Origin of the sequence: Candidatus Kurthia intestinigallinarum, assembly GCF_003991225.1 — a bacterium.
In the GTDB taxonomy this organism is placed as follows: Bacteria; Bacillota; Bacilli; order Bacillales_A; family Planococcaceae; genus Kurthia; species Kurthia populi.
This window is the reverse complement of the sequence record NZ_JTFC01000026.1, coordinates 230,686-288,356: the sequence shown is the minus strand read 5'-3', so window position 1 is coordinate 288,356 and position 57,671 is coordinate 230,686. Positions and strand designations below refer to the sequence as shown.

Here is a 57,671-nt window from a genome sequence, read left to right as displayed (position 1 = left end):
ATTTGAACAACCGGGAAGTTTTTGATAATCTAAGAGTGTAAAAACTAATATTTACTTATCTCAAGGAGGAATTTGAATTATGGCTTTTGAATTACCACAATTACCTTACGCGTTTGACGCACTAGAACCACACATTGATGCTCGTACTATGGAAATCCACCATGACAAGCACCACAACACATATGTACAAGGCTTAAACGGCGCTTTAGAAGGCAAATCAGAATTCGACGGTAAATCTGTTGAAGAAATCATTGCTAACTTAGATGCTGTACCAGAAGAAGTACGTACAGCTGTACGCAACAATGGTGGCGGTCACGCAAACCACTCATTATTCTGGACTTTACTTACTCCAAACGGTAAAGGCGCTCCAGAAGGTGAATTAGCAGCTGCAATCGATGCTAAATTTGGTTCATTCGACGCATTCAAAGAACAATTTGCTAACGCTGCAAAAACTCGCTTCGGTTCAGGCTGGGCTTGGTTATCAGTAGCAAACGGCGAATTAGAAATTTCTTCTACTCCAAACCAAGATTCTCCAATCATGGAAGGTAAAACACCAGTATTAGGTCTTGATGTTTGGGAACACGCTTACTACTTAAACTATCAAAACGTACGTCCAGACTACATCGCTGCATTCTGGAACGTTGTAAACTGGGATAAAGTAGCAGAACTTTACGCTGCTGCAAAATAATCCATTTTAAATGGAACAAAGCACGTACCCTTCACGTCATGAAGGTGCGTGCTTTTTTTATGGACGAAAAATTGCGTGAACCCGCTAAGACTTTATGTTTTTTAAGGTGAAAAATGATATACTACTAATTGTGAATTGAGCAGAAGGGGGGAATTTGATGCGACGAAAACAAAAAGCACAAAAGCAGCGCGCAGCGAATCCAAAAGCGAACCAACGCGCTAGTCTTTCATTTCGAATGAATGTTCTTTTCTTCTCGATTTTCGTACTATTTTCGGTCTTAATTTTACGCCTAGGTTACATGCAAATTGTCAAAGGTGAAGATTATGTAAAGGAATTACAAAAAACTGAGGAAGTAACGGTCAATACAAGTGTTCCGCGTGGCCGTATTTATGATCGTAATGGGAAAGTGCTCGTTGATAATGAAGCGAAAAATGCCATTACGTACACCAAATATCCTACAACGAAACAAACAGAGATGTTAGAAACAGCGACGGCATTATCAAAGTTAATAAAAATGGATACGTCGAAGTTGACTGAGCGGGACAAAAAAGATTATTGGATTCGTTTAAATGCAGATGCTGCTGCGGAGAAAGTTAGCAAAGAAGAGCAGGCAGCCATTAGTAAAAAAGGTGGCGAAACATCTGAAATTCAAGCGAAAATCGATGAACTTACACGAGATCGCATTACGAAAAAAGAATTAAAAACATTAACCAAATCAGATTTAAAAACATTAGCAATTTATAGCAAAATGGTTGCAGGGTATAACTTATCGCCACAGATTATTAAAAGTGATGGTGTAAGTGATAAAGAATTTGCGGTTGTATCTGAAAGATTAAATAACTTACCAGGCGTTAACACAACAACAGATTGGGCACGTAAGAAAAAATCGGATTTAACCATCTTAGGGAAAACAACAACGCCTGAAGAAGGGATTCCGGCAGATAAGTTGCAATATTATTTAGCACGAGATTACTCACGTAATGACCGTGTTGGTAAAAGTTATTTAGAGCAACAATATGAAGAATTACTACAAGGTCAAAAAGCCGTTGTGAAAAGTGAAACAAATTCAAGCGGCCAAGTCGTTGATACGAAAACGATTAAAGAAGGGCAGGCTGGCAAAGACTTAGTCATTTCAATTGATAGTAAATTACAAGAAAAAACGGATAGTATTGTTGAAAAATACTTATTAAAAACAAAAGCAAATGGCACAGCCGGTTTATTAGACCGTGCATTCCTTGTAATGATGGACCCACATACGGGTGAAGTCTTATCAATGAGTGGCAAAAAGCTTGAAACCGATGAATCTGGCAAAATGAAAGTAACGGATTATTCGATTGGTGCCTTTACATCATCGTATGAAGTAGGGTCAGTCGTGAAAGCGGGTACGCTATTAACAGGGTATTCATATGGTGCAATTACCCCAGGTACAGGTATTTTGGATGCACCGATGAAGCTTGGTGGCATGACGAAATCTTCTCTTTATAACCGATCAGGTGCACAATCAAGTGTTATCAGTGATAAGGTTGCGCTTCAAAAATCATCGAATGTGTATATGTTTAAAACAGCGTTAAAAGTAGCAGGTATTGATTATGGCCAACAAAGTATTAATGGCATCACAGCAGCTGACTTCCAAAAAATGCGTAATGGGTATGCTCGTTTTGGTTTAGGTGTGGAAACGGGTATTGATTTACCAGGCGAATTTACTGGGGTTAAAGGGAATGAAACATTACCAGGGAAATACCTCGATTTAGCAATTGGGCAGTATGATACGTATACACCGCTCCAACTAGCACAATATGTGTCAACTGTAGCAAATGGCGGGGATCGTATTGCACCGCATATTTTAAAAGAAATTCATGAGCCGTCTGAAAATGGTAAAACACTTGGTAGACTAGATAAAGAAATCGAACCAACTATTTTAAATCATACGAATAATACACAGGCAGAATACAATCAGGTTCATGAAGGTATGAGCATGGTTTATAATACGCCTAGCGGTACAGCTTCTAAATTCTTCTCGGATGCAAAATATAAAGCAGCCGGTAAAACCGGAACAGCCGAAGTAATTTACTACGGTCCAAAAAAGGAGAAATATGGTACGTATTCAATTACGGTATCTCACATTGGTTTCGCGCCAAAAGATAATCCAGAAGTAGCTTATGCGGTTATTATGCCATGGATGTCTACGACTGCAGAGCACTCAACGCCTAATAACCTCATGGCACGTGAAGCAGTAGATGCATTCTTTAAATTGAGAAAACAAGAAACAAAAGATCAAAAGCAAACGGTCGGAGATAAAATTACTCGTTAAGCTTATAATAGGAAGAGAATCGCTTTATAGCGGTTCTTTTTTTTTATTTACACGGAATTTACAATGCTTTCATATTTCCTTACATAACTCAAATACGAGCCTTACAATCATTCTTTATAGTTAAACGTGTAAAGAATAACAAACGACATGTGTAGGGGGAAGTAACAATGAAAAAATGGAAGTACCTAATGGTGACATCAATGGCAACATCAGCTTTATTACTAGGAGCGTGTGGCGCTGATCAAAAGGCGAGTAATTCGTCATCAGAAACATCAACAAGCGCACAATCTGAAGAACAATTGCAAGGTAAAGTTGCAGGCGATGGCTCCTCTACTGTATCACCAATTATGGAAGCGATTGTTGAGGAATACGCAGCTACTCAACCAAAAGTTCAAGTTTCTGTTGGTGTATCTGGTACAGGTGGCGGCTTCGAAAAATTCATTAATGGCGAAACAGACTTCTCAAATGCTTCTCGACCAGTAAAAGAAGAGGAAGCGGCCAAACTAAAAGAAAAAGGCATTGATTATACAGAGTTTGAGATTGCCTATGACGGAATTTCAATCGTTGTTAACAAAGATAATAATTGGATTGAGGATGTGACCGTTAAAGAGCTAGAAGAGATCTGGGTAGATAACGGCAAAAAGAAAAAATGGTCGGATATCAACAAAGACTGGCCAGATGAAGAAATTAAATTCTACTCGCCAGGAACTGACTCCGGCACATACGATTACTTTGTAAACGATGTACTTGAAGAACAGCAACTTGATAAATCAGCAACGCTATCTGAGGATGATAATGTTCTTGTAACAGGTGTTGAGTCAGATAAAAATGCGATTGGTTACTTCGGATTTGCTTATTACGAAGCGAATAAAGATAAACTAAAAGTTGTGAAAATTGATGGCGTAGAACCTACACATGATACGATTCAATCAGGCGATTACACACCGCTTTCTCGTCCATTATTCGTCTATGCAAACAATAAAGCATTAGAGGAGCCAGCAATGTATAATTTCATGGAATATGCGCTTGAAAATGCAGGTGCGATGGCTGAGAGCGTAGGTTATGTGAAATCACCAGATAACGTATATGAAGAAGATAAGAAAAAATTAGAAGAATTTAAAAAGTAAGCGATATAGCAGGTAAAAAGACGGTCTGCAAAGCATGCCGTCTTTTTAAATAGAAGGGAGTCTTTGAAGTTGGTCTCACAAAAACGAGAAAAGTCGCTCGATGTGCAGCAAATGATTGCGGACAAGAAAAAAAAGGGGCTTGGCCGCAAAGCAGAAAAAATAGTACCAGTATTGCTGTTTATTACAGCAGCCGTTTCTGTCCTCACAACGATTGGTATTGTGTTTACATTGATTTTTGAAACAGTGGAATTTTTCAGGCGTGTTAGCTTCTTGGAGTACATTACGGGTACGGAATGGCTACCTTTTGCAGGGGATCCTTCCTACGGGGTGCTACCACTCGTTATCGGAACACTGAAAGTAACGGGTATTGCAATTATCGTTGCGGTTCCACTTGGCCTTGCTGTAGCGATTTATTTAAGTGAATTTGCATCTGATAAAGTTCGTCGCCTGATTAAGCCAATTTTAGAAGTATTAGCTGGTGTACCAACAATTGTTTATGGCTTCTTTGCTTTAACGTTTGTGACACCGATGCTTCAAAAGGTATTTCCGAGTCTAGAGATTTTTAACGCACTAAGTCCGGGGATTATTATCGGTATTATGATTTTACCAACAATTGCTTCACTTTCAGAGGATGCTCTATCAAGCGTTCCAAATGCGATGCGTGAAGGGGCATTTGGCCTAGGCTCAACAAAATTTGAAGTGGCCTTAAAAGTTGTGCTACCGGCCGCATTATCAGGTGTCCTTGCATCGATTGTTCTCGCGATGTCACGTGCCATTGGTGAAACGATGATCGTGTCACTTGCAGGTGGCTCAACACCATTATTTAACTTTGATGTAGAAGGTTCTATTCAAACAATGACAGCGTATATCGTCCAAGTTTCAACGGGTGATGCAGGATATGGTACGACAATTTATTACTCAATTTATGCAGTAGGCTTCACATTATTTATCTTTACGTTGATGATGAATTTAATTGCGGGATGGATTTCGAAGAAGTTTAGGGAGGAATACTAAATGGCTTATATTAATCATGAGGTTGTCGAGCGCCAGATGACGAAGCGCCGTGTGAAAAATACGGTTTTTAAAAATATATTTCTTGGCGCAACCTTACTTGCCTTACTTGCCTTAGTCATTTTACTTTATCGAATGATTACACAAGGTGCTGGTTATGTATCCTTTGATTTTCTTCAAAATTTCTCATCACGCTTTCCTGAGAAAGCAGGGGTATTTGCCGGGTTAGTAGGCTCTCTTGCAATGCTAGCAGTTGTTGCACCGGTATCGCTTCTACTTGGTGTAGGTGCCGCGATTTATTTAGAAGAGTATGCGAAAAAAAGTAAGCTGACGACATTTATTCAAATGAATATTTCAAATCTGGCAGGTGTGCCATCGATTGTATTCGGTTTATTAGGCTTAACGATTTTTGTACGAATGCTTGGCATGGGAAAAAGTATTTTAGCAGCAGGTTTAACGATGAGTTTATTAATTTTACCGGTCATTATTGTGGCAGCACAGGAAGCGATTCGCTCGGTACCAGGAAGTCTTCGTGAGGCATCTTATGGTATGGGCGCAACAAAGTGGCAAACGATTCGCAAAGTCGTGCTACCAGCGGCAATTCCAGGGGTACTAACAGGTAGTATTTTAGCATTATCACGAGCAATCGGTGAAACAGCACCACTTGTTGTTATTGGTATTCCCGTTATCGTGCAGTTTTTACCAGCGGGCGTATTAAGTGAATTTACGGCGTTACCGATGTTGATCTTTGACTGGGCAAAGCGTCCACAAGAAGAATTCCAATATGTTGCAGCGGCTGGTATTTTAGTGTTAATGGTGCTGTTAATTTTTATGAACAGTATTGCCGTATTTATTCGAAATAAATTCCAAAATCGTTATTAAGGGAGGACTTGTCATGGTACAAGCTATCGTACAGGAACAACAACAAGCCAAAAAAAAGATGCAGGTTTTAAAAAATAAACAGCGTGAAAATGTCTATGAAACGAATCAATTAAATTTATGGTATGGCAATAACCATGCGTTAAAAGATATTAATTTAAATATTCAAGAAAATAATGTGACGGCCATTATTGGACCGTCTGGCTGTGGGAAATCGACGTATTTAAAAACATTAAATCGTATGGTAGAGCTCGTACCAGGTGTGCGTACAACGGGAGAAATTAATTATCGTCAGCACAATATTTTAGATAAAGGCTATTCGGTAGAGGAGCTACGTACAAAGGTGGGAATGGTGTTCCAAAAGCCGAATCCCTTTCCAAAATCAATTTACGATAATATTGCGTACGGACCGCGTATTCATGGCATCAAAAATAAAAAAGTATTAGATCAAATTGTTGAGCAGTCACTACGCGGTGCGGCCATTTGGGATGAGGTAAAGGACCGTTTACATGACAATGCATATGGTTTATCAGGTGGGCAGCAACAACGTGTTTGTATTGCACGCTGTCTGGCGATTGAACCAGATGTTATTTTAATGGATGAGCCAACTTCGGCACTTGATCCAATTTCGACATTAAAGGTAGAAGAACTTGTACAAGAGCTAAAAGAAAATTACTCGATTATTATTGTGACGCATAATATGCAACAAGCGGCGCGAATTTCAGATAAAACAGCCTTTTTCTTAAATGGTGAGGTCATTGAATTTGATACGACAGATAAAATTTTCTCAAATCCAACAGATAAGCGCACAGAAGATTATGTTTCTGGACGATTCGGCTAGGCTAGGGGGCTATGATGATGGTTGTTCGTGAAAAATATGAGCAAGAGCTTACGCGTGTGCAGCAGCGTCTTGTCGATTTATGTGAATTAGCGATTCATGCTTTTGATCGCTCAGTAGATGGATTATTACAAAAAGATGTTGAAAAAGCATGGGTACTTATTGATCAAGATCGTTTTATTAATCGCCTAGAGCAGCATATCCAAGACGATGTACTATTACTAATTGCAAAGCAGCAGCCAGTGGCAACGGATTTACGTCGGGTGATGGTCATTGTAAAGGCGGCGAGCGAAATGGAACGTATCGGAGACTATGCTGTAAATATCGCAAAAGAAACGATTCGCCTTGGTGAAACAGAATTAACGCTACCAATTGAAAAAATTGATCGTATGCGGGGCCTTGCAGTAAAAATGCTACGTGATATGCTGCAATTGTTTATTACGGAAAATTTACTCGAGGCAAAGGTGCTCGCTGAAATGGATGATCAAATTGATGCGCTATATGGCGAGGCACTAACTGAATTATTAGAAGCAACCCATACACAAACTGGCGCAGAGAGTCAGCTACAGCAGTTGTCATTTGTATGTAAATACATCGAACGCGCAGCAGATCATGCGACGAATTTGGCAGAATCACTGTTTTATTTAGTAAAAGGAAAGCATTATGCTTTTGATTAAAAAAGAGGCTGGGACATACGTATAAAAACGACCGTTCATATGAGTATAAGAAAAGCCGGAATCGCGCTGTAGCGCGGTTCCGGCTTTTCTTTGCGAACGCTAAAAAAGGAAAATGACGTGTTTTCAGCCTCTTTTTATTTAGTTCGTCAATGCCTTTAAAATAGCGGCGTAGCTCATATCTTTTTGAAGTGTAAACGAGCCGTTTTGCAATCGAGTAGCCTGACCTTGATCGATAATATATTGTTCAAATTCACGCGCATCGGAAATGATGCCATCTTTTTGTAACGTATTCGTTATTTCAGTTGTCCCCATACCCGTTTCAATATGTAATGTATAAGTTGCTGTTGCTTTTTTTGCTGGCTGTTTTTGTTGCTGCTTTTTAAGTTTTTTTTCAAGTGCCGTAAGTTCTTTTTTTAGTGCGGCATTTTCTTTTTCAAGTGTTTTAACGGTTGTAGCAGTTGTTGACGTGTCTTTCACGCTCTGTTGCGTGTCAGGACTTTCTTTCGATGTGAGCTGCACCATACCAAGTACTGCGCCAGCAACGAAAAGGCCAATGCCAAAGGAGCGAAGTGAAGCACTCATAATAGTTTTCCTCCCGTAGCAATAATTTTTTCGATTTGCTGTGGTGTAAGAGAAGAGCGTTCGACAATTTGTGAAATCGTATACCCTTGTTTATGCAATGCAAGTACTTGGCTAACTAAAATTTGGTGAATGCCTGATGTAGTGGGTTTTGATGAAGGGACTTTAAAGGTAGGTTGTTCAAGTAATAATTCCTCTTCAATCACTTTTAAGCGCCGTTTGATTTGGGAGGTTTCTTTGTATAATGTGACAGAGATGTCCTCGGTGTCTGCGTCCATAGTTTTTGAGCGACTCATAAACAATGACACGATGATTACGAGGATACCTGCGCCCATTAAGATAATCGATAAATCCAAACTTCATCACTCCAATATGTAGTATCTAGCGCAAATTAACTAAAAAAAGCTAATTATGCTAATTGACTACATTGTAACATAAAAAAAACGAAATACTTGTAGATTTTTTTAACCAATATGATATAATGGGCTAGTCGTATAAATCATGCTCACTAAAAAAATATAACGAGTGGGAGGGATAACACAATGCGCGTTAATCTTACATTAGCTTGCACAGAATGTGGTGAACGTAACTACATTACTAAGAAAAACAAACGTAACAATCCGGAACGTTTAGAACTAAAAAAATATTGCTCTCGTGATAACAAAATGACACTTCACCGTGAAACTAAGTAATCACGCTTCTTGCCAGCCTCCTTTGAGACTGGCTTTTTCTATTTTAAGGGGGATTATAATGGAGAAGAAAGATTTGCGCAAACAAACACAACAGTTTTTAAAACAACTTGATGCTGCTACATATGAAGCATGGTCACAACAAATTCAACAGCGTTTTTTAGAAAGCGAGGCAGTGCAGCGAGCAGCAATTATTGGCTTAACGGTATCAGCATTTCCAGAAGTTGAAACACGTACGCTTATTCAAACGTTATGGTCAATGGGGAAAAAAGTCGCTGTGCCACGCTGTAAGCCAGAAACGCATGAAATGGACTTTTATATTTTTAACGATTTTGAGGAGTTAGAAACGGTCTATATGGCGCTCTTAGAGCCTGTTCCAGCGCGTACGCAATATGTCACACCGCAGGACATCGATGTACTTGTTGTACCAGGGGTTGTTTTTGATAAAGCAGGCTACCGCATTGGTTATGGAGGCGGTTATTACGACCGCTATTTGCCACAGTACAAAGGAGAAACGGTGGCATTTTGCTTTGCGGCTCAGATGGTTGCAAAAGTACCAAAAGATACGTATGATTATCCTATAGATAGTATTTTGACAGAGCTTGAATGGATTCATTGTAAGCAAGTACGAAAGGAAGAAACACATGGCTAAACGCGTCATCGACATTGATCAAATTGAAAATATGCAAGACATCCGACAATATTTAAAACGATTTGGCACATTTGTCTATACGAAAAACCGTATTGGCGACCTGCGTATGATGGAAGCAGATATTAAGGAATTATACGAAGCGGGCATTTTAGATGTTCGAGAATATCAAAAGGCACGCCATATTTTACGGGCAGAGGAACTGCGCTTAGAAAAAGAAGGTTACCGACAATAAACTGTTTGAATCGATGAGTCGCGACGATGTTTATAATAAACATGTGGGCGATTTGTTGATTGAACAGTTTTTTTATATGGCATAAAGTGACAGTTGTGTGAGTCTGCCGTTATAATGGGCAAGAGGTGAGAGAAATGTATAATATTCGACGCTATGTTGTAGGATTAGTACAGGAGAACTGTTACTTTATTTCAAATGCAAATAAGGAAACATTAATTATTGATCCAGGTGATCAAGGGGAGCAATTAATAAAAGAATTGCGCAAAGCAAATTTAAAGCCAGTCGCTATTTTATTAACACATGCCCATTTTGATCATATTGGCGCTGTAGATGATATACGCACAGCATTTACGATTCCAGTGTATGTGCATAAAAACGAAGCAAAATGGTTAGGGAGCCCTTCGTTAAATGGCTCAGGGAAATATCGTGAAATTCCGGATGTTACGGCGCATGATGCGGATGAATTCTTTTCAAAAGAGGGGAATATGACGATTGGCTCCTTCACATTTGATGTACGCCATACACCAGGCCATTCTCCAGGAAGTGTATCGTTTGTCTTTGAGGACCAGGGCTTTGCAATTGTAGGAGATACACTATTCAAAGGAAGTATTGGTCGTACGGATTTACTTGATGGTAATATGAAGGTTTTGGTGCAATCCATTGATGAAAAATTATTATCACTTGATGAGGATATGATAATTTATCCAGGGCATGGTGAAGCAACGACTGTATTTGAAGAAATGGAAAGTAATCCATTTTTAAATGGTTTTTAATAGTTAGTGAAGGAGGGTGAATGCTCTCCTTTTTTGTTTGCAAAAAACGGCATAAAAAAAAGAGGCGATGGATGCCTCTTCAACTTGGAAGATATGTGCAAATATCTTCATCTAGGGGATGTTTTCTCACCATATAAAATGGGAGGGATAAAGTTAAGCTACGAGAATTATTATAAGATGACGTTAACACTATGTCAATAGTGTTAATTGGAAAACCTCAAAAAATAATAGATTTTAATGCGCGTTATAAATAAAAAAGCCCCGCTGAAATTTTTCAACGAGGCTAATACCTTAAATACCGACATGATACGAGCAGAATTTGCAGTCATGAACCATACTTTCTACTTGTGTAAATTCTGTGACATCAAATAAAGCTTCAAATTGGCCTTTTAAAAAGGCTTCATGTAAGTCGCAAATAAAATTACTATGTTTGGCGATGCCATTATGGAAAGGACAGTTATAAACGGTGAATTTCATTGTTTTTCCGTCGGCCGTATCACGAATAATTGGAATATAGCCAACAAGAGAAGCAGTTTCTGTAATTAAATCAACTTTTTGTTCAAGCTTTAAATTGGTCATAGAGAGACGGCGATTTTGAAGTGTTTCCTGAATCGATTCCATCCCTTTACGGTAGCAGATTTTTTTCCCTACTTCGATTGCATCAGGGCCACATGCACTTAGAATATCAAGCAGCCAGTCCATTAATTGACGGTCATCGCGATATGGGAAGGATAATGCTACACCTTCGTCTGTTGCTTTATAAAGACGGCCAGGACGACCACCTTTCCCTGTTTTTTCAAATTCCGCATTTAAAACACCAATATCTGTTAATTTTCTTAAATGTAACCGCGCAACATTGGGATGTATATGGAAAACATCGGCAATTTCTTGAACAGAGAACGCTTCTTTTTGTTTAATAATATGCTGGTAAATTGAGTATCTCGTTTCATCTGCGAGTGTGCTAGTAATTTTTAAAGGATCGATCATTTGAATGCACCTCCATCATTATTACTTTCATTATAGAACAAACGACCTAAATAAGCATAGTAATTTCTAAAACGTCTCAAAAATCCTAGGGTTTTTAAAAAATGGCATGAAAAACCTCCTTGTTTTTAAAATAGTATGTACTAAAAAAGTCTGTTTTTTAAAGATTGGACAAGCACTTTTTTTAAAAAACGGAAGTTCGTATACTCATTATAATAATAATTGAGGAGGTTGAGCATCATCGAACAGCAAATTGAACAACAAGCCAAGCAGTTATTGCAGCAAGCCATGTTATTTCAGGCGAGTGATGTTCTCTTTTTGCCGAATAGAGAACGATATGACGTTTATTTTCGGAAATTTCATCAACTTTTCCATATGAATGAGATGACGATTCCACTAGCGACGCGCTTTATTTCATTCTTTAAGTTTGAAGCTGCGTTAGATATTGGCGATCAACGAAAGCCACAAAGCGGGGCCTTTCAAATGGATTTAGAGCAGGAGCGCTTCGCATGTCGCGTTTCTACATTACCTTCTGCTTTTTCACATGAAAGTTTAATTTTACGTATGATGTATCATCACGAGGCAAAATTACTTGATGAGCTAGGCGTGTTCGAGCAAAGTATTGCCACATTATATGAATTACCTAAAAGAAGACAAGGTTTGGTATTTATGACCGGTCCGACAGGCTCTGGAAAATCAACGACGCTGTATTCTCTCGTACAGCAATGTGCCGTAGCAGAGCAAAAACAGGTGATTTCACTAGAGGATCCTGTAGAGCATCCACAAGCCCATTTACTACAAGTGCAAGTGAATGAACGTGCTGGCGTTACATATGAGGTCGGCTTAAAAGCAATTTTACGACATTCTCCTGATGTGATGATGATTGGTGAAATTCGAGATAAAGTAACAGCTAAAATAGCGATAGAGGCGGCTCTGACAGGGCATCTCGTTTTTAGTACGATACATGCAAAAGATTCAGTAGGCTGTATTTATCGTTTACTCGATTTAGGTATTTCAAAAGAGGATTTACGTCAAACCTTGGTAGCGATTATTGCGCAGCGGCTTGTGCCAATAAAAGATGAGCAACAGCAAAATGTTCGTGCTTTATTTGAAATTTTAGATGAACAAAAAATTCACGAAGTGTTAGCGGATACGGGTCATTCATTTCAGCTACCTTATGACGAAACATTACAAGGACAATATGAAAGGGGTATACGAGATGGTCGAATTCTCTGCACCACTAATTTACAGTGAGTGGCGTACTAGACAACGCAGTAAAAAACGCCTGAAGCAACCAAATGCCTTTTTAGGGAAACTCGCTAAATTACTATCAGAAGGCTATACCTTTTATGATTCACTGCATATGCTAGCGCCCCATCATATGACAAATGAAGAAATATCTTTGGCACATATAAAGAATTTATTAAAAGAAGGGCATCCGATGACGACGGTCTTTTTTTACTTTGGTGTATCCTCGCGCTATTTATTAACACTGCAATTAGCAGAACAGCGTGGTGAATTTCATCGTGCATTAGAGCATGTTGCAGCACAGATGGACCGCCAAACAAAAAATAACCAGATGATGCTTAAATTATTAACCTATCCATTCACCCTTTTTTTTCTTCTCGTTTTTCTTCTCATTGGCTTTCGCCAGTTTTTTTTACCACAAATGTCGACCATGTTTTCTACGACGACTAGTCATAAAACATGGATTGAATTGACCGTATCAAGGCTTTTATTACATTTACCAGATGTTTTTATTGTGCTATTTAGCATGGTGGCTGTAGCGATTGCAGGAGCGGTCATAATCGGCTCAAGACGTGATGTAGCAGCACAACTTTCGTTTATTTATCGTATTTATCCACTAAGGCTATTTTTTCAATTAATGTTTACAAAGCAACTAGCAGAAGAAATTGGCACATTACTGACGAGTGGCTTGTCGCTACAAGATGCGTTGACCATTTTAAAGCAACAAACCTATCAGCCATATATTCGTTATTTGGCTACGCATTTGTATACGTTTATTTTACGAGGACAATTATTGTCAGAAGCAGTAAAAGAAGTACCGTATTTTCAGCGCGATTTTACTAGTTGTATTATGCACGGAGAGAGAGGCGGGAATTTAGGTCGTGAACTTATTATGTACGGGGAATTGATTGCAACAAAACAACAGCAGCTCGTTAATCGGTTGCTTGGCATTGTACAGCCGTTGTTTTTTTGCCTAATTGCGGTTTGTATTTTAGGTGCCTATTTAGCCATTTTATTACCGATGTATCAAATGATTGATTTTGTATAAGGAGGAATAAAGATATTGAAAAATGAAAAAGGTTTTACATTAATTGAAATGTTGATTGTGTTGTTTATTATTACAGTGCTTATTTTGATTGCGATTCCAAATGTCACAAAGCATTTCGCTACAGTAGATGAAAAAGGGTGTAATGCATATCTTAAAATGGCACAAGGACAGGTGGAGGCTTATCGGATTGATGAAGGTGTGTATCCAGCGTCAATTGGCGAGTTAGAAACGAAGGGTTACTTGACAAAAGGGTCGGATGAACGAAGTTGTAAGGGAAAACAAATCACCTTTATTGATGGGGTGGTAGGTGTTGCGAAGTAGCAAAGGTTTTACATTCATTGAAATGCTTCTCGTACTAACCATTATTTTAATGATTTTACTTGTGACGACACAATTTGGCTATCGCCAATGGACGATTCACGAGTCTGATTTATATATGGAACAAATCTTGAAAGATATTCAATATGTACAAAGCCTTGCGGAACGGACAAATGTAAAAAGTTCGATTTTATTTATGACAAAAAATAATCAACTTTATTATGAAGTTTATAACGGTAATATTGTTATGAAAGAAATGGCGTTACCAAAACAAATGAAATTAATCTCAAGTGGCATGAATAAACTTACTTTTAATAATAGCGGAGCCGCGAGTGAATCAAAACAAATTCACTTTCAAACTGATCAGAAAAAATACAGAATCATCTTATATATCGGGGAGGGGGTACCAAAATTAGAACGATACTAAAGCAGGAGCGAGGAACTTCAGTTATTGAAGCGTTATTTAGCTTAGCCGTTTGTTTACTTGTTTTTGGGACGCTGTTTCCCCTTTTTATTACGATGATGCAACAGGTCCATATAGTTGAACGTAATTATCATGCACATCGAATTGCTTACAATGCATTACTTGAGCAGAAAAAACAGCCGACGTTGATGAGTAATAAAGTCACCTATAATGGAGAAAGCTACTTTTGGCATGGCAATGAAAAAAGGATGTGCGTAGAATATGGGGTGTTTCAGCAGCAAAAGGATATTTGCTTCGAAATTTCTAGGTGACAGAGGCTATACGTTATTAGATGCGCTATTGCAGTTGTTCATTTTAATGTTGTGTTTAAATATGATACTCGTATTTTCACCTTTCATTGCAAAATTACAATCATATATTATTCCCGAAAATATGTTATGGGAACGATTTGTGACCATTCTGTCAAAAAATATAGAAGAGAGCACGACGGTTCAAGTTGACAATGATGCACAGAATATCGTTTATTTCCATCAAAATAAAGGGGAGGAAAATCGTATTATATTCCGTGACCATATTGTGTATTCAACATTTGAAAAAGCGGGAGGTCATGTTGTGCTGTTGACGAATGTAAAGACGATAAATTTTAAAGTAGAAGAGGATAAATTGTATGTACAAATTCAATTTTTGCGTGCCCAACAGAATAGAGAGGCAACCATCATTTTACCGAATACTAGCTAATGAGCAGGGGTCGTTATTTCTAATTAGTTTTTTCTTTTTGATGATGACAACGCTCTATGTCACCGTAATGGTTTTATCATATACAACGTATTTAAATACGATTGAAAACTATCGTTATTTGGAACAGCAGCGCATTGAAAAACGGATGTTTATTATGCAGCAAAGGAATGAAGAGGTTGTAACAGTTACAGATTTGCAAAATAAACCGTAAAAAATTCCCTTCTTTTTCATGATATATTAGAGAATATCGTTGGAATCCGGAGATGTTCATGCTACTATAAATAAAAATAGTGTTGAGTAGCAACAGTGTTGTTTGTCGTCATTAAGAAGGTGAAAATGTGCGTAAAATTTATTTGGTCGGTTTTATGGGCTCTGGAAAAAGTGCCATTGGCAGAAGACTTAGTTATTTTTTAAAGTTACCTTACTACGACATGGATACAGAAATTGTTCGTAGAGAAAAGATGACTATACCGGAAATCTTTGAACAAAAGGGAGAAGAAGCTTTTCGAAAAATTGAAACAGAATTTTTAATGGATTTTCGTGATGAATTTTGTATCATTGCCACAGGTGGTGGCGTTGCGATGAACCCAAAAAACCGTAAAATCATGCGAGAAACAGGCTTAGTATTATTTTTAGATGCTACTTTCCCAGACATTTGGAAACGTATCCACAAGGATAAAAATCGTCCAATTGTTCAACGATCAACGAAACAAGAATTAGAAGATTTGTACCACGAGCGCAGAAAATATTATAAGCAGTGCACGCACATCTCAGTACGAACGGAAAATCGTTCGTTGAGACAAATTGTTGAGTATTGTGGCTTCCAAGTAAATCGTTTAAAAGGCGAATGATTAAGTTTAAAATATTTAAATTGTTCGTATTTAAAATATTTAACGAATTATATTGCAAGAATGAATTGTGAATGTTAGGATATAGACAAGAAATCCTGTAATACTACATGATCATAATGGAAGCGGATGAAGATATGGGGAGAGAACACTTGACTGTGTCGCCGAAGGAGCAAATGGGAAACTATGAATCTCTCAGGCAAAAAGACTCGTATTGGACGCAACTCTGGAGAGCGCTACTTCGGGTAGCCACCCACGATGACAGCCAGTTTTCTGGTTAAACTTTCAGGTGCATGGACAGAGAAATCCTTTAATTATAAGGGATTTCTCTGTTTTTTTTTGAAAACAAGGAGGGGTTAATGTGTCAACATTAAAACGTACCCCATTATTCGATTCGTACGCTAAGTTCGGCGGCAAAACAATCGATTTTGGTGGTTGGGAATTACCAGTTCAATTTAGTTCAATTAAAGAGGAGCATGCAGCAGTTCGTGAAGCAGCTGGTCTTTTCGATGTTTCACATATGGGAGAAGTATTCGTTGAAGGTCCTGGCAGCTTAGCTTATTTACAAAAGCTCGTAACAAATGATGTATCAAAAGTTGCTATCGATCAAACACAATATACAACAATGTGTTATACAGACGGTGGGGTAGTTGATGACTTACTTATTTACCGATTAGGTGAAGAAAAATACTTATTAGTCGTAAACGCAGCGAATATTGAAAAAGATGTTGCTTGGATGAAAGAACAAGCATTTGGTGACATTACAATCACGAATGATTCAGAAAATTTTGGACAATTGGCGATTCAAGGACCAAAAGCGATTGCGGCATTACAAACATTAACAGACTTCACATTAACAGATGTTAAACCATTCCGTTTAGCACAAAATGTTGATATTGCAGGCCATAATACCTTAATTTCACGTACAGGCTACACTGGGGAAGATGGCTTTGAAATTTATGGTTCACCAGAAACAGTTGTAGCATTATGGGACAAAATTTTAGCGACAGATGCGGTTGTACCATGTGGCTTAGGCTCTCGTGATACATTGCGCTTTGAAGCGTGCTTACCACTTTATGGACAAGAGTTAGCAAAAGACATTTCACCATTAGAAGCGGGCATCAATTTCGTTGTGAAATTAAACAAAGAAGACGATTTTAATGGTAAACAAGCGTTGCTAGCACAAAAAGAGCAAGGTGTACCACGTAAATCAATCGGTATTGAAATGATTGATAAAGGTGTACCTCGACATGGCTATAAAGTATTTTTAGGCGATGAAGAAATCGGTGAAGTAACAACTGGAACACAATTACCAAGCACAAAACGTAATGTCGGCTTAGCGCTTATTAAAGCGGAATATGCGGAGCTTGATAAAGAGCTAGAAGTAGAGATTCGTAACCGTCGTTTGAAAGTGAAAACGGTCGCAACACCATTTTATAAGCGTCAAAAATAAATTTTACTAAAAGAGAGGTTTTTTCCAATGAAGCATCGGTACTTACCAATGACTGAGCAAGACCAAAAAGAAATGTTAGAGACGATCGGCGTTTCTTCCGTTGATGAATTATTTGCAGACATCCCTGAACGTGTACGTTTCCAAGGGGAATACAATATTAAACCAGCGAAAACAGAATCAGCATTGCTTAAAGAACTTGCAGGCTTAGCAAAGAAAAATGCCAACACCGACGAATACGCATCATTTTTAGGAGCAGGCGTTTATGATCACTACAAACCAGTTGTCGTAGACCACGTTATTTCACGCTCAGAATTTTATACAGCTTACACACCATACCAACCAGAAATTTCTCAAGGGGAATTACAAGCTATCTTTGAATTCCAAACGATGATTGCGGAATTAACAGGTATGGATTTAGCAAACTCATCAATGTACGATGGCGGTACAGCATTAGCAGAAGCAGGTATGCTTGCAGCGGGCTCTACACGTAAGTCGAAAATTTTAGTATCAGAAGCTGTTCATCCAATCGCAAAAGATGTTGTGAAAACATATGCATACGGTCAATCAATCGAAGTTGTGGAAGTAAAAGCAACAAATGGTGTAACCGATTTAGCTGAACTTGAAGCGCAAATCGATGATAATACAGCAGCTGTTATGGTGCAATATCCAAACTTCTACGGTCAATTAGAAGATGTGACAAAAGTTTCAGAGCTTGTGCATGCGGTGAAAGGTTTATCAATCGTCTCTTCCAATCCATTAGCACTTGCATCGATCACTCCCCCAGGTAAAATGGGTGCAGATATTACAGTAGGTGACGCACAGCCATTCGGTATTCCAGAAAGCTTTGGCGGACCGCACTGTGGTTACTTTGCAACAACGAAAAAATTAATGCGTAAAGTGCCAGGCCGTCTTGTTGGGGAAACATTAGATGAAGAAGGTCGTCGCGGTTACGTGTTAACATTACAAGCACGTGAACAACATATTCGTCGTGAAAAAGCGACATCTAATATTTGTTCAAACCAAGCGCTCAATGCATTAGCAGCTTCTGTTGCGATGACAGCACTTGGCAAGCAAGGAATTCGTGAAATGGCATCACAAAATATTGTGAAAACGTATTATGCGAAACAACAATTTGAAGCAGCAGGCTTTACTGTCGCATTTGATGGTGCACACTTTAACGAAATCGTTGTTGATGTGAAAACAAATGTCACAGCATTAAATAAATTATTATTAGCACAAGGCTTTATCGGTGGCTTCGACCTTGGTCGCGTTGATGAAAAACTTCAAAATCACACATTAGTTTGTGTGACAGAACAACGCACAAAAGAAGAAATCGATGCGTTTGTACAAGCAACAGCTGCTCAAGTAGCAGAAATGGAGGCCCACCATGCATAAAGACAATCAACCACTTGTATTTGAATTATCTCGCGAAGGTCGCGTAGGCCATAGCGTACCTGTTTTAGATGTTCCAGAAGTAGACTTAGCAAGCATTTTACCTGCACAATTCATTCGTGAAGAAGCAGCAGAATTACCAGAATTAGCAGAACTTGATATTATGCGTCACTACACCGCACTATCTCGTCGTAATCATGGTGTTGACTCAGGCTTCTATCCACTCGGTTCTTGTACGATGAAATACAATCCGAAGATGAATGAAACAGCAGCGCGTATGCCTGGATTTGCAAATATTCACCCATTACAAGATGAAGAAACAGTTCAAGGCGCATTAGAATTAATGTATGACCTACAAGAACATTTAATCGAAATCACGGGTATGGATGAAGTAACATTACAGCCAGCAGCAGGTGCGCATGGTGAGTGGACAGCACTTATGATGATTCGTGCATTCCATGAAGCAAATGGTGATACACAACGCACGAAAGTATTAGTTCCTGACTCAGCGCATGGTACAAATCCAGCATCTGCAGCAGTAGCAGGCTTTGATACGGTGACGATTGCGACAGCGGAAAATGGTCTTGTCGATTTAGAAGATCTTCGCTCAAAAGTGGGTGACGATACAGCAGCATTAATGTTAACAAACCCTAATACACTTGGCTTATTTGAAGAAGATATTTTAGAAATCGCAGATATCGTGCATAGTGTCGGGGGTAAAGTGTATTATGACGGCGCAAACTTGAACGCTGTTATGTCAAAAGCACGTCCTGGGGATATGGGCTTTGACTGTGTTCACTTAAACTTACACAAAACATTTACAGGCCCTCACGGCGGTGGCGGTCCTGGTTCAGGTCCGGTTGGCGTAAAAGCAGACTTAATTCCATTCTTACCAAAACCAGTATTAGTGAAAACAGAAGAGGGTACATTCCACTTCGATTACGACCGTCCACAAACAATTGGTCGCGTAAAACCTTACTATGGGAATTTTGGTATCAACGTACGTGCGTACACATATATTCGCACAATGGGTCCAGATGGTCTAAAAGCTGTCACAGAAAATGCGGTTATTAATGCAAACTACATGATGCGTCGTCTGCAACCATTTTATGAGTTGCCATATGACCGCCATTGTAAGCATGAATTCGTATTATCTGGTAGCCGTCAGAAAAAATTAGGTGTCCGTACATTGGATATTGCAAAACGTCTGTTAGATTTTGGCTACCATCCGCCAACTACGTACTTCCCACTTAATGTTGAAGAAGGTTTAATGATTGAACCAACGGAAACAGAAGCAAAAGAAACATTAGATGCTTTCTGTGACGCGATGATTCAAATTGCGAAAGAAGCAGAAGAAAATCCTGAAATCGTACAAGAAGCACCGCACACGACAGTCATTAAACGTTTAGATGAAACGTTAGCTGCACGTAAGCCGGTATTACGCTACGAAAAAGCATAATTTATTAATGAAGTGAGGTAGTCATTTGGACTACCTCATTTTTTTATTGCAAGATGAAGATAAATATAAGGAAAAGGTAACGATTCACAAAAATGTACAAACTGGCAGGGAATTTTAGTGGAAAAAGGGTAAAGAATTGAAAGGGAGAAGGTGAGAAATTGAAAATAATAGCTATTGTGTACTATCTCATCCTTGCAGGTTATGTGGTAGATTTCTTGCTTCTTCTTTTTGATGTAACGACAGTAGGACACGATTTACTAATTCCCTTTGTGCTATTAACATTCATGGGGATTATCGCTTGCTGTTATTTCATTGAAATGTTTCGCCTAAAAATAGGGATAACGGTCATCGTACTGATTATTAGTTTAGTATTACTTGCCGAAAAGCTGACACAAATGATTTTGCATGAAGCCTTTTTCATCCAAACATTTCACAGTGATTCACTGATAGTGAGCATGCTGGCTGTGACTTCTAAATTATCCATTTGGTTATTCCTATTTGCGGTGAGCTATGCATTAGGGTTTACAAATTCTCGTACAATTCAACCACTTATTGCAAGCTTTGTAGCGGTTGTATTTTATATATTAGTCGTTCCACTCGTCTACGATTCACAGCAATTTTTAATGAATAATACGACAGGTTTATTATATGAGAATGTTTGGCCTGTAACATTCGTTTGGCTAGGGTTAGCGTTTGGCATTGATTTGCTGTTACTACAAATTGAACGCGGCATGGGGATTATTTATTCAAAGAAATGTACACGTAAAATATTATTGTTATTTTATAGCTTGATGGCATTGATTATTAGTATTTGCGCTTTAGCAGGACTATGGTTTACGAGCATTATTGCGACCATTTTAATCATTGCGACGACAACATTGTTGTTAGTGAAGGAGGATGCGGAAAGTAATTAGGAGGGATACGTTATGAAAGTGGCGGTTATTGGTGGGAGTGTAGGAAATCTTGCAGCAGCAATCCGGCTAGCACGTGAAGGAATAGAAGTATCTATTTATGAAAAAAGAGAGCATATGGGCGGTAAATTACGTGCGGTTCAGCTACAGGGCTATGATTTTGAAATTGGGCCAACGATGGTGACAGCACCAGAAGTGATTGAGGCATTTATCACATCAACCGGACGCAATATAAAAGACTATCTAGAGATTCGTCGAGTTCGTCATCATACACAAAACATTTTCCCTCAAACAAGTAGTTTTTTCTTATCAAGTGATCGTGCATTTATGCGCAAGCAATTGCAAAAATTAGATGCTGAAGGCGCTAGAAATTACGATATGTTTTTGGCGGAAATTATGAAAATGAAACAAGCATTTGAGGAAATCATGGCACTGCCGCCACTTATTGCATGGAGACAATTATTAATGCCCCCAGCAAGAAGCGCCTATTTAACGTTAAAGCCTTTTGAGACATTAGATCATTTTGTGAGACGTTATTTTACAAACGAAGAGGTCATTTCCTCTTTTACACGCTATGCTTCTTACAATGGGATTGCACCAGATGATGCGCCTGCGCTATTTATTATCCATGCATATGATGAGTTAATTAATGGTGTGTACTATGTCGCAGGTGGCAATTTGCGTCTTGTACGTGCGCTACAGCAAATAGCAAAAGAAGAAGGTGTGCGTTATTATACTAGTAAAGAAGTGACGAAAATTCATGTGCAGGCTGATGAGGTCGAGGGTGTGTGCTTAAATGATGAACTGAGCTTGGAAGCGGATGCGGTGTTGATGAGTGTCGAGGATTTTAAAGCACAGCCTCAATTAATATCAGATGCTGAGGTATTATTACCAGATCCAATGAAACCCACTGGAATCGCTGCTTGTGTTATGCTCGTTGCGCTCCGGACGCATAAGCAAATTTATCAGCATCATATTGTGTATTCGAAAGATCGTGTACGTGAATTTGAGTTGTTAAAACGAGGAGAAATACCGGATGATCCGACTGTTTATTTATATAATCCAGCCTTTAGTGAGCAGGAGCGTTTTATGCGCGGTGATGCCTTATTAATTTTCGCTAATATGCCATACACTGCAAATGAGCAGCTCGTAGAAACGATGAAACAGCGCATTTATAAAAAATTAGAAGAAGTTGGTCTGAAGCTAGAGGATGATGTAGTAACGAAACAAGTGTGGTCACCAGGAGAGCTCATGACGATGTTTGATCAGTATAGGCAAAGTGGACAAGTAAAAAAAACAGCGCAGTATTTATTGAATCCTGTTTTAAAAGATTGCCAACTAAAAAGGTTATATTTTACAGGACTACAAACGCATCCGACAGCAGGATTAGCATCCGCGGTTAAAAATGGTGAGCGAGTAGCAAAGCGTATGATTGAAGAGCTGTCTGTGAAAAAAGATGGCTATGGCTAAAGTAGGTTGAGGCAATAACCGCTTGTTGCTATGATGATTCATAACAAATCATTTGTCACCAAATTGTATTTGCACTAAACAGCGTGTTTTGGATACGACATATTTTTTAATAAGTGTCATCGATAAGTTAATAGACATAGTTGTGTAGCAATGATTTGCTTTACTCTAACAAAACAGCAGATGATTAATAATGCTGTGGCGATAAATACAAAAAAATAGTCTGACGTAGTATAAAAATAGAGCCTTTATGGAGGCTCTGACGGGTGTTTTTTGTCCGTTTTGTTATGAAAAGCGGACATTTCCACACAATGGCATCTCGAAAAATGCTAGCGTGTAGCTAATTGTCGTTTTTTTGAATAAAAATTGTTTTTTAAGAAGAAGAAGTCTTTTTTGATACAGTAAAAAAGGCTCTTTTTTAATAAAATGTACCGTCAGAGAAGTTATTTTAAGTTGAAATTGACTTTTTTTGGAATCAAAGAATAGCATTATTTTGCGTTGTGTCGTGAAATAACTGTTTTTGTTGACAGATTATGCAGTATCTTTATTAAAATGCTTGAAATGTGTCATTCAATGGTCTTTAATTGGCACATATTTTTAATTATGTCGTATCTGAAAGACGCTTCTTGAGCTTTTCGTTATTTTTCGATGGTGTTTTTTGTGAAAGTATCATGATAGATGCCAAACAAAAGAAAGCGGCTGGGACATACGTATAAAAACAACCGTTCATATGAGCATAAGAAAAACCGGAGCCGCGCTATAGCGCGGTTCCGGTTTTTCGTTGCGAACGCTAAAAGAGGAAAATGACGTGTTTTGTCCCAGCCTCTTTCATATATTATTTTTTTGTTGATTTAACGCGACCAGACCAGTTTTTGAAACCGCCTTCTAGTGCATATAATTGTGTGTAGCCTTTTTTCTTTAAGAATAGTGCTGTACGTGAGCTACGACCACCGTTTTCACAGTATAAGTATACAGGAAGATCTTGACGTAATTCTTTGTAACGATTACGTAATTGTGTCGTAGGTAAGTTACGAGCTCCTAAAATGTGGCTAGAATCGAACTCGCCTTTTTCACGAACGTCAATTAGTTGTGCTTTGCGGTAATTTGCTTTGAAGTCTTCTTCAGAAAGCATAGTTACTGCTCTTTTTGAGCGCATTGACGTAATTAGTGCAGATGCAACAACAACGACAATAACGATTAATAAAATCCAATACCAAGGCAATGTAATGACCCCTTTCTACATAGTACATTATAAAAGAATGGTTGGTGTTCGTCCACTGAGTTTGATAAAATGAACGCAGTTGATAAATTTGGGAGGAATGGAAATGACAACACCGTGGTATTTTATCAATTCAGGAGCATGTAGTGCAAGTTACAATATGGCGCTTGATGAAGCGTTACTACATTGGCATGGTCAAGGGGAGTTACCGCCAATTATTCGATTTTATGAATGGAATCCGGCAACTGTATCAATCGGTTATTTTCAACGTGCCCATCGCGATATTAATTTCGAACAATTACATAAATTAGGCCTAGGCTTTGTACGTCGTCCGACGGGTGGTCGTGCTGTACTTCATGATCAAGAACTAACGTATAGTATTATCGTATCAGAAACGTATCCGGATATGCCAAAGACCGTAACAGAAGCGTATCGTGTACTAAGTGGTGGCTTATTAAAAGGCTTTCAAAATTTAGGTTTTGATGCTTATTTTTCAGTGCCTGAAACAGCAGAGGAAAAACAGGCACTTCAAAAGCCTAAATCCGCTGTTTGCTTTGATGCGCCGTCTTGGTATGAACTTGTTGTAGAGGGACGTAAAGTTGCTGGTAGTGCACAAACACGTCAAGAGGGCGTTATTTTACAACATGGTGCGATTCTTATTGATTTGGATCAGGAAAAATTAATTTCGGTCTTTAATTTTAAGGATGAAGAAGCGAAGCAAAAAATGCGTGAGCAATTGCCGCATAAGGCCGTATCAATTAATGATTTATCGGCACGTACAGTGACGGTAGAGGAATGTATACCTGCCTTTAAAGAAGGCTTTGAATCTGCTTTGGATATTGAATTAAAGCCTTATACATTAACCGCAGAGCAACAGGCATTTGTCGAGAACTTAGCGCGTACGAAGTATGAGGCCGATGAATGGAACTTTAAAAAATAAAAATAATAGGAAGCGGCCAAGAGTGGTCGCTTTTTTTATAGGAGATGAGCGCATGAAATTACTATGGGATTTTGACGGGACATTATTTGATACGTATCCCGTCTATGTAGAAACAATGCTAGAGGTCTTTCCTCATTTAAAGGAAACATTTGAGCGTGACGAGATTTTAAAGGAGCTACAAGTTTCGTTTACGTATGGCTTTCAGTATTTAGGCTTAAGTGCTGAGCAGGAAGCATTATATCGTCGCACAAATGTAGCGTTAGATCCGAAACGTTTTCAACCATTTGAAGGTGTTGAACAGGTATTAAAAGAAGCAGAAGTGAATGTTATCATGTCGCATAAAGAGAAGGTGGTTATTGAAGCGGTTTTAAGAGAGCATAATTTATTGCAGTATTTTGCGGAGATTACGACACCAGAGCAAGGTTTCCCGCGTAAACCACATGCTGAGGCCTATGAATATTTACATGCTAAATATACGCTTGATGCGGCGATTGGGGACCGAGCGCTTGATTTGATTCCAGCGAAAGAGGTTGGCATGAAAACGATTATGTTTCGAGGGACTTGTGCGGCTTCAGATGCCTCATTAGCACACTATAAAGATTTTCAAAAAGTGTGGGAAACATTATAAATTCATGTCCTATTCGTGGTATGATTTTTGTTGGAGGAGAAGTGTTCTATGAATGGTAATAAATTAGCTTGTTTCTTTTTACCTGCCTTCACGATGCTCGCTGTGTCTGCAATTGCACTGCTTGGCGGCTTTGGTGATACGGTAGAGGATAATGGACAGTTTATCTTATTTGGTTTGTATCTGTTATATCCAGTTGTCTTTTTATATCAAGGTTTTGTTTGTGCACTAAGAGGTTATCCGTGGTTGCATCCATTAATCATTTCGGTATTAGCCTTTTTTATCATGATTTTCATGCTGCAATTACAAACCTATACGTATATTATTTATTATGTTATTGCGTTTGCTATCGGGTATCTTTTAACGTTAGGAATTCGCAAAATGCGTGGCACGAACTAATTGAAAACGACATAAAAAGAAGGAATCGCGTCGGCGATTCCTTCTTTTTATTGAAAAACAAGTGCATTTTTAATTAATCATGCTGGATTGTGTTGATAAGTGCAGGGTTCTTTTCGACTTCGCGTAATTTTTCAAATGACGCAATGGCGATTTCGACTTGGTCATCAGACGGTTCCTTTGTTGTAAGCAGTTGTAGCCATAGGCCGGGATAACCGAGCAGACGTAGCACAGGAATGTTGCGGCAAGCATTGGTTGCTTGTAACACTTCAAATGATACACCGAGCACAACCGGAATTAATAAAATACGATTGACGATACGTAACCAAAACGGGTCGGTTGGTACGAAGAAGTAAATTATCATGCCGACAAATACTGTAAATAAAATAAAGCTTGAACCGCAGCGATAATGTAGGCGAGATTGTTTTTGAACGTTTTCAACGGTTAATGGCAAATTGTTTTCAAAACAATTAATGACTTTATGCTCAGAGCCATGATACTGGAAGGTTCGTTTAATAAGCGGCGTGAGCGATACTAAGTAAATATAGCTTAGTAATAAAATTAGTTTAAAGAAGCTTTCAAGTAATACTTGTGCAGTGTGACCAGGGAGTACGCTATGAAAAGCCTGAGCGATAAACACCGGCACGAGTGTGAAAACAAACTTACCAAATAAGAAAGATAAGACACCGATTGCCGCAACACCAAGCCACATTTGAATTTTGCTTGTTTGTTCTTTTTCTTGCTTAATTAACGCCTCTTCCTCACCGGGCGCCACGTCATATCGATCACTGGCAAACTGTAGATGCTTTGAGCCGTTTGCAGCAGATTCGATAATCGCTACGATACCACGCACGAAGGGGATTTTTTTAAGCTTCTGTAAGGTTGGATGTTGCTTACGCTCAGCATAGTAGTATTCGACCGAGCCATCATTACGACGGATGGCCGATACGGTATGCTTACCGCCACCCATCATGACGCCTTCAATAAGCGCTTGACCACCGTAAATTAGTGGTTTGGATTTACTCATAAAAACACCGCTCTCTTATGTAGGGTTAAAACTTCTTCCATTGTACTAAAAAAGTCTCTATTTCTCTAGGGAAAGCATCGGAAAATGATTCAAGATTCGAAATAATATGCTAAAATGTAAGAATAAACTGAAAAAAAGGAAGTGTCGCACGTGAAATACTTATGTTTAAACGGACCAAATCTGCATCGTCTAGGGAAGCGTGAACCTGAAATTTACGGCCATGAAACACTAGCGGATGTTACGAAAGATTTACAAACGCTTGCTGCAGCGTTTGATGCAGAGATTGACGTGAAGCAGTCGAATCATGAAGGCCAATTAATCGATTGGATTTATGAGGCAGAGGATGGCGACATCGCAGGTATTATTTTTAATCCGGGTGCTTATACGCATACGAGTGTGGCGCTGCGAGATTGTATCGCAGGTGTCGAAGTACCGGTTGTTGAGGTGCATATTTCAAATGTACATAAGCGTGAGGCATTCCGTCATCACTCCTATTTAGCGCCTGTTTGCATCGGTCAGATTACGGGACTTGGCACATTTGGCTATCAAGCAGCCTTACGCATGTTTTTACAATCAAATTAAAGGGAGATTTTACACATGAAATTACAACAACTACGCGCACAATTTGATGCGCATCAAATCGATGCGATGCTGATTACAAACCCGATTAATGTATCGTACTTATCGGGGTTCACCGGCGATGATAGTTATATTTTAGTAACAGAAAAAGAAGCGATTTTCTTTACAGATTCACGTTACACAGAGCAAGTGAAACATGAAACGACTGGATTCCGTCTTGTAGAACGTCAATCGACGCTACTAGAGGAAGTCGTTCGTGAAGTAAAAGAGCAAGGTATTCATCATGTTGGTTTTGAAAAAGAATATGTGACGTATGCGACATTCCAACTTTTCGACAAGTACATTGACGCGCAAATTGTTGGGGTTAGTGGCTTAATTGAAAAATTACGCTTGATTAAGACGCCTGAAGAGATTACTATTATAAAGGCCGCTTGTCGCATCGTGGATAAAACGTTCGAACATATTATTAGCTATATTGAGCCAGGGATGACCGAGCTGCAAGTATCAAATGAAATGGAGCACCATATGCGCAAATTAGGCGCTAAAAGTTCTTCTTTTGATACAATTGTCGCTTCTGGTTGGCGCTCAGCATTGCCACATGGCACAGCAACTGATAAAATAATAGCAACAGGTGACATTGTCACTTTAGACTTTGGTGCCCTATATAATGGTTATATTTCAGATACAACACGTACAATCGCAGTTGGCGAGCCTTCTGCACAATTGAAAGAGATTTATGAGATTGTGTTGCAAGCGCAAATTCGCGGAGTAGAAGCATTGAAACCAGGAATGACTGGTATCGAAGCGGATGCGGTTGCACGCGATTATATTACGAAACATGGCTATGGGGAAGCATTTGGTCACTCAACAGGTCATGGGATTGGTCGTGAAGTGCACGAAGCGCCAGCGTTATCACATCGCTCAAGCTATACGCTTGAAGCAGGCATGTGTGTCACTTGCGAACCAGGCATTTACATTCCTGAGGTTGGTGGCGTCCGCATTGAGGATGACATTTTAATCACTGAAACAGGACATGAAGTGCTAACTCATGCGAAAAAAGATTTAATTATCTTATAAGATATATTGGAGGAAGATTAGTAATGATCTCAGTAAATGACTTTAAAACAGGCTTAACAATTAAAATTGATAGCGATTTATTCCGCGTTATCGATTTCCAACACGTAAAACCAGGTAAAGGTGCCGCATTCGTACGTTCTAAATTACGTAACCTACGTAACGGTAACGTAACTGAAAAAACATTCCGTGCTGGTGAAAAAGTAGAAAAAGCACAAATTGACAACCGTAAAATGCAATATCTATATGCATCAGGTGACCAACATGCCTTTATGGATATGGAATCATACGAACAAATCGAAATCACAGAAGAACAATTAGCATATGAATTAAAATTCTTGCTTGAAAACATGGAAGTTCACATCATGAGCTTTGAAGGTGAAATTCTAGGTATCGATCTTCCAAACACTGTAGAATTAACAGTTTCTGAAACTGAACCTGGTATTAAAGGGGATACAGCTACTGGTGGTTCTAAACCAGCAACACTTGAAACAGGTTTAATTGTTAACGTACCATTCTTCGTTAACGAAGGCGATAAATTAGTGATCAACACTGCTGATGGTTCTTACGTATCTCGTGCGTAATGAATAAGCTGAACCTCTCATTTTTAGATGAGAGGTTTTCTTTTAAATTAAAATTAGTACCTGATAATATAAATTAAGTATAATAGGTAGGTAATTAAAAAAACTGTACTGCAACAGCTTATTAGTGCAATGGTTACACATTCGTGATATCGCTTACATTAATGATGAATATGCAGGAATTTAATTGTAAAAAAATGTCATGTTATGTTTAAAGTTATTTAATGCGTTAATTTTCTGATTTATTAATGGTTTTATCTAAATTAAGTGAAAGTGTTACAATTTTCCGAAAAAGAAGGTACAATAGATTTTGTATTATAATACACAGACGTTAGGGGAGTAATGTTATGTTAAAAATTCAAGAGATTCGTGAAATCATTAAATTAATCGATTCATCATCAATCGATGAGTTTTCATTAAACGAAGAGGGTACTAAATTAAAACTTAAAAAGAATGCTGGCCAAGTAGTGGTTGCAGAAGCACCTAAAGCAGTTGCACAAGCAGTAGCTCCAGTTGCAGCACCAGCAGCGGCACCAGCTCCAAAAACAGAAGCAGCTCCAGCGGCACCAAAAGCAGAGGCAGCACCAGCGCCAAAAGCGGAAGTTGCAGCAGATGCGAACTTACATAAAATCGTATCGCCAATGGTTGGTACTTTCTACCAATCTCCATCTCCAGATGCCGACGTATTCGTTAAAGTAGGCGACAAAGTAGGCGAAGAAACAGTCGTATGTATCGTTGAAGCAATGAAATTATTCAACGAAATCGAAGCTGAAGTAACAGGCGAAATCGTAGAAATTCTTGTCAAAGATGGCGAGTTAGTTGAATACGGTCAACCTCTATTCCTAGTTAAAGAAGCGTAAGGGGGAGAACGTCGATGAAAAAAGTATTAATTGCCAACCGTGGCGAAATCGCGGTACGTATTGTCCGAGCTTGTAAAGAATTAGGGATCGAATCAGTTGCAGTTTATTCTGAAGCTGATAAAGACGCATTACACGTACAATTAGCTGATGAAGCATATTGCATCGGTTCTAAATTATCATCTGATAGTTATTTACGTATTGATCGCCTAATCACTGTAGCAGAAAAAGTGGGTGCTGATGGTATCCACCCTGGTTATGGTTTCCTTGCAGAAAACGTAGACTTCGCTATTGCATGTGAAGAAGCAGGAATTACATTCATCGGTCCAAAATCTGATTCTATCAAAGTAATGGGTATTAAAGACGTTGCGCGTGATACAATGGCAGAAGCTAATGTACCACTTGTTCCTGGTACTGGTATCGTTCCTGATATCGAAACAGGGAAAGAATGGGCAGCGAAAATTGGTTACCCAGTGATTATTAAAGCAACAGCAGGCGGCGGCGGTAAAGGTATCCGTGTAGCGCGTACTGAAGAGGATTTAGTAAAAGGTATTGAGATTACACAAAAAGAGGCAGCAGCCGCTTTCGGTAATCCAGGGGTATACCTAGAAAAATTCATCGAATACTTCCGTCACTGTGAAATCCAAGTATTAGCAGATAACTACGGCAACACAATTCACTTAGGTGAACGTGATTGTACAGTACAACGTCGTATGCAAAAACTTGTAGAAGAAGCACCATCTCCAGCATTATCTGAAGAGCGTCGTGCTGAAATGGGTGACGCAGCAGTTAAAGCAGCGTTAGCATGTGGCTACCGCGGTGCTGGTACATGTGAATTCATCTATGACTATAATGAAGACAAATTCTACTTCATGGAAATGAATACTCGTATCCAAGTAGAACACCCAGTAACTGAATTAATCACTGGTATCGACTTAGTTGAATGGCAACTAAGAATTGCATCTGGTGAAGAATTAGTGTATAAACAAGAAGATGTGAAAGTGAATGGTTGGGCGATTGAATGCCGTATTAACGCTGAAAACCCATACAAAAACTTCATGCCTTCAGCTGGTAAAGTTGACACATACATGACACCAGGTGGTATCGGTGTACGTATCGACTCAGCGATGTATGCTGGTTACACAATCCCTCCATATTACGATTCAATGGTTGCAAAATTAATCGTACATGCGGATACGCGTGAAAAAGCAATCGCTAAAATGCACCGTGCATTAGGCGAGTTTGTTGTAGAGGGTCCTGGTATCAAAACAACAATTCCTTTCCATGAGAAATTAATGGAGAACGAAGTATTCAAATCAGGTAAATTCAATACGAAATTCCTTGAAGAAAACGACGTTCTTAATTCATAAGAATAGGAAGGGGCATAACAAATGGCTGAACAAGTTGTGAAATCATTACCTCAAACAACACCAGAAGGTAAAGAAGAATTAGGTAGCATTGAAGTTGCACCAGAAGTCATTGAAGTCATTGCAGGAATTGCAACTACAGAAGTGGAAGGCATCTTCGGAACACGAGGAAGCTTTGCGTCAGGCGTAGCTGAAAAATTCGGTAAAAAAGTCCACGGTAAAGGAATCAAAACAGAATGGACGGCTGAGGGGCTTGTTGTCGATGTTTATTGCGTCGTACAATATGGTTCTCAAGTAGCCAAAGTTGCTGCGAAGGTTCAAAAACAAATCCGTGAAGCAATTGAAAACATGACAGCATTAACAACGAAAGAAGTTAATGTTCATATTACTGGTATTCAATTCGAGCAAGATCAACAAAAAGCTGAATAACTTGTGCCCGGCAAAAAGGTGAATGCACTCGCATTCACCTTTTTTGTGTGATTTTATGAAAATCGCAATCGAACTGCACAGATTCGACAATTTGTGATAAACTATATGCTATATGTAAACTAATGAAACACTGTACAATTCCGTGAATTTCGCAATGGTCTGCTAAGTTACGCAAAACCAACGGAATTTTGAGCGGATTGTAGTAGTATAAAGGAGAACGAAACGATATGATGAAGCGACGTGAAGCGCGTGAAAAAGCAGTACAATCTTTATTCCAACTAGAAGGTACTGAATTAACAATTGAAGAAGCAATGGCCTATGTGTTAGAAGAACAAGAAACAGATGCTTTCTTTGAAAGTGTGGTACGCGGTACTGTAGAAAACCAAGAAGCAATTGATGCTTCACTAACAGAAAAACTAGAAAAATGGTCACTTGGCCGTCTTGGCAAAATTGACCGTACGATTCTACGTTTAGCTGTTTATGAGTTATTATACACACCAGAAACACCACAAAGCGTAGTCATGAACGAAGCAATTGAATTATCTAAAACATTTGGTGATGATAAAACAAGTAAATTCGTCAACGGCGTTCTTTCGAAATATCAAGCTTAACAAGTCATAGTGGTAGTTCCGCAGCAAAAGTTGCGTTCTATATACAAAATGAATTTGGGAGTGTTTTAACAACATGTCAAGTAAGCTAATTAACGGTAAAGAAATTGGCAACACGATTCGTGAGTCAATCAAGCTAGAAGTCAATGCATTAAAAGACAAAGGTATTACTCCAGGTTTAGCAGTTATTTTAGTGGGCGATGATCAAGCTTCACAAAAATATGTTTCAAATAAACAAAAATCTTGCGAGCAGTTAGGGATTTACTCAGAACTAATTAAATTACCAGCTGATACAACAGAAGAAGACTTATTAAAACATATTGAAGAATTGAATCAAAAAGACGCCATTGATGGTATTTTAGTACAGTTACCACTTCCAAAACACATCAACGAGGATGCTGTTATTGCGGCGATTTCACCGGAGAAAGATGTCGACGGTTTTCACCCAATCAGCGTTGGTAAGATGATTCTTGGACAAGAAACATTTTTACCATGTACGCCTCACGGGGTTATGAAATTATTACAACATAGTAATGTGACCATTCGTGGGAAACATGCCGTTGTTGTGGGACGAAGCCATATTGTTGGTGTTCCGATGGGCCAATTATTATTGCAAAGTGATGCAACGGTTACATATGCTCATTCAAAAACACCCGATTTGGCTGCTATTACAAAACAAGCAGATATCTTAGTTGTGGCGACAGGCCGCGCTAAAATGATTAAAAAAGAGCATGTGAAAGAAGGCGCTGTTGTCATCGACGTCGGTATGGATTTAGATGAGAACGGTAAACTTTGTGGTGATGTTGATTTTGATGACGTATTCGATACGGTTTCAGCGATTACACCGGTTCCTGGTGGCGTTGGCCCAATGACGATTACAATGTTATTAGTCAATACGGTACAATCTGCGAAGCAAAAGCTTTCATAAGACAAAATTCTTTCATTACGTTAAAATGAATACTAACACAGAGGGGATGTCCCGATGGTGCCAATCTTTCCAATGCATGTAGAGCGCATAGGAGAGTGTCGCTTAGGACATCCTCTTTTTTTATGATAAAAGGAGCGTGAGAGCATGACCGAGGCATATTTAACTGTCGAAGCACTCACAAAGTACATAAAACGCAAATTTGAAGCGGATCCGTACTTGAGAAAGGTCTATGTCAAAGGGGAATTGTCGAATGTGAAGCTACATTCGTCAGGGCATTTATATTTCACATTAAAAGATGACAAAGCACAAATTAAAGGCATCATGTATGCACGCCATGCAGGTCAGCTAAAATTTCACGTTGAAAATGGCATGAATGTGCTGATAGAAGGCGACATTAATGTGTATGAGCGCGGTGGCAACTATCAGTTTTATGCGACGAAAATGGAGCCAGATGGTGTAGGCAGCCTTTATTTAGCATTTGAACAATTAAAAGAACAGCTGCATAAAGAGGGGCTATTTGACGAGCGCTTTAAGCAGCCAATTAAAAAATACCCACAAGCGATAGGAGTTATTACAGCGACAACTGGTGCAGCCATTCAAGATATTTGCACGACGTTAAAGCGCCATTATCCATTAGCAAATGTCTATATTTTCCCGACACTCGTACAAGGGAAGCGCGCAGCGGCAAGTATTGTGCAGTCGATTCGCCATGCTAATACGATGGCAGATATTGATACGCTCATTGTCGGGCGTGGGGGTGGCTCGATTGAGGATTTATGGGCTTTCAATGAAGAAATCGTCGCGCGAGCGATTTTTGAAAGCCGTATTCCAATCATTAGTGGGGTAGGCCATGAAACCGATACGACGATTGCCGATTTTGCGGCAGATTTACGTGCGCCGACGCCAACGGGTGCAGCGAAGATGGCGGTGCCAGACATCATGGATTTAGCACAGCATATTCGCTCACTTGAAACACGCTTTGTACAGCGGATGCGCGTGCAACTCGAAACAGCAACGATGCGTCTTAAAAAGGTAACAGAGTCATATCCAATGATGTATCCAGAGCGTCTTTACCGACCATTTGACGAGCGTTTAGCACGTTTAGAGGACCAACTAAGCCTTAACTATGAACGCCAAATGACGCGTGAACAACAGCGTCTTGAGCGCTTAACAGCAAAGTTAGCGCGCTATATACCGACGCAACAGCTCCAGTATGAAGGACAACGCTTAACGAATTTAGAGCATCGTCTGCAGCAGGCAACGATGCAACAGGTGAACCGGAAACAGCGTCAATTTGAGCATGTTTTACGGACGATGAGTGCGTTAAATCCACTTTCTATTATGGAGCGTGGCTATAGTATCGTATATAATGAACAACATGAGGTTGTTATGTCTACACAGCATGTCGCGCCGGGAGACCAGCTAACGATTGATGTAGCAGATGGCCAGATTAAGACAACGGTAATAAACACCGCACAAAAGGAGGATTAACGTGGCTTCGAAAAAGAAAACATTTGAGCAATCAATGACAGAATTAGAAGAAATCGTGCGCAAGTTAGAGCAAGGCGATGCCTCATTAGAGGATGCGATTGCACTATATCAACAAGGCATGATATTATCAAAAAATTGTCACGAACAATTACAACAAGCTGAGCAACAACTTGTGGCAGTTGTTAATGAAGATGGTTCACAACAACCTTTTGCAACGGATGGAGAGAAATAACATGACGAATTTAAAAGAATTTATGGCGCTAGAAATGCCGAAAATTGAAGAAGTGATGCTCGATTTAGTAGAAAAAATCCAAGCACCTGCGATTTTAAAAGAAGCAATGAGTTATTCATTAAAAGCAGGAGGAAAACGTGTACGTCCACTATTCGTACTCGCTGTACTCGATCATTTTGGTAAAAATCATGCAAATGGGTATGTGGTTGGTTCAGCAGTCGAAATGATTCATACGTATTCATTAATTCATGATGATCTACCAAGCATGGACAATGATGATTATCGTCGTGGTAAATTAACGAATCATAAAGTATATGGCGAAGCGTATGCAACCCTTGCAGGCGATGCGCTAAATACATTACCATTTGGTATCATTGCGCGTATGACGGACCTTACAGCGGAGCAAAAAGTGACATTAATTGAATTATTAAGTGTCGCAGCAGGTGCAGAAGGTATGGTTGGTGGCCAAGTGCTTGATATCGACGGTGAAACACGTCAATTAACATTAGATGAACTTGTCAATGTGCATGTAAATAAAACGGGCGCTATTTTACGCTTTAGCATTGAATCAGGTGCCGTATTAGCGGGTGCTTCAGATGAGGAACGTGCCATTTTACGCGATTATGCATATCATATTGGCTTAGCCTTCCAAATCAAAGATGATATTTTAGATATCGAAGGTACGACAGAAGAGCTTGGTAAAACAGCTGGAAAAGATGTTGCGAGCGATAAAAGTACGTACCCTGCACTTCTAACATTAGACGGTGCAAAAGAGAAGTTAGATATTCATTATAAGGGAGCTCTTACAGCACTTGGGAAATTACCGAGTGATAGCACACTTCTTGAAGAGCTAGCCACATATATTGTGAAGCGAAATAAGTAATTTTAAATTCTTTTAAGTTTATTGAAACATCAATGATTGGTATAATAGATAGCAACTGACTGTTAAGTTATATATATCATTTGAACGGATTCGGCCTAATTTTGCATAGTCACGATGTGTGACGGGTAAAGGAGGGTATTGGATACGCTCTATTTTAAAAAAAGCTGACAGAAAATCAATGATAAAGGTGTGTGATGGCGATGGATTTAACAACAATATCTAGTCCATCCTTTTTGAAACAACTCAACAATAAGCAACTAGAAAGCTTAAGTGCGGATATCCGCAAATTCTTAATCGAAAAATGTTCGATTACAGGTGGTCATATTGGCCCGAATTTAGGAGTTGTCGAATTAACGCTTGCCCTACATCGCACATTTAATAGCCCAGAAGATAAGCTATTATTTGATGTAGGACACCAAGCATATGTGCATAAAATTTTAACAGGTCGCGCATCGCAGTTTGATACGCTACGTCAGTACAAAGGTTTATGTGGATTCCCAAAACGCATCGAATCAGAGCATGATGTCTGGGAAACAGGTCATAGCTCAACATCTCTATCAGCAGCGATGGGTATGGCTGCTGCACGTGATGTACAAGGTAAAAAGAATTATGTCATTCCAATCATTGGCGATGGCGCATTAACAGGCGGTATGGCGATGGAAGCACTGAACCATATCGGTCATGAAAAAACGAATATGATTGTCATTTTAAATGATAATGAAATGTCGATTGCACCAAATGTTGGGGCAATGCATAATATCTTAGGACGTCTCCGTACAGCACCACCGTATAATAAAGCAAAAGACGACGTGGAAGGCTTCCTGAAAAAAATCCCGGCAGTTGGTGGGAAATTAGCAGGAGCTGCAGAACGCGTGAAAGATAGCTTGAAATATTTAGTAATGTCAGGCATGTTCTTTGAAGAAATGGGCTTTACGTACTTAGGTCCCATTGATGGCCATGACTTCGATACGCTAGAGCAAACATTAAACAATGCGAAGCAAACAGAAGGCCCTGTATTGATTCATGTTATTACGAAAAAAGGGAAAGGCTATACACCTGCTGAAACCGATACAGTCGGTACATGGCATGGTACGGGTCCATATAAAATGGAAACGGGTGAATTCCCTAAATCGAAAACAACAGCTCCTGGTTGGTCAAAATTAGTAGCGGATACGGTAACACGTATAGCGCGCGAAGATGACCGAGTTGTAACGATTACACCGGCAATGCCTGTAGGTTCAAAATTAATGGGCTTCGCTGAAGAATTCCCAGAGCGTTTCTTTGACGTAGGGATTGCTGAGCAACATGCGACAACGATGGCGGCAGGTATGGCAGCAGATGGCTGTAAACCGTTCTTATCGATTTATTCAACATTTTTACAACGTGCGTACGACCAAATGCTCCATGATGTATGCCGACAAAACTTAAATGTCTTTGTTGGGATTGACCGAGCAGGCTTGGTTGGCGCAGATGGCGAAACGCACCAAGGTGTGTTTGATATTCCATTCTTACGTTCAATGCCAAATATTACGATCATGATGCCAAAAGATGAAAATGAAGGGCAACATATGGTCAAAACGGCGTTAAGCTATGATGATGGCCCGATTGCGATGCGTTACCCACGTGGTAATGGTCGTGGTGTACCAATGGATTCAACGCTTGAAACCATTGAGATCGGCACGTGGGAAACATTGCGTGAAGGCGCAGATGCAGCCATTCTAACATTTGGTACAACTATTCCAATGGCAGAACAAGCAGCAGAAGAGCTTGAAGCACAAGGTATCGACACAGAAATTGTTAATGCCCGCTTTATTAAACCGTTAGATGAAGAGATGCTTCACCGTCTATTTAAAGAAGGCAAAGCAATCTTAACAATTGAGGAATCAATGCTTGAAGGCGGCTTTGGCAGTGCGGTATTAGAATTTGCTAATGACCATGGTTACAATACAGCGCAGCTAAAACGTATGGGTATTCCAGATGAGTTTATTGAGCATGGTAGCGTTGATTTATTGCTACGTGACATTCATATGACGAAGGAACAAGTTGTAGCTGATCTAACAACTTTAGTCGAAAAAACTAAACAGCAAGCGGGTTTAAAAGCATAATGACAGATAAAGTATCAAAAGAGCGCGCGGACGTATTGCTTGTACAAAGCGGTTTATGTGAAACACGAGAACGCGCCAAACGTACGATTATGGCAGGCATTGTTTTTGCGAACGATGTACGTGTCGACAAACCAGGTGAAAAACTTTCACGTGATGTGGAACTACGCATTAAAGGGCAACAAATTCCATATGTTAGTCGCGGCGGCTTGAAATTAGAAAAAGCATTAAAAAACTTTGACGTATCAGTTGATGGGAAACTAATGCTTGATATCGGTTCATCAACGGGTGGCTTTACAGATTGTGCATTACAAAATGGTGCACGTCATTGCTACGCCCTCGATGTTGGCTCGAACCAATTAGCCTGGAAGCTACGTTCAGATGAGCGCGTAACAGTAATGGAAAAAACCAATTTCCGCTACGTCACAGCACCTGATTTAGCAGAAGGGCTACCAGAATTTGCAACAATCGACGTGTCCTTTATTTCGCTAGAATTAATTTTACCAGTGCTTAAACAACTACTCGTACCGGGTGGCGATGTTATTGCGCTTGTGAAACCACAATTTGAAGCGGGTAAAGAAAAAGTCGGTAAAAAAGGTGTCGTTCGCGATGCAAAAGTACATCAAGAAGTGTTAGAAAAAATCGCTACCTTTTCAGAAGGTCTCGGTTTCGTATTGAAGCAAGCATCATTTTCACCAATTACGGGTGGTGAAGGGAATATTGAATTTTTATTCCACTTACACAACCCCTTACCAGGTGATGAAGCTGTTCCAGAAATCGACTTAAAAGCGATTGTACAAGAGGCACATAGCCAATTAAAATAACACGGGTCGCCTTTGAGTAGGCCCGTGTTTTTTCTTGTCATTTACTGATTTTGGTGATACCGTTATTTTTAGAAAGCATATTTATGCATAGAGGTGAAGAAAATTGAATAAAAGTCAACGACATATCCGCATTCGTGATTTAATCGCGAATCAAGACATTGAAACACAAGACGAATTAGTCGATTTATTAAAGCAAGCAGGTTTTAACGTAACACAGGCAACGATTTCTCGTGATATTAAAGAGCTTCATTTAATTAAAGTACCCATGCAAGATGGACGCTATAAATATAGTTTGCCAGCAGATCAACGTTTTAATCCACTACAAAAATTACATCGTGCGCTAGCTGATTCATTTGTATCAATCGATGGAGCGAGTCATTTTTTAGTGATGAAAACATTGCCGGGTAATGCCAATGCGATAGGTTCATTATTGGATCATTTAGATTGGAATGAAATCTTAGGTACAATTTGTGGCGACGATACGATTTTGATTTTATGCCGCGAGGAAAGTGACCGCGACGTATTAAAAAGTCGTTTAATCGAAATGCTGTAATAGAGGTGAGTCGGAATTGTTAAAAGAATTATCGATACGCAATTTTGCTATTATTGAGTCGTTAACAGTCGATTTTCAAAATGGATTAACTGTGCTAACGGGTGAAACAGGCGCTGGTAAATCCATTATTATCGATGCCGTTCAATTATTAGCTGGTGGCAGAGGTTCGCAGGAGTTTATTCGTCATGGAGCCAAAAAAGCAGAGTTAGAAGGTTTATACACCGTGCCAGATGAGCATCCTGTTTATGCAGCATGTGAAGCGCTTGGTGTAGAAGTAGAAGAAGGAACAATTATTTTACGTAGAGATTTAAATCAGAGTGGCAAAAGTGTATGTCGTGTCAACGGCAAGCTAATGACGCTCACACAAATGCGTGAAATTGGGTCGTATCTTATCGATATTCATGGCCAACATGAATCACAGGAGCTTATGAATGATAAGGAACATATCCATTTGCTAGACCAATTTGCGGGAGACCAATTGACAGCGGATAAAGAACGTTATACGACGGCGTATGATGCGTATCGAGCGTTAAAGCGAGAAATCGCTGCGTTTGCGGTAAGCGAACAGCAAATCGCACAGCGCATTGATTTATATCAATTCCAACTAGAAGAAATTGATGCTTGTCAGTTCCGAGTAACAGAAGAGGAAGAATTAAGTGAAGAGCGCTTACGCTTAATGAATTTCAATAAAATTTTTGAAGGTGCAAATGCTGCCCACGAATCAATCCTTGGTGAAGGAAATGGACTAGATTTTATCGGTCGTGCAATGTCTGAGCTTGAGCACATCGTTTCGGTGGATGAAAACTTTAAAGAGCATGCTGAGAATGTCGCCAATGCGTTTTATATGCTACAAGAAGCGGGGTTTGGTGTGAAAAGTTTGCTCGATGATTTAGAATTTGACCCAGAGCGTTTAAATGAAGTAGAACAGCGTCTACAGCTCATTCAATCGATGAAACGGAAATATGGCACATCATTGCAAGAGATTTTAACGTACCGCGATAAAATCGATGCGGAGCTGCATACTTTATTAAATCATGATGAAAATATGCAAAAGCAAGAGGCGGAATTACAGAAGCTAAATGACAAATTGCTGAAGCTTGCGCATAAATTAACGAGCATTCGTCAAAAAGCGGCGACTGCACTTGCAGAAGCCATTATGACCCAACTACGTGAGTTATATATGGAGAAAGCACAGTTTGTCGTACATTTCGATCATCTACCAGATGGTCAATTTGATCGTAATGGTGCAGACGAAGTTGTGTTCTATATCTCGACGAATGTCGGGGAGCCACCGAAACCATTAACGAAAATTGCATCGGGCGGTGAGTTATCGCGTGTTATGCTAGCGCTCAAAACGATTTTCTCATCGACAATGGGGATTACATCGATTATTTTTGATGAAGTGGATACAGGCGTTAGTGGTCGTGTTGCGCAAGCAATCGCTGACAAAATTGCCGCAGTCTCGATTCATTCACAAGTACTATGTATTTCTCATTTACCGCAAGTTGCGGCGATGGCAGATCATCATTATCATATTCAAAAAGATGAAGATCAGCAGCGTACGTATACGTCGCTACGAGAAATCGAAGGCAACGAACGTATTGATGAGCTAAGTCGTATGATGTCAGGTCCTGAAATTACAGAAAAAACATTTTTACATGCCAAAGAGCTTGTCGAAATCGCCAATGAGCGTAAAAAAGAATTTCAATTATAAAAAAAGAGGCTGGGACAAAACACGTCATTTTCCTTTTTGAGCGTTCGCAACGAAAAACCGGAACCGCGCTACAGCGCGATTCCGGTTTTTCTTATGCTCATATGAACGGTTGTTTTTATACATATGTCCCAGCCTCTTTTTTGTTTTTTTTACTATTTTTTACATATTTTTTCTGTATTTTGAATGGAAAGTACCAATCTTCTTTGAATAAAAAGGCCATCTAACAATTCGTATTTTCAGAATGTGCTTTTTTTGTTACAATAGATAGGATAAAGAGTAGAACTGTAAGAGATTGCTGTGGCATAGGGGGATTACGTGATGGAAAAAATAAAAGTCGCGATTGCTGATGATAATAAAGAATTAGTACGCGCACTAGCAAGTCATTTATCGGAAAATCCTCAAATTGAGGTTATTAATACCGTATCAAATGGTAAGCAGTGCCTAGAAATGCTAAAAGAAAGCATTCCAGATGTATTAATTTTAGATGTTATCATGCCGCATTTAGATGGATTAGCAGTACTGGAAGAAATTCACAAACAAGTGGCGTATCAGTCAATTAAGGTGATTATGTTAACAGCGTTTGGTCAAGAAGATGTGATGAAGCAAGCAGTGGAGTTAGGCGCTGCGTATTTCATGTTAAAACCTTTCGAGATGCAACGTTTAGAAGCAAAAGTACTGCAATGCGGGCAAGGGACAAGTAAGCAACTAGAAAACCAACAAACGCCACTTGTAAATACAGGCATTTTACAAGGATTGCAACCAGAAGTAGTGGACCAACAACGCTTAGATATGCAGGTGACGGATTTAATTAAGGAAATTGGTATTCCGCCACATATTAAAGGCTATGGCTATTTACGTGAAGCCATTCAAATGGTGTATTTAAACGTCGATTTATTGAGCTCTGTCACAAAAATATTATATCCAGACATTGCGAAAAAATTCGATACGACATCATCGCGTGTTGAACGTGCAATTCGACATGCGATTGAGGTAGCTTGGAATCGCGGAAATTATGAAGCGATTGCAGACCTATTTGGTTATTCTTCACATCATATGAAGCAAAAGCCAACAAATTCAGAATTTATCGCGATGGTTGCGGACAAATTACGCATGGAAATGATGAATTAAACTATTTAATGGTACATTTGTTTTCAACGAGTATCCATGCTAAATAATGAACTTCTTTTTATTAGTTTTTTAATAAAGCTGATAAAAAGGAGTTTTTTTATGACTTATTAATGAAACAGGTCTTAATAGCGCTTCGTATGAGGAATATTTTCTTCTATCAGTTTTTAAAACTTCTTTATAATATTAAATAAGTATTTAGTACTATTAAATAAAGAAAAAATAAAGTTAATGTAATTAATAGGTGTATAATACTATTTTAACAATAGGCTATGTGTTCTATAAAATGAATTTGATACAATGAAAATATACATAAAGATTTTTGACTGTGAAGGAGGCCGCATCATGGTATTAGTCGAAAATGAGTTTTTTGAAGTCTATGAGAGCTTGGATAAAATTTTTATTCGTGTGCACAAAGAAGGCTTTAAATTAAAAGACTTTGAAACCATTATGAAGCAACAACGACGCTTAAAGTTAACAAGTTTTCAAACATTACGAGAGGCATTGCAAACGCCAGCGCCGGAGCCGTATGAGATTGGTATTTGGCTTCCGGTGCTTGTGTTAAGCATCTCAAAAGATTCGATGACTGTTTCACTGCAAGTAAACGATACGGAAGATGCACTCGTACGAAATGAAGCGCAATTGAATAAACAGATTAGAATGATTGCCGATAGTATGGGATTACGCTGTAAATTAAATCATGTAACACCTGAGCAAGTAATCAATGAAAAAAACATCATTGTAGGGAAAGGAATTGAGCCAGAGCGTGGTGCGGACGCTGTACTTAATTACTTTGAAAGTCCAGTTATAAAACCGATGATTCGTGAAGATGGACGTGCGGATTATTTTGATATGAATTTTATTTGCGAAATTGAAGAGAATCAATGGCTCGGAGAAAAGATTCCAGCGACCGAGGGCGAGAGCGGTATTAATGTATACGGTGAAATTGTTACGGCATTAGCAGGTAAGGATGCGTCGCTACGCTATGATCCAAATTCGGTCTATGAAAGTGAAGAAGAGGACCGTATTGTATTACGTGCGCGTCATAACGGCGTATTAGATATTTCAGATGGCACCGTAAAACTATTACAGCATTTGACCATTCAAGGTGATGTGGGCATTGAGACGGGCAATTTAGATTTTAAAGGCTCGATTTTAATTAAAGGTACGGTAACACCGGGATATCGGGTACGTGCCCTTGGTGATATTTCAATTGAGGGCAATACCGGTGTGACAGGTGCGGAACTTATTGAATCGATTGCGGGAGATGTCAATATACGTGGTGGGATTTTTGGCAATCATACGATGGTTGTGCGCGCAGGTAAGAATATTTATGCCAAGCATGCAAATGATGTGTTGTTAGAAGCAATGGAAGATATTTATATTAGCAATTATGCGATGGGTTCTAATTTAGTGGCGCAAAATGTGTACTTAGATGAGCATCGTGGTAAAATTATTGGCGGTGAAACGTCGGTCACGCAGTCGATTAAAGTGGCGTATGCAGGGAATCCACATGAACGGCGTACGAATTTATCAATTGTTGTGCCAGACCGCACAGAACGTATGGCAGAGGCACGTGCATTTGCGGATGAATCGGAGAAGCTAAAAGAAGAGTATAAAAAGCGCGAAATTCAGGTGGCGCAGCTAGAATCATTTTACGACAAAATGACACAGGAGCAGCGTTTTGCATTTGAAAATTCAAAACAAACAGCAGCTACATTAAAAAAACGAATTATTCAATTGGATGAACAAATTCAAACGGTGTTATTAAGTGTGCGCATGGTTGGACAAGAGGAAATCTCCGTAACAAAAGAAGCATACCCAGGAACCGTTTTACAAATTGGTAAGTTTTCAAGTATGCTGAAAAAAACGACATGTGGTTCGTTTAAAATTGAAGGCGGGAAATTGAATGTCTAAATTACCAATTTACGCGCATCGTGGGGTTATTACAAAAGCACCTGAAAACTCGATGGCGGCGTTTCAACAAGCACTAGAAGAGCAAGCAGATGGCCTAGAGTTTGATGTGCAACTAACAAAGGATTATGTGGCAATTGTGACGCATGATTTAAATTTGAAGCGGTTAACTGGCAAGAATTATCAGTTAAATGAAGTTCCATACAATCAAATTCGTAAATTAACAGTGGGGAAGCGCTTTTTAAAAAAAGGTACGACGCTATTAACGTTTGATGAGTTGCTAGCGTGGCTCATCCCACAGCAAATCCCGGTAAATATCGAATTAAAAGAATCGTTTATCGATCAATTTGCGGCGCTTGAATCACTTGTGAAAAAATGTGGTCGCTTACAGCATGTCCATATTTCATCGTTTCATGAGGACGTTTTACGTGATGTGAAGCGTATTAATCCATCACTTGAAACCGCATTTATTCCGAAAAAAGCATTCGACTGGACATCGCTTCAAGCGGCAGCGCATATCGATGTTATTCATGCGAACAAAAAGCGCTATTACAAGGCGAAGTATTTAAATGCGGCACAACAAGCGGGCAAAAAAGTACGTTTTTATAATATAACAGGACAAGAAAACTGTTTAAAAAACCCACATCAAACAGTCATCGGCTGGATTACGGATTATCCGGCAGTCGTTTATAAAAACAGCGTATCATAGTACAGATACGCTGTTTTTTCCATTTAATAGGTCTTTTTGTGATAGTGCTATAGCACAGAGAATGTTTTTTCAGAAAATTTTAAATGCAAGCGGATACATATTTTTTCGCTAGGAAAAGCGCTAAATGTTCTAAAAAAATAAGTTTTTTCATGAGTTTATGTGAAAATGATAGACGCCAAAATAGGTAAGAAGCGCGATATTATCCATTTTTATACTTTTAACAGTCAGAATCTTTGTGTAAAATAAGGCTAGAATCATTGAAGGGGGGAAGCGTCTACGCGACCGTATGACAAACTTAAAAGAAGTAACATTTGAAAAGCCTTCTTACGACCAATGGCAGGAGGCTGCTGTAAAGCAATTAAAAGGAAAACCTTTTGAATCGCTTTTAACAAAAACTATCGAGGGGATCACTCTAGAACCTCTATACACAGAGGAACGTTTACTAGAGGCGCTTGATGGCAAATTAGAGGAGCAAGTATCAACTGTACGTGCATTAAAAGCTGATGGTGACTTTGGGGTAGCACAACAAGCTTTTGGCTCTTCAATTGAAGAATTCGTTGCACAAACAAATGATGCCTTTGCGCGTGGAGCACAATATGTAACAGTAGGGAAAGTGAGCTTTGAGTGGGATGAGGCAGCGTTAAAACAATTGGCAGCCTTAATCGATACACATAAGCAAGTTGTTCTTTACGTTGATAATAAAGAAGTAGTAAATGTTTTCAACTTTGTGACGGATAAAACGGTAACTGGATTTATCGTGTCAGCAGAACCAGTAGAGCTTACTGATTTTGCAAATGTACGCACATTAAATGCCCATACACAAACGGTACACTATGAAGGTGCGAATGCGACACAGGAATTAGCAATTGCATTAGCGCAAGCAGCAGAATTATTAGGTGAGGACTTTGCAGCGAACGAAGACAAATTCTTTGCATCATTTGCAATCGACCCACAATTCTTTATGGAAATCGCAAAAATTCGTGCATTCCGCGTACTATGGAAAGCCTTTGCACAAGCATATGGTGTCACGTCACCAAAACCAGTTCAAATCGTGACGGAAACATCACTACGCTCATTCTCTAAATTAGATGTATATGTCAATTTACTGCGTGCAGGCAATGAAGCCTTCTCAGCAGTAATCGGTGGCGCAGACGTAGTAACCGTACACCCACATAATGTATTAACAGGTCCAACAAATCAATCGGTACGTATCGCACGTAACGCAGCACTTGTGATTAAAGAAGAGTCACATGTCACAAAAGTATTAGATCCAGCAGGTGGCTCATACTTCGTTGAATCATTAACACATGACCTTGTGAAAAATGCATGGGCATACTTCTTAGAAATCCAAGCAACAGGCGGCTATACAGCAGCACAAGCAAAAATCGCTGCAGATGTAAAAGTGGTATGGGATAAACGTCTTGCGGATGTAGAAACACGTAAAGCAGTATTAGTTGGTACAAATAACTTCGCGGATGCGACAGAAGAAGTACCAGCAGAAAGCTTTGTTGACGTTAATCGTTTAGCACAACCATTTGAAAAATTACGCGTTGATTTTAAAGAAAATCCAGTAAAAGTAGCCGTACTTGCTTATGGTGAACTGAAAAAAATCAAACCACGTACTGATTTCGTAACAGGTATTTTCGCTACAGCAGGTGTAACGGCAGACGTAACAGAGCCATTTACCGATGTAGAAGCAGCGAAAAACTACTTAGCAACAACGGATGCACAAGTTGTTGTGTTCTCAGCTGTTGATGAGGATGTTGAAGCCGTATTACCACAAATCATCGCTTCAAAACAACCGGGCACATTACTTGATGTTGCCGGTAAATTTGATATCGATGGTATTGATGGTGCCTTATATGCGGGCATGAACATTTACGAAAAACTTGAAGGCATTCAAACAAGCCTTAAGGAGGTACAACGATGAGCGTGAATTTTGGAGCAATTGATATTGAAGAAGTATTAACAAAAGAAGCGTATACGAAAAAAGATGACACGTTTATGACGAACGAAGACATCGAAGTGAAGCATGTCTATACAAAAGAAGATACAGAAGGTTTAAAACATTTAAATGATGTAGCAGGCGTGACACCCAATACGCGTGGCCCTTACCCAACAATGTATGTAGGTCGTCCTTGGACAATTCGTCAATATGCAGGTTTCTCAACTGCTGAAGAATCAAATGCCTTTTATCGTCGTAACTTAGCGATGGGTCAAAAAGGGTTATCTGTAGCGTTTGACCTTGCAACGCACCGTGGCTATGACTCAGATCACCCTCGTGTAACAGGTGATGTTGGTAAAGCCGGCGTAGCAATTGACTCGGTTGAAGATACAAAAATTCTTTTTGCAGGGATTCCACTTGACCAAATGTCTGTATCGATGACAATGAACGGCGCGGTATTACCGGTACTTGCCTTCTACATCGTGACAGCAGAAGAACAAGGTGTTTCACCAGATAAATTATCAGGTACGATTCAAAATGATATTTTAAAAGAGTATATGGTACGTAACACATATATTTATCCACCAGCAATGTCGATGAAAATTATTGCAGATATTTTTGAATACACATCAAAATTCATGCCAAAATTCAACTCGATTTCAATTTCTGGTTACCATATCCAAGAAGCGGGCGCAACAAATGATATCGAGCTAGGCTACACATTAGCGGATGGTCTTGAATACGCACGTACTGGTTTAGAAGCGGGTATTGATATCGATAAATTCGCACCACGTTTATCATTCTTCTGGGCAATCGGCATGAACTACTACATGGAAATCGCGAAAATGCGTGCTGCACGTCGTATTTGGGCACAGTTAATGAGCCAGTTCGAGCCAGAAAACGCAAAAACGCAATCCCTACGTACGCACTCACAAACGTCTGGTTGGTCGCTAACAGAACAAGACCCATTCAATAATGTGACACGTACATTAATCGAAGCGAATGCGGCAACAATGGGGCATACACAATCACTTCACACGAACGCGTTAGATGAAGCGATTGCACTGCCAACAGATTTCTCTGCGCGTATCGCACGTAATACACAATTATTCTTACAAAACGAAACAGGCATGACAAAAACGATTGACCCATGGGGCGGTTCTTATTATGTTGAGAAATTAACAGATGAGTTGACACAATCTGCGTGGGAATTAATCGAAGAAGTTGAAGGCTTAGGCGGTATGGCCAAAGCAATCGAAACAGGTCTTCCGAAAATGAAAGTCGAAGAAGCGGCAGCAAAACGCCAAGCGAAAATTGACTCGAATGCAGAAACAATTATCGGTGTAAATAAATACCGTTTAACAGAAGAAGAGCCAATCGAAATCCTAGATATCGATAATACATTAGTACGTCAATCACAAATTGACCGTATTAACAAAATGAAAGAAGACCGCGACGATGCAGAAGTACAAAAACATTTAGCGCGTCTAACAAAAGCTGCGGAAACAGGTGAAGAAAACTTATTAGCGGTTGCTGTAGATGCTGCGCGTGCGCGTGCAACACTTGGTGAAATCTCTGATGCCATTGAAAACGTATCAGGTCGTCATAAAGCAGTTATTCGCTCAATTAGTGGGGTGTACGCTACGAATTATTCAGACCAAGATGCCATTACAGAAGTAAAACAAATGACGGATGAATTCTTAGAAGCAGAAGGTCGTCGTCCACGTATTCTTGTGGCGAAAATGGGTCAAGATGGACATGACCGTGGTGCGAAAGTTGTTGCGACAGCTTACGCAGACTTTGGCTTTGACGTCGATATTTCACCATTATTTATGACGCCAGAAGAAACAGCAGTTATGGCTGTTGAAAATGACGTGCATGTTGTCGGTGTATCATCACTTGCAGCAGGTCATAAAACACTTGTACCAGAATTAATCGCGGAGCTGAAAAAATTAGGCCGCGAAGATATTATTGTCATCGTTGGTGGTGTTGTGCCAGCACAAGATTATGATTTCTTATACGAAAGCGGTGCAAAAGCAATCTTCGGCCCTGGTACTGTATTGCCAATCGCTTCTCAAAAAATTATTGAGCTAATCTACGAACAATTAGGGTACGAGGCTGAATAATGAACGATAAAAAGTCGGCGTTATTTGTCCAGCCAGGGGTTGCAGCTAGTCATGATGGCATGCAGGCGACAACACGTCGTAAATTCGTTCGACGAAAGAAAAAAGAAATTGATTTCGATGCTGCGGTAGCGGATATCCGTGCAGGCGATCGGATTCGTTTAGCGAAAGCCATTACGTTACTCGAAAGCTCAAATACAGACGATAAGGTGCTCGGTCAAGAGCTCTTAAAACGTTTATTGCCGTATACAGGAAATAGTATCCGCATCGGCATTACCGGTGTACCTGGAGCCGGCAAGAGTACGTTCATTGAAACGTTTGGTAAAATGCTTTGTGATGAAGGTCACAAAGTAGCGGTGCTTGCTATTGACCCGTCATCAAGTGTCACAGGCGGCAGTATTTTAGGAGATAAGACACGTATGGAGGAATTATCGCGTGAAAAAAATGCGTTTATTCGTCCAAGTCCGTCCGCTGGTACGCTCGGTGGTGTGCACCGCAAAACACGTGAGACGATGCTCCTTTGTGAGGCAGCAGGCTATGATATTATCTTGATTGAAACAGTGGGTGTTGGACAAAGTGAGACGGCTGTACGTAATATGGTCGATTTCTTCTTATTGCTTGTATTAACCGGTGCAGGTGATGAATTACAAGGCATGAAAAAGGGGATTATGGAGCTTGCAGATGGCATTTTAGTGCATAAAGCAGACGGTGATAATCTTCGAAATGCTAAGAAAACAGCAATGGAATACAAACAAATCTTGCATCTACTTCAGCCAGCAACACCAGGCTGGACGACTCGTACACTAACGGCCTCTTCTTATGAAAAGACTGGTTTTGATAAGGTGTTTAAGACGCTAGATGATTTTAAGGAAACGGCGCTTGAAAACCATGTATGGAATGAGCGACGCAACAGTCAAACGACCGACTGGTTCCGCCAAATGATTTTAGACAAATTAGTCGATGATTTTTATGCCACAGCAGGTCGTAAGGATACTGTCGCTAGCTTAGAGCAAGAAATTTTAAAAGGGAATTTAACCGTTGCTCAAGGAATTGAGACACTGTTTAAACCATAGAAAAAGAGCTTCTTACAACACGTTGTGAGAAGCTCTTTTTATTTGGCATAAATTTTTTTCTCGTTTGTCTTATCTTTTAAATAAACGGTGTGGATGGTTTTTAATTTTTTATCCTTCAGTGTAAAGTCGATGGTGTCCGCACCAACGAAATGCGACGATTGTATTTCGATATAGAGCGTATCACCATCGATATGATACGTGTAGCGCTTGAAATGCGCGCTGTTGTCGGTATAATTTGCTTTTATACTTAGCGTATCTTTATCTAGCGTAATTTGTTTCATATGAATGGCATCTGGCCTCGTTTCAGAGGCGTAGGAAGACAGAAATAAGGCAATACCTAAACAAAGTACGCCGATGATCGGCATTATTTTTTTCACGCGGAAGCCCTCCTTTTTTTAGAGGACGTTTTCATGCCTACTAGGTTCTATTGCGGCTTTTATACCGTAAAAAAACAGGCATATAGTATGCCTGTTCCTTATCTAGGGCCGTTATTCAACGGGGACCCAAATTTCAATATGGTCTAAGTTCTTGCCGATGTATTTTTCAAAACTAATACCTGGGCGATGCGTATAGTCTTGATGGCTATGGAGTGCCTGGAATGTCGGCTCAATTTCGTTGAGCTGATGAATGGTACCTACAAGATAGCGTCCACTTGGAATCGGCACCGCAATTGATTCTACCTCTTTTGGCATATTTTCCTCTTTGACAGCTGCTAAATAATCGATGCCATCTTCGGTAAATGAAATGCAAACACCATAGAGTACATCCGTGTTTACTTCATAATCGTCTAATACATCCGCAAGCTCTTGCCACTGCTCTGAAATATCAGCGATTCTTCCTTCATAAACGTTTAAGCCGCGAAGCACTTCGTCGGCAATCGTTTCAATACGTGTTTGCATAAGATTCATCCTTTCTATTCCAAAATCATCGGTGCATGCACCTTATGTTCATTATAACGTAGAAGCCTTTAATTTTCGAATAATTCTCGTAATATTTAAAAAATTAAAAAACATTCATTTTCAAGTGAATTTGAGCATGTTAAAATAAAGGCACTTATAGAAATTTAAAGGAGTTTTGAAGGATGACAACAAAAAAACATATGCAATTTCATGATGTCGCCAAAATTTTAACCGTGATTGCTGTCGTCTCATTACTCGGGCTCTTCGTAAGCTATCCGGTATACGGTTATCAGCCACATTATGCGGCACTTGTGTTCATTGTCATGACGCTATTTATTGTCGCAATGGTATTTTACGATAAAAATAATAAGAACCACACTCATTCCAAGTAGGAACCTTTGAAATCGAGTGCAGAGGCTGTTATAGTAAGATGAAGATAGTGAAAGGGGCTAATTAATATGGCAATGGAATACGATTTATTATATCAATCAATGATTAATCAATGCCGTTCAGAGTTAACGGAGAATGGTTATACAGAATTACGCACAGCAGAAGAAGTGGACGAAGCAGCAAAACAACCGGGAACAACATTATTTATGGTGAACTCAGTATGTGGTTGCGCAGGCGGTATCGCACGTCCAGCAGCTGTTTATTCACAAAACTACCCAAAACGTCCTGATCACTTTGTGACAGTTTTCGCGGGTCAAGATAAAGAAGCAACAGCAATGGCACGTATGCTATTTGGTGAGGACCATATCCCATCATCTCCATCGTTTGTCTTAATGAAAGATGGTCAAGTCGTTGCTGAAATTCCTCGTCATGAAATCGAAGGTCACGACCCTGTAAATGTTGTGACAAACTTACAAGGCTACTTCGAAGATTATTGCGAAGAAATGTAATTATGAGCGAAATTCAGAAACCGTGCATAGGCGCGGTTTTTGTGCGTTTGAAGCCATTTTGAATGCAGGAGGGGTAGATTATGAGAAAGTTTAAAATAGGATTTCGGACTGTCAAAACAGCAGTTGGCGTCGCACTTGCCATTTGGCTCGCTGCTTTTTTAAATTTAGAATACTATACGAGCGCAGGTATTTTAACAATCTTAAGTATTCAAACAACGAAACGTAAATCAATTCATGCGATTTATACGCGCATTGTTGCCTCATTCCTCGTGCTCGCGATGAGTTATGTGTTCTTTACGTTTCTAGGCTATCACGCATTGGTTTTAGGACTTCTCGTGCTATTTCTATTACCTATTTTGGTAATGCTAAAAGTAACGCCCGGTTTTGTGTCATCATCCGTTATTTTATTGCATATTTTTAATGAACAGCATTTTACACTGGCACTGCTTGAAAATGAATTACTCATTATGCTTGTTGGGTTTGGGGTTGGCTTCCTTGTGAATATGCAAATGCCAGATATTGAGCGCGAATTAAATACGTATCGTATCGAAATTGAAAAAAATTATAGTGCGATTTTTAGTGAAATTGCTAAATATTTACGTGAAGGGGATACGAATTGGAATGGGCGTGAGTTATTGCTTGCTACAGAGGCAGTCAATAAAGGGAAATCCCTTGCCTACCAAGATGTTGAAAATCACATCACACGTAAAGAAAACTTGTTTTATCGCTATTTTGATATTCGAGAGCAGCAGCTTGAAATTATTGAGCGTATTTTGCCGAAAATCACCAATCTGCCAACAATTGTGACACAAGCACATGTGATTGCCGAATTTATGGATGATTTATCGAATAATGTGCACTCAGGGAATACGGCTGTAAAATATCGTGGAAAATTATCTCAAGTGAAGAAAGAATTTCAGGAGCTACCACTGCCACAAACGCATGAAGAGTTTGTAGCGATGGCCTCCCTGTATCAATTCCTTGAGGAAATGGATCAATATTTATCAATCAAGCAAAATTTTAAAGGCTTAAAAATTAAAAAGGGCAAACCTGTTTTTAATTAAGAGTGAATCGTTTGATTATCAGCTCACACAAAAAAGAAGGAACCGCGCGTTGGCGGTTCCTTCTTTTGTTATGCTCATGTTTTTTTGCTGGGGATAGGATGTTATTGGCCCAGTGTTTTGTAGTAGCGGGGTTTGAATGATTACAGTAACATCGTTAAACCGAATGCAACGGTAGATACGACCATAATGACAGCCATTAAAATGATAACCGCTTTTTGGAATTTCTTATTGCTCATAACGTCGACTCCTTCACTCTGTTGACCATAGTGTACCAAATCTTTATTTTATTCGCAAAGTTTAATTGTTGAAAAGAAGTAGTTGAAAATAATAATAAATAATGTAAATAAAAAATCTTTTGAGAAACGATTGAAAATAGTTATAGTACAGATTAAAAAAACTGAAAATTTGCACATGTGGTTGCTATGTTGCAAAAACATGGCTCTAAAATAGTGCATAAAAAACAAAAAATGCTCTTTTTTACGATAAAACTAGATTTTTTTTAGAATTAAGCTAACATAAGGATATACATTTGTATGATTTAAAATTTTCTATCAATTTTCAAATGAAGGGGTTCAGTAGAGGATTTTAAAGAAATTCGTTACACTTGTGTTATACAACAAAAAGGAGTTGGGGACTCGTGGAGAATGTAGATCACATTGGCATCGCCGTTCGAAATATTGACGAGCGTATTGCATATTACACTGATGTGTTAGGCATGAACTTGGAGAAAGTCGAAGAAGTAGAATCAGAACAAGTGAAGGTTGCTTTTCTTGATGGCGGCAATACGCATATCGAGTTATTGGAACCGCTTTCTGAGTCATCTGCGATTCACGGCTATCTAGAAAAACGTGGCGAAGGAATTCACCATATTGCATTAAAAGTCAAAGGCATTGAACAAGAAATGGAACGTATGAAAGCAGAAGGTGCACGCCTCCTTTCAGAACAACCTAAAATTGGTGCTGGCGGCGCAAAAGTAGTGTTTATTCACCCGAAATCATCTTTCGGTGTTCTTTATGAATTAGTAGATCGAGGCTAAGAAAAGGAGCAATCAGAAACTATGGATATGTATGATAAAATTAATGAATTATATGATAAAAAACGCACAATCGAAATGGGTGGCGGTGACGCCCGCATTGAAAAACAACATGCTAAAGGTAAATTAACAGCTCGCGAACGTATTGATTTATTACTAGACGAAGGTACTTTCGTAGAAATCAATCCATTCGTACAACACCGTACAGTAGACTTCGGTATGCAAGGCTTAGAGGGCCCTGGCGATGGTGTTGTAACAGGTTATGGTAAAGTAAACGGCCGTCCAGTTTATTTATTCTCTCAAGACTTCACAGTATTTGGTGGCGCTCTTGGTGAAATGCACGCCAACAAAATTGCGAATGTAATGGATTTAGCAGCGAAAAATGGCGCACCATTCATCGGCATTAACGATTCAGGTGGCGCACGTATTCAAGAAGGCGTATTATCACTTGATGGTTACGGTAAAGTATTCTACCGCAACTCAATCTTCTCAGGTGTGATTCCTCAGATTTCCGTAATTATGGGACCATGTGCTGGTGGTGCAGTGTACTCTCCAGCCATCACAGACTTTATCTTAATGGTTGATAAAACATCTCAAATGTTTATCACAGGTCCAAAAGTTATTGAAACCGTAACGGGTGAAAAAATTTCTGCTGAAGGTCTTGGCGGTTCGAAAGTACATAATGCAGTAAGCGGTAATGCTCACTTCCGAGCTCCTGGCGAACAAGAAGCAATCGACCAAATCAAGCAATTATTAAGCTACTTACCACAAAACAACACAGAGAAAGCACCACGTGTTGAATTTAATGAAAAAGACCACGAACGTCCAGAGCTTTTAGATATCGTACCAACGGATCAAACAAAGGCATATGATGTACGTAAAGTGGTTGAACAAGTAGCTGACCCAGGTACATTTATGGAAGTACAAAAAGACTTCGCGAAAAACATCGTAGTCGGCTTTGCACGCATCGATGGTGAATCAGTAGGTCTTGTATGTAACCAACCAAAAGTACTAGCAGGCGGTTTAGATATCGATTCATCTGATAAATTAGCACGCTTTGTACGTACTTGTGACGCCTACAATGTGCCAATCATCACATTTGAAGACGTATCTGGTTTCTTCCCAGGCGTTAAACAAGAGCATGGCGGTATTATTCGTCACGGTGCGAAAATCCTTTATGCATATTCAGAAGCAACTGTACCAAAAATTACTGTTATTCTGCGTAAAGCTTACGGTGGTGCATATGTGGCACTGAACTCAAAAGCAATCGGTGCAGATATGGTATTCGCTTGGCCAAACGCTGAAATCGCTGTTATGGGTGCAGCAGGTGCCGCAAACATTATCCATGCGAGTGAAATCGCGAAATCAGCGGACCCAGAAGCATTGCGCGCTCAAAAAATCGAAGAATACAAAGAAAAATTCGCAAATCCTTACGTTGCAGCGAGCTACGGCTTAGTAGATGACGTGATTGATCCACGTGATACACGTATTAAGTTAATGCAATCACTTGAAATGTTACGCAACAAAAAAGAAGATCGTCCAGCGAAAAAACACGGCAATATTCCACTATAAGTCGAATCGCCGTAAAACATCGAGCCTCTTAGTAGGTTCGATGTTTTTTTATTTAACTAATAAAACATTTAGCTCGCTAGTCTATATGGTAAAAAAGGACATGCGTATTAAAATTTCGTATACTAACTAGTAGGAGGGGTTTTATGACAATTATTGAACAATTACAGCAACGGCAGCAAGTCATTTGGGACAATCCACAAGTGGAACAGCAGCCAACGACATTTTTATTTGATGCCGCATTAATTGATGAGGCAGAGCGAAGATTACAGCGTTTTGCGCCGTATTTTATGCTCGCTTTTCCGGAAACAAGCGCGACAAATGGCATCATTGAGTCACCACTTGCGTCGCTCGAGCAGCTCGGACACCAGTTTAAAGCATCTCTTTTCGTAAAACGTGATGATATTTTACCGGTAAGTGGTTCTATTAAGGCACGCGGGGGTATATATGAAGTATTGGTACTTGCCGAGTCCATTGCGCTACAAGCAGGACTACTTACGACAAAAGATTCGTATACGCTTTTTGCAGAGCAAGCAATCATTGATGAGCTATCAAACCATACGATTGTTGTCGGATCAACAGGTAATCTTGGCTTATCGATTGGTATGATGAGTGCGAAGCTAGGTTTTCGAGTTGTTGTACATATGTCACATGATGCTAAGCAGTGGAAGAAGGATATGCTGCAAGAAAAAGGTGTTCAAGTCGTCGAGCATGCAGGCGATTATAGCGTAGCAGTTGAAACAGGGCGCAAGCAAGCAGAGGACGACACATATAGTCATTTTATCGATGATGAAAACTCGCAGCAATTATTTGCAGGCTATGCTGTTGCTGCACGTCGGCTCGCGAATCAATTGCCACAAAAGCCAACTACAGCGACACCACTTGTCGTCTATATTCCATGCGGTGTCGGTGGCGGGCCAGGTGGCGTTATTTATGGTTTGAAGGCACAATTTGGCGCAGCGGTGAAATGTTTTATGGTCGAGCCGGTCGAATCGCCTTGTATGTTGCTTGGTATGGCTACAGGCAAGCATGACGCTATTTGTGTAGAAGATATTGGCCTAACAAATCAAACGATTGCAGATGGTTTAGCTGTTGGACGTGCATCGCGCTTTGTAGGCCGTTTAATGGAGCCGCTACTAGATGGGGTGCTAACAGTGTCAGATACCCGACTGCGCGAGCTACAGCAGCTACTATGGACAACTGAACGCATTTATGTGGAACCGTCCGCAGCAGCAGGTTTTGAAGGTGCTGTTTTACTAGCATCACGTTATCCGACAGCACAACATCTCGTATGGGCAACAGGCGGTGGCTTAGTACCCGCTACAGAAAAAAGTCATGATTTTATATAATTAAACGAGGGCAGGTACTGTATTATTTTGTATAATAGAAAAAGATGAATGAAGGAATGACAACAGGAGGTGCATGGATGAGCTTTTGGAATAAACAAAAACGTTTACAAGAAGAAGAGCCTCAAGTAACGCTTGAACGAGAAGGACATGCTATCGCAATTGAGCTCGATCATCGCTATATTGATATTCGCGTTGATAAGCCATATATCGATGTCATCGAAACGATTCATTTTTACAATGAATTGCTAGATGGTAAGACGAAGGAGCAGCGAGCACTTAATGCACGTGCCATTGAGTTTTTTGCACAGTTTACAAAAGTCCCACTAGGCAATGCCTATGACTTTTTTCAAACGATTGTGTTCTTTTATTATAAACATTATCAAGATGAAAGCTGTCCATTTGAAGGCAGTAATCTGACATTTATTTTCTCACGTGTGGCCATTGATATTTACAATCACATTCAAGAAGACATCACAGACGTACATATGACATTAGAAGAAATAGAATCGCGTCAACCACGTGCTTTTTATTTCCATGAAGGCGATGTCGAGCTATCGGGTATGCGCTTTATTCGTGAAACGAAATTATTAATGCCTACGCTATTACCGGTAGAAAAACAACAGTTAACAACATTTAATAATTTCTTATTAGCGCAAGAAATGCAAGAAATTAGTCAAGATATTCAAGGGGATGTCGCGCGCTTTTTAGATGCCTATGCGCTATTATCCTATGAGCAATTTGACCAAATTTATCAGTTATTAATGCATAATCAATCGATAGTTGAAGAACAGCAA

General features: G+C 39.5%; 62 protein-coding genes and 2 riboswitches (1 of these 64 running past the window's edge). Of the genes, 54 read left to right on the top strand and 8 right to left on the bottom strand.

Annotated elements, in window-relative coordinates; all coding sequences use genetic code 11:
- The first annotated feature begins 79 nt into the window (after positions 1–79).
- From QI30_RS07380 to phoU, 7 genes are all read left to right on the top strand, one after another.
- On the top strand, positions 80–688 hold the full coding sequence (locus tag QI30_RS07380) for a superoxide dismutase (protein ID WP_126990289.1): 609 nt from the start codon (positions 80–82) through the stop codon (positions 686–688).
- Positions 689–845: 157 nt separating this feature from the next.
- Positions 846–2,999 (top strand): peptidoglycan D,D-transpeptidase FtsI family protein, encoded by a 2,154-nt coding sequence (locus QI30_RS07375; protein ID WP_126990288.1) that lies wholly within the window; start codon positions 846–848, stop codon positions 2,997–2,999.
- A gap of 167 nt (positions 3,000–3,166) precedes the next feature.
- Complete coding sequence (locus tag QI30_RS07370) at positions 3,167–4,126, top strand: PstS family phosphate ABC transporter substrate-binding protein (RefSeq protein WP_126990287.1); 960 nt, start codon at positions 3,167–3,169, stop codon at positions 4,124–4,126.
- 69 nt (positions 4,127–4,195) lie between these two features.
- Positions 4,196–5,140 (top strand): phosphate ABC transporter permease subunit PstC, encoded by a 945-nt coding sequence (gene pstC / locus QI30_RS07365; RefSeq protein ID WP_233600542.1) that lies wholly within the window; start codon positions 4,196–4,198, stop codon positions 5,138–5,140.
- Positions 5,141–6,019: a phosphate ABC transporter permease PstA gene (gene pstA, locus QI30_RS07360; RefSeq protein ID WP_126990286.1), complete on the top strand. Its 879-nt coding sequence runs from the start codon at positions 5,141–5,143 to the stop codon at positions 6,017–6,019. It abuts the gene before it with no gap.
- Between the two features lie 58 nt (positions 6,020–6,077).
- On the top strand, positions 6,078–6,857 hold the full coding sequence (gene pstB, locus QI30_RS07355; protein WP_139992762.1) for a phosphate ABC transporter ATP-binding protein PstB: 780 nt from the start codon (positions 6,078–6,080) through the stop codon (positions 6,855–6,857).
- An 11-nt stretch (positions 6,858–6,868) separates the two neighbouring features.
- Positions 6,869–7,531, top strand: a complete 663-nt coding sequence (gene phoU / locus QI30_RS07350; RefSeq protein ID WP_370323598.1) for a phosphate signaling complex protein PhoU — start codon at positions 6,869–6,871, stop codon at positions 7,529–7,531.
- A gap of 138 nt (positions 7,532–7,669) precedes the next feature.
- Here the strand turns inward: phoU and QI30_RS07345 are convergent, their stop codons facing one another.
- Both QI30_RS07345 and QI30_RS07340 read right to left on the bottom strand, forming a co-directional pair.
- The gene (locus QI30_RS07345) at positions 7,670–8,113 is read right to left on the bottom strand and encodes an endolytic transglycosylase MltG (RefSeq protein WP_126990283.1); all 444 of its coding nucleotides are present in this window, start codon (positions 8,111–8,113) and stop codon (positions 7,670–7,672) included.
- The gene (locus tag QI30_RS07340) at positions 8,110–8,466 is read right to left on the bottom strand and encodes a helix-turn-helix domain-containing protein (RefSeq protein WP_126990282.1); all 357 of its coding nucleotides are present in this window, start codon (positions 8,464–8,466) and stop codon (positions 8,110–8,112) included. Before QI30_RS07340 ends, QI30_RS07345 begins: the two co-directional genes overlap by 4 nt.
- A gap of 186 nt (positions 8,467–8,652) precedes the next feature.
- On the opposite strand from QI30_RS07340, the gene rpmG reads away from it, so the two are divergent.
- From rpmG to QI30_RS07320, 4 genes are all read left to right on the top strand, one after another.
- On the top strand, positions 8,653–8,802 hold the full coding sequence (gene rpmG, locus QI30_RS07335; protein WP_126990281.1) for a 50S ribosomal protein L33: 150 nt from the start codon (positions 8,653–8,655) through the stop codon (positions 8,800–8,802).
- Positions 8,803–8,860: 58 nt separating this feature from the next.
- On the top strand, positions 8,861–9,451 hold the full coding sequence (locus QI30_RS07330; RefSeq protein WP_126990280.1) for a 5-formyltetrahydrofolate cyclo-ligase: 591 nt from the start codon (positions 8,861–8,863) through the stop codon (positions 9,449–9,451).
- Complete coding sequence (locus QI30_RS07325) at positions 9,444–9,683, top strand: YqgQ family protein (protein ID WP_126990279.1); 240 nt, start codon at positions 9,444–9,446, stop codon at positions 9,681–9,683. The genes QI30_RS07330 and QI30_RS07325 overlap by 8 nt, the downstream gene beginning before the upstream one ends.
- Positions 9,684–9,817: 134 nt before the next feature.
- Positions 9,818–10,456, top strand: a complete 639-nt coding sequence (locus QI30_RS07320) for an MBL fold metallo-hydrolase (protein ID WP_126990278.1) — start codon at positions 9,818–9,820, stop codon at positions 10,454–10,456.
- A 291-nt stretch (positions 10,457–10,747) separates the two neighbouring features.
- Here the strand turns inward: QI30_RS07320 and QI30_RS07315 are convergent, their stop codons facing one another.
- Positions 10,748–11,443, bottom strand: a complete 696-nt coding sequence (locus QI30_RS07315; RefSeq protein WP_126990277.1) for a helix-turn-helix transcriptional regulator — start codon at positions 11,441–11,443, stop codon at positions 10,748–10,750.
- 228 nt (positions 11,444–11,671) lie between these two features.
- On the opposite strand from QI30_RS07315, the gene comGA reads away from it, so the two are divergent.
- The 12 genes from comGA to QI30_RS07260 all read left to right on the top strand — a co-directional run bounded on the left by comGA (position 11,672) and on the right by QI30_RS07260 (position 22,749).
- Positions 11,672–12,694, top strand: a complete 1,023-nt coding sequence (comGA, locus tag QI30_RS07310) for a competence type IV pilus ATPase ComGA (protein ID WP_370323597.1) — start codon at positions 11,672–11,674, stop codon at positions 12,692–12,694.
- A complete protein-coding gene (gene comGB / locus QI30_RS07305; protein ID WP_126990276.1) occupies positions 12,660–13,736 on the top strand; it encodes a competence type IV pilus assembly protein ComGB in 1,077 nt (358 codons plus the stop codon). Before comGA ends, comGB begins: the two co-directional genes overlap by 35 nt.
- A 15-nt stretch (positions 13,737–13,751) precedes the next feature.
- The gene (gene comGC, locus QI30_RS07300) at positions 13,752–14,057 is read left to right on the top strand and encodes a competence type IV pilus major pilin ComGC (RefSeq protein ID WP_126990275.1); all 306 of its coding nucleotides are present in this window, start codon (positions 13,752–13,754) and stop codon (positions 14,055–14,057) included.
- Positions 14,047–14,481, top strand: coding sequence for a competence type IV pilus minor pilin ComGD (gene comGD / locus QI30_RS07295; protein WP_158620985.1), 435 nt, complete (start codon positions 14,047–14,049; stop codon positions 14,479–14,481). The genes comGC and comGD overlap by 11 nt, the downstream gene beginning before the upstream one ends.
- 447 nt (positions 14,482–14,928) lie before the next feature.
- Positions 14,929–15,216, top strand: a complete 288-nt coding sequence (locus QI30_RS20375) for a competence type IV pilus minor pilin ComGF (RefSeq protein ID WP_158620984.1) — start codon at positions 14,929–14,931, stop codon at positions 15,214–15,216.
- A gap of 37 nt (positions 15,217–15,253) precedes the next feature.
- The gene (locus QI30_RS20370; RefSeq protein ID WP_158620983.1) at positions 15,254–15,427 is read left to right on the top strand and encodes a hypothetical protein; all 174 of its coding nucleotides are present in this window, start codon (positions 15,254–15,256) and stop codon (positions 15,425–15,427) included.
- Positions 15,428–15,554: 127 nt separating this feature from the next.
- Positions 15,555–16,067 carry a shikimate kinase gene (locus tag QI30_RS07285; RefSeq protein ID WP_126990272.1) on the top strand — a complete coding sequence of 171 codons (513 nt, stop codon included), beginning with the start codon at positions 15,555–15,557 and terminating at the stop codon, positions 16,065–16,067.
- A gap of 126 nt (positions 16,068–16,193) precedes the next feature.
- Positions 16,194–16,285, top strand: a riboswitch (glycine riboswitch).
- 3 nt (positions 16,286–16,288) lie between these two features.
- Positions 16,289–16,367: riboswitch (glycine riboswitch) on the top strand.
- 58 nt (positions 16,368–16,425) lie between these two features.
- Entirely contained in the window at positions 16,426–17,517 is a 1,092-nt protein-coding gene (gene gcvT, locus QI30_RS07280) for a glycine cleavage system aminomethyltransferase GcvT (protein ID WP_126990271.1), read from the top strand.
- 27 nt (positions 17,518–17,544) lie between these two features.
- Positions 17,545–18,912 carry an aminomethyl-transferring glycine dehydrogenase subunit GcvPA gene (gene gcvPA / locus QI30_RS07275; RefSeq protein ID WP_126990270.1) on the top strand — a complete coding sequence of 456 codons (1,368 nt, stop codon included), beginning with the start codon at positions 17,545–17,547 and terminating at the stop codon, positions 18,910–18,912.
- Positions 18,905–20,368 carry an aminomethyl-transferring glycine dehydrogenase subunit GcvPB gene (gene gcvPB, locus QI30_RS07270; RefSeq protein ID WP_126990269.1) on the top strand — a complete coding sequence of 488 codons (1,464 nt, stop codon included), beginning with the start codon at positions 18,905–18,907 and terminating at the stop codon, positions 20,366–20,368. The genes gcvPA and gcvPB overlap by 8 nt, the downstream gene beginning before the upstream one ends.
- A 158-nt stretch (positions 20,369–20,526) precedes the next feature.
- A complete protein-coding gene (locus tag QI30_RS07265) occupies positions 20,527–21,282 on the top strand; it encodes a hypothetical protein (protein ID WP_126990268.1) in 756 nt (251 codons plus the stop codon).
- A gap of 12 nt (positions 21,283–21,294) precedes the next feature.
- A complete protein-coding gene (locus QI30_RS07260) occupies positions 21,295–22,749 on the top strand; it encodes a phytoene desaturase family protein (protein ID WP_126990267.1) in 1,455 nt (484 codons plus the stop codon).
- An 832-nt stretch (positions 22,750–23,581) separates the two neighbouring features.
- Here QI30_RS07260 and QI30_RS07255 read toward each other — a convergent pair.
- On the bottom strand, positions 23,582–23,968 hold the full coding sequence (locus QI30_RS07255) for a rhodanese-like domain-containing protein (RefSeq protein ID WP_126990266.1): 387 nt from the start codon (positions 23,966–23,968) through the stop codon (positions 23,582–23,584).
- A 103-nt stretch (positions 23,969–24,071) separates the two neighbouring features.
- Between QI30_RS07255 and QI30_RS07250 the strand changes: the two genes are divergently transcribed.
- The 3 genes from QI30_RS07250 to QI30_RS07240 are packed head-to-tail and all read left to right on the top strand — an operon-like array spanning position 24,072 to position 25,929.
- Complete coding sequence (locus QI30_RS07250; protein WP_126990265.1) at positions 24,072–24,905, top strand: lipoate--protein ligase family protein; 834 nt, start codon at positions 24,072–24,074, stop codon at positions 24,903–24,905.
- A 52-nt stretch (positions 24,906–24,957) separates the two neighbouring features.
- Positions 24,958–25,533 carry an HAD hydrolase-like protein gene (locus QI30_RS07245; RefSeq protein ID WP_126990264.1) on the top strand — a complete coding sequence of 192 codons (576 nt, stop codon included), beginning with the start codon at positions 24,958–24,960 and terminating at the stop codon, positions 25,531–25,533.
- A 48-nt stretch (positions 25,534–25,581) separates the two neighbouring features.
- Complete coding sequence (locus QI30_RS07240; RefSeq protein WP_126990263.1) at positions 25,582–25,929, top strand: hypothetical protein; 348 nt, start codon at positions 25,582–25,584, stop codon at positions 25,927–25,929.
- Between the two features lie 73 nt (positions 25,930–26,002).
- On the opposite strand, the gene QI30_RS07235 is transcribed toward QI30_RS07240, so the two are convergent.
- Positions 26,003–26,953, bottom strand: a complete 951-nt coding sequence (locus QI30_RS07235; RefSeq protein WP_126990262.1) for a DUF1385 domain-containing protein — start codon at positions 26,951–26,953, stop codon at positions 26,003–26,005.
- A 150-nt stretch (positions 26,954–27,103) separates the two neighbouring features.
- Here QI30_RS07235 and aroQ point away from each other — a divergent pair, with 150 nt between their 5' ends.
- From aroQ to meaB, 21 genes are all read left to right on the top strand, one after another.
- A complete protein-coding gene (gene aroQ / locus QI30_RS07230) occupies positions 27,104–27,535 on the top strand; it encodes a type II 3-dehydroquinate dehydratase (protein WP_126990261.1) in 432 nt (143 codons plus the stop codon).
- A 15-nt stretch (positions 27,536–27,550) separates the two neighbouring features.
- The gene (locus QI30_RS07225) at positions 27,551–28,609 is read left to right on the top strand and encodes a M24 family metallopeptidase (protein WP_126990260.1); all 1,059 of its coding nucleotides are present in this window, start codon (positions 27,551–27,553) and stop codon (positions 28,607–28,609) included.
- Positions 28,610–28,632: 23 nt separating this feature from the next.
- Complete coding sequence (gene efp / locus QI30_RS07220) at positions 28,633–29,190, top strand: elongation factor P (RefSeq protein ID WP_126990259.1); 558 nt, start codon at positions 28,633–28,635, stop codon at positions 29,188–29,190.
- Positions 29,191–29,534: 344 nt separating this feature from the next.
- On the top strand, positions 29,535–30,047 hold the full coding sequence (accB, locus tag QI30_RS07215) for an acetyl-CoA carboxylase biotin carboxyl carrier protein (protein ID WP_126990258.1): 513 nt from the start codon (positions 29,535–29,537) through the stop codon (positions 30,045–30,047).
- A 14-nt stretch (positions 30,048–30,061) separates the two neighbouring features.
- Positions 30,062–31,414, top strand: coding sequence for an acetyl-CoA carboxylase biotin carboxylase subunit (gene accC / locus QI30_RS07210; RefSeq protein ID WP_126990257.1), 1,353 nt, complete (start codon positions 30,062–30,064; stop codon positions 31,412–31,414).
- 21 nt (positions 31,415–31,435) lie between these two features.
- The gene (locus QI30_RS07205; RefSeq protein ID WP_126990256.1) at positions 31,436–31,840 is read left to right on the top strand and encodes an Asp23/Gls24 family envelope stress response protein; all 405 of its coding nucleotides are present in this window, start codon (positions 31,436–31,438) and stop codon (positions 31,838–31,840) included.
- Positions 31,841–32,070: 230 nt separating this feature from the next.
- On the top strand, positions 32,071–32,451 hold the full coding sequence (nusB, locus tag QI30_RS07200; protein WP_126990316.1) for a transcription antitermination factor NusB: 381 nt from the start codon (positions 32,071–32,073) through the stop codon (positions 32,449–32,451).
- A gap of 73 nt (positions 32,452–32,524) precedes the next feature.
- Complete coding sequence (gene folD / locus QI30_RS07195) at positions 32,525–33,376, top strand: bifunctional methylenetetrahydrofolate dehydrogenase/methenyltetrahydrofolate cyclohydrolase FolD (protein ID WP_126990255.1); 852 nt, start codon at positions 32,525–32,527, stop codon at positions 33,374–33,376.
- 144 nt (positions 33,377–33,520) lie between these two features.
- The gene (gene xseA, locus QI30_RS07190) at positions 33,521–34,867 is read left to right on the top strand and encodes an exodeoxyribonuclease VII large subunit (RefSeq protein ID WP_126990254.1); all 1,347 of its coding nucleotides are present in this window, start codon (positions 33,521–33,523) and stop codon (positions 34,865–34,867) included.
- A gap of 1 nt (position 34,868) precedes the next feature.
- Positions 34,869–35,099 carry an exodeoxyribonuclease VII small subunit gene (locus tag QI30_RS07185; RefSeq protein WP_126990253.1) on the top strand — a complete coding sequence of 77 codons (231 nt, stop codon included), beginning with the start codon at positions 34,869–34,871 and terminating at the stop codon, positions 35,097–35,099.
- Position 35,100: 1 nt separating this feature from the next.
- Positions 35,101–35,982, top strand: a complete 882-nt coding sequence (locus tag QI30_RS07180; protein WP_126990252.1) for a polyprenyl synthetase family protein — start codon at positions 35,101–35,103, stop codon at positions 35,980–35,982.
- 200 nt (positions 35,983–36,182) lie between these two features.
- Complete coding sequence (gene dxs, locus QI30_RS07175) at positions 36,183–38,087, top strand: 1-deoxy-D-xylulose-5-phosphate synthase (protein WP_126990251.1); 1,905 nt, start codon at positions 36,183–36,185, stop codon at positions 38,085–38,087.
- Positions 38,087–38,908, top strand: a complete 822-nt coding sequence (locus tag QI30_RS07170; protein WP_126990250.1) for a TlyA family RNA methyltransferase — start codon at positions 38,087–38,089, stop codon at positions 38,906–38,908. Before dxs ends, QI30_RS07170 begins: the two co-directional genes overlap by 1 nt.
- 103 nt (positions 38,909–39,011) lie before the next feature.
- Complete coding sequence (gene ahrC, locus QI30_RS07165; RefSeq protein ID WP_126990249.1) at positions 39,012–39,461, top strand: transcriptional regulator AhrC/ArgR; 450 nt, start codon at positions 39,012–39,014, stop codon at positions 39,459–39,461.
- A gap of 16 nt (positions 39,462–39,477) precedes the next feature.
- Entirely contained in the window at positions 39,478–41,175 is a 1,698-nt protein-coding gene (gene recN / locus QI30_RS07160) for a DNA repair protein RecN (protein WP_126990248.1), read from the top strand.
- A 318-nt stretch (positions 41,176–41,493) separates the two neighbouring features.
- A complete protein-coding gene (gene spo0A, locus QI30_RS07155) occupies positions 41,494–42,303 on the top strand; it encodes a sporulation transcription factor Spo0A (protein ID WP_126990247.1) in 810 nt (269 codons plus the stop codon).
- A gap of 342 nt (positions 42,304–42,645) precedes the next feature.
- Entirely contained in the window at positions 42,646–44,217 is a 1,572-nt protein-coding gene (locus QI30_RS07150) for a DUF342 domain-containing protein (protein ID WP_126990246.1), read from the top strand.
- Positions 44,210–44,923 carry a glycerophosphodiester phosphodiesterase gene (locus QI30_RS07145; protein ID WP_126990245.1) on the top strand — a complete coding sequence of 238 codons (714 nt, stop codon included), beginning with the start codon at positions 44,210–44,212 and terminating at the stop codon, positions 44,921–44,923. The genes QI30_RS07150 and QI30_RS07145 overlap by 8 nt, the downstream gene beginning before the upstream one ends.
- A gap of 286 nt (positions 44,924–45,209) precedes the next feature.
- Positions 45,210–46,853, top strand: a complete 1,644-nt coding sequence (locus QI30_RS07140; RefSeq protein ID WP_126990244.1) for a methylmalonyl-CoA mutase family protein — start codon at positions 45,210–45,212, stop codon at positions 46,851–46,853.
- Entirely contained in the window at positions 46,850–48,994 is a 2,145-nt protein-coding gene (scpA, locus tag QI30_RS07135; RefSeq protein ID WP_126990243.1) for a methylmalonyl-CoA mutase, read from the top strand. Before QI30_RS07140 ends, scpA begins: the two co-directional genes overlap by 4 nt.
- Positions 48,994–50,064 carry a methylmalonyl Co-A mutase-associated GTPase MeaB gene (gene meaB / locus QI30_RS07130; protein WP_126990242.1) on the top strand — a complete coding sequence of 357 codons (1,071 nt, stop codon included), beginning with the start codon at positions 48,994–48,996 and terminating at the stop codon, positions 50,062–50,064. Before scpA ends, meaB begins: the two co-directional genes overlap by 1 nt.
- A 38-nt stretch (positions 50,065–50,102) precedes the next feature.
- Here meaB and QI30_RS07125 read toward each other — a convergent pair whose 3' ends face one another.
- Complete coding sequence (locus QI30_RS07125; protein WP_126990241.1) at positions 50,103–50,441, bottom strand: hypothetical protein; 339 nt, start codon at positions 50,439–50,441, stop codon at positions 50,103–50,105.
- A gap of 111 nt (positions 50,442–50,552) precedes the next feature.
- Positions 50,553–50,963, bottom strand: coding sequence for a GyrI-like domain-containing protein (locus QI30_RS07120; protein ID WP_126990240.1), 411 nt, complete (start codon positions 50,961–50,963; stop codon positions 50,553–50,555).
- 182 nt (positions 50,964–51,145) lie between these two features.
- Between QI30_RS07120 and QI30_RS07115 the strand changes: the two genes are divergently transcribed.
- The 3 genes from QI30_RS07115 (at position 51,146) to QI30_RS07105 (ending at position 52,926) form a co-directional block, all read left to right on the top strand.
- On the top strand, positions 51,146–51,355 hold the full coding sequence (locus tag QI30_RS07115; protein WP_126990239.1) for a hypothetical protein: 210 nt from the start codon (positions 51,146–51,148) through the stop codon (positions 51,353–51,355).
- Positions 51,356–51,421: 66 nt separating this feature from the next.
- Positions 51,422–51,862: a BrxA/BrxB family bacilliredoxin gene (locus tag QI30_RS07110; protein WP_126990238.1), complete on the top strand. Its 441-nt coding sequence runs from the start codon at positions 51,422–51,424 to the stop codon at positions 51,860–51,862.
- An 80-nt stretch (positions 51,863–51,942) separates the two neighbouring features.
- Entirely contained in the window at positions 51,943–52,926 is a 984-nt protein-coding gene (locus tag QI30_RS07105) for an aromatic acid exporter family protein (protein WP_126990237.1), read from the top strand.
- 140 nt (positions 52,927–53,066) lie between these two features.
- Here the strand turns inward: QI30_RS07105 and prli42 are convergent, their stop codons facing one another.
- Positions 53,067–53,162, bottom strand: a complete 96-nt coding sequence (prli42, locus tag QI30_RS20365) for a stressosome-associated protein Prli42 (protein ID WP_158620982.1) — start codon at positions 53,160–53,162, stop codon at positions 53,067–53,069.
- A 401-nt stretch (positions 53,163–53,563) separates the two neighbouring features.
- Between prli42 and mce the strand changes: the two genes are divergently transcribed.
- The 4 genes from mce to QI30_RS07085 all read left to right on the top strand — a co-directional run.
- Complete coding sequence (gene mce / locus QI30_RS07100) at positions 53,564–53,962, top strand: methylmalonyl-CoA epimerase (RefSeq protein ID WP_126990236.1); 399 nt, start codon at positions 53,564–53,566, stop codon at positions 53,960–53,962.
- Positions 53,963–53,983: 21 nt separating this feature from the next.
- Positions 53,984–55,531: an acyl-CoA carboxylase subunit beta gene (locus QI30_RS07095; protein WP_126990235.1), complete on the top strand. Its 1,548-nt coding sequence runs from the start codon at positions 53,984–53,986 to the stop codon at positions 55,529–55,531.
- Between the two features lie 143 nt (positions 55,532–55,674).
- Positions 55,675–56,877, top strand: a complete 1,203-nt coding sequence (locus tag QI30_RS07090) for a D-serine ammonia-lyase (RefSeq protein ID WP_126990234.1) — start codon at positions 55,675–55,677, stop codon at positions 56,875–56,877.
- A 77-nt stretch (positions 56,878–56,954) separates the two neighbouring features.
- On the top strand, positions 56,955–57,671 hold the 5' portion of the coding sequence (locus QI30_RS07085; protein ID WP_126990233.1) for a hypothetical protein. The gene runs 441 nt beyond the window's last position; only the first 717 of its 1,158 coding nucleotides appear in the window; its start codon is at positions 56,955–56,957; its stop codon lies beyond the right edge, outside the window.

Coding starts and splice junctions, on each gene's coding strand:
- efp (WP_126990259.1), top strand. CDS start 28,633: ATGATCTCAGTAAATGACTTTAAAACAGGCTTAACAATTAAAATTGAT.
- accB (WP_126990258.1), top strand. CDS start 29,535: ATGTTAAAAATTCAAGAGATTCGTGAAATCATTAAATTAATCGATTCA.
- QI30_RS07145 (WP_126990245.1), top strand. CDS start 44,210: ATGTCTAAATTACCAATTTACGCGCATCGTGGGGTTATTACAAAAGCA.
- QI30_RS07380 (WP_126990289.1), top strand. CDS start 80: ATGGCTTTTGAATTACCACAATTACCTTACGCGTTTGACGCACTAGAA.
- phoU (WP_370323598.1), top strand. CDS start 6,869: ATGATGATGGTTGTTCGTGAAAAATATGAGCAAGAGCTTACGCGTGTG.
- QI30_RS07170 (WP_126990250.1), top strand. CDS start 38,087: ATGACAGATAAAGTATCAAAAGAGCGCGCGGACGTATTGCTTGTACAA.
- folD (WP_126990255.1), top strand. CDS start 32,525: ATGTCAAGTAAGCTAATTAACGGTAAAGAAATTGGCAACACGATTCGT.
- QI30_RS07095 (WP_126990235.1), top strand. CDS start 53,984: ATGGATATGTATGATAAAATTAATGAATTATATGATAAAAAACGCACA.
- accC (WP_126990257.1), top strand. CDS start 30,062: ATGAAAAAAGTATTAATTGCCAACCGTGGCGAAATCGCGGTACGTATT.
- QI30_RS07120 (WP_126990240.1), bottom strand. CDS start 50,963: ATGCAAACACGTATTGAAACGATTGCCGACGAAGTGCTTCGCGGCTTA.
- QI30_RS07315 (WP_126990277.1), bottom strand. CDS start 11,443: ATGATCGATCCTTTAAAAATTACTAGCACACTCGCAGATGAAACGAGA.
- QI30_RS07110 (WP_126990238.1), top strand. CDS start 51,422: ATGGCAATGGAATACGATTTATTATATCAATCAATGATTAATCAATGC.
- nusB (WP_126990316.1), top strand. CDS start 32,071: ATGAAGCGACGTGAAGCGCGTGAAAAAGCAGTACAATCTTTATTCCAA.
- QI30_RS07320 (WP_126990278.1), top strand. CDS start 9,818: ATGTATAATATTCGACGCTATGTTGTAGGATTAGTACAGGAGAACTGT.
- pstB (WP_139992762.1), top strand. CDS start 6,078: ATGCAGGTTTTAAAAAATAAACAGCGTGAAAATGTCTATGAAACGAAT.
- QI30_RS07205 (WP_126990256.1), top strand. CDS start 31,436: ATGGCTGAACAAGTTGTGAAATCATTACCTCAAACAACACCAGAAGGT.
- comGB (WP_126990276.1), top strand. CDS start 12,660: ATGGTCGAATTCTCTGCACCACTAATTTACAGTGAGTGGCGTACTAGA.
- scpA (WP_126990243.1), top strand. CDS start 46,850: ATGAGCGTGAATTTTGGAGCAATTGATATTGAAGAAGTATTAACAAAA.
- QI30_RS07330 (WP_126990280.1), top strand. CDS start 8,861: ATGGAGAAGAAAGATTTGCGCAAACAAACACAACAGTTTTTAAAACAA.
- QI30_RS07105 (WP_126990237.1), top strand. CDS start 51,943: ATGAGAAAGTTTAAAATAGGATTTCGGACTGTCAAAACAGCAGTTGGC.
- QI30_RS07370 (WP_126990287.1), top strand. CDS start 3,167: ATGAAAAAATGGAAGTACCTAATGGTGACATCAATGGCAACATCAGCT.
- gcvPA (WP_126990270.1), top strand. CDS start 17,545: ATGAAGCATCGGTACTTACCAATGACTGAGCAAGACCAAAAAGAAATG.
- QI30_RS07245 (WP_126990264.1), top strand. CDS start 24,958: ATGAAATTACTATGGGATTTTGACGGGACATTATTTGATACGTATCCC.
- xseA (WP_126990254.1), top strand. CDS start 33,521: ATGACCGAGGCATATTTAACTGTCGAAGCACTCACAAAGTACATAAAA.
- QI30_RS07180 (WP_126990252.1), top strand. CDS start 35,101: ATGACGAATTTAAAAGAATTTATGGCGCTAGAAATGCCGAAAATTGAA.
- prli42 (WP_158620982.1), bottom strand. CDS start 53,162: ATGAGCAATAAGAAATTCCAAAAAGCGGTTATCATTTTAATGGCTGTC.
- QI30_RS07250 (WP_126990265.1), top strand. CDS start 24,072: ATGACAACACCGTGGTATTTTATCAATTCAGGAGCATGTAGTGCAAGT.
- QI30_RS07260 (WP_126990267.1), top strand. CDS start 21,295: ATGAAAGTGGCGGTTATTGGTGGGAGTGTAGGAAATCTTGCAGCAGCA.
- QI30_RS07235 (WP_126990262.1), bottom strand. CDS start 26,953: ATGAGTAAATCCAAACCACTAATTTACGGTGGTCAAGCGCTTATTGAA.
- gcvPB (WP_126990269.1), top strand. CDS start 18,905: ATGCATAAAGACAATCAACCACTTGTATTTGAATTATCTCGCGAAGGT.
- pstA (WP_126990286.1), top strand. CDS start 5,141: ATGGCTTATATTAATCATGAGGTTGTCGAGCGCCAGATGACGAAGCGC.
- QI30_RS07140 (WP_126990244.1), top strand. CDS start 45,210: ATGACAAACTTAAAAGAAGTAACATTTGAAAAGCCTTCTTACGACCAA.
- QI30_RS07325 (WP_126990279.1), top strand. CDS start 9,444: ATGGCTAAACGCGTCATCGACATTGATCAAATTGAAAATATGCAAGAC.
- spo0A (WP_126990247.1), top strand. CDS start 41,494: ATGGAAAAAATAAAAGTCGCGATTGCTGATGATAATAAAGAATTAGTA.
- QI30_RS07115 (WP_126990239.1), top strand. CDS start 51,146: ATGACAACAAAAAAACATATGCAATTTCATGATGTCGCCAAAATTTTA.
- QI30_RS07240 (WP_126990263.1), top strand. CDS start 25,582: ATGAATGGTAATAAATTAGCTTGTTTCTTTTTACCTGCCTTCACGATG.
- QI30_RS07375 (WP_126990288.1), top strand. CDS start 846: ATGCGACGAAAACAAAAAGCACAAAAGCAGCGCGCAGCGAATCCAAAA.
- dxs (WP_126990251.1), top strand. CDS start 36,183: ATGGATTTAACAACAATATCTAGTCCATCCTTTTTGAAACAACTCAAC.
- QI30_RS07225 (WP_126990260.1), top strand. CDS start 27,551: ATGAAATTACAACAACTACGCGCACAATTTGATGCGCATCAAATCGAT.
- QI30_RS07150 (WP_126990246.1), top strand. CDS start 42,646: ATGGTATTAGTCGAAAATGAGTTTTTTGAAGTCTATGAGAGCTTGGAT.
- QI30_RS07345 (WP_126990283.1), bottom strand. CDS start 8,113: ATGAGTGCTTCACTTCGCTCCTTTGGCATTGGCCTTTTCGTTGCTGGC.
- rpmG (WP_126990281.1), top strand. CDS start 8,653: ATGCGCGTTAATCTTACATTAGCTTGCACAGAATGTGGTGAACGTAAC.
- meaB (WP_126990242.1), top strand. CDS start 48,994: ATGAACGATAAAAAGTCGGCGTTATTTGTCCAGCCAGGGGTTGCAGCT.
- QI30_RS07090 (WP_126990234.1), top strand. CDS start 55,675: ATGACAATTATTGAACAATTACAGCAACGGCAGCAAGTCATTTGGGAC.